Origin of the sequence: Thalassobaculum salexigens DSM 19539 (genome assembly GCF_000423805.1) — a bacterium.
GTDB classification, from domain to species: Bacteria; Pseudomonadota; Alphaproteobacteria; order Thalassobaculales; family Thalassobaculaceae; genus Thalassobaculum; species Thalassobaculum litoreum.
In genome coordinates this window covers 2050738-2105903 of record NZ_KE384093.1, presented here as the reverse complement: position 1 = coordinate 2105903, position 55166 = coordinate 2050738, and the positions used below count along the sequence as shown (strand labels likewise).

Sequence of the window (55166 nt, the reverse complement as noted above, 5' to 3'; positions counted from 1 at the left end):
AGGGACCAGGCGAATTCGCGGCGCATGACGTCCGGGTTCTTCAGCGGCAGCGCCCGCATCGGCCGGTTGTTGCCGTAGAAGCCGTTATGGGCCTCGATGGCGCTGCCGATCATCACCACCCTGAACTCCCGTCGTCCCGCGCCGACAAGCTTGGTCAGGCAGACATTGGCCCAGTGGCGGGCCGGCATGCGGAGAATGTCGAAATCCGCATAATCCGGCAGGGAGCCGATCGTGCCGCCGGCCTCGAACCAGACACGCGCAAGATCCCGCCACGCGCCGTCCGGCGCGTCGTCCACCGAGCTCAGAAAGTCACGGTGATTCGTGGCGTAGGGCTCCGACCGCTCCATGGTATTCTGCCGCTCCGCCCACCCGTCCATCCTGCCACCCGTTGAAGCCTGGGCCTCCGAGCCTTATCTTTGAACCAAGAGTGTTAAAGGATCGCAAACATGCCCGACGGCGCCGTTCAGGATAGAGCCTTCGCCATTACCGAGAGTGCCGCCAAACGCATCGCCTTCCTGAAGACCCAGGAAGCCGACGGCGACGCGCTGAAGATGCGCGTGTCGGTGCTCGGCGGCGGGTGCTCCGGCTTCCAGTACGTCTTCGACTTTGACCGCACGGTGAACGACGACGATCATGTCTTCGAACGCAACGGCGTCGAGGTCCTGGTCGACGATGTCTCGCTCGACCTGCTGTCCGGCGCCCAGCTCGACTACAAGGACGAGCTGATCGGCGCCTATTTCGCGGTGGAGAACCCGAACGCGACCGCCTCCTGCGGCTGCGGCACCAGCTTCGCGATCGGCTGAGCGCCTCCCCTCTCCCGCTGCCTCCGGCTAACGGGCTTGCGGTCGCCGACCGTTTGCGCTGACCTTTGGCCTCCCGCGCCCATCCGCGAGCGAGAAGGCCCAAGCCCATGAAGCCGAACCCATGAAGATCGCCACCTGGAACGTCAACTCGATCAAGGCGCGTCTGCCGAACGTTCTGGACTGGCTGAAGACCGCCGAGCCCGACGTGGTGCTGATGCAGGAGATCAAGACCGTCGACGAGGGCTTTCCCCGTCTGGAGATCGAGGACCTGGGCTACCAGTGCGCCGTGCACGGCCAGAAGAGCTATAACGGCGTGGCGATTCTCTCCAGGCGCGGCCTGGAGGACGTCTCCGCCCGGCTCGCCGGCGACGACGGGGACGAGCAGGCGCGCTATCTGGAGGCGACGGTCGAGGGCGTGCGGGTGGCGACGATCTATCTGCCCAACGGCAATCCGGCCGACAGCGAGAAATACCCCTACAAGCTCGGCTGGATGAAACGGCTGAAGGCCCGGGCGGCCGAGCTGCTCGCCGAGGAGCGCCCCGTTGTGCTGGGCGGCGACTACAACGTCATCCCCACCGACGACGATGTGCACGATCCGGTCGCCTGGCAGGGCGACGCGCTGATCAGGCCGGAGACCCGGGCCGCGTTCCGCGAGATCCTGTATCTGGGCTATACCGACGCCTTCCGAGCCAAGGTTCCCACCCCGCACAGATACTCGTTCTGGGATTATCAGGGCGGCGCCTGGCAGAAGGATCACGGCATCCGCATCGATCATCTGCTGCTGTCGCCCCAGGCGGCCGACCGGCTGCAGGACGCCGGCATCGACAGCAAGCCGCGCGGCAAGGAGAAGGCCAGCGACCACACGCCGGTCTGGTGCACCCTGGCCGACCCGGAATGATCGCGGGCGCGGCCGTGGAGGGAGGCTGTCTCTGCGGCGCCACGGTGTTCTTCGAGGACCTCGACGTCCCGTCGGCCTTCGGTCCCGAGTGCCACCTCTTCGCCGCCGACGCGGTGTCCGGCCTGGTCATGGGCGACGGAGCGGGGTTGGGCATGTGGGCATTCGGGGAAAGATGGGGCACCGTCCTTCCCGCCTGCGCGCTGATGAGCGTAGCCGCCTGCACCCAGGTCACCATCCATGCCTGCGACGGCAGCGTCGCCCAGATCCTTGCCCAGGGTTTCGCCGACAAGATGAGTGCGGCCCCGGCGGCGAAGTAGGCCCCCTACCCGTTCCAGACCGGCCCGTTCCAGACCGGGCCGAGCGGCGACAGGCGCATGCCCCGGCGCAGCTTCTTCCAGGGCAGCTTGGCCGGGTCGGCGATCATCGGACCCGGGGCGGCCGCCACCAGGATCTCGTGGGCGATCGGGGCGAAATCGGCGCGGAAATGCACCGAGGACTTGTTGACCAGGATCGCCTGCTCGGTCGGCTCGATCCCGACATAGCGGTACAGGTTCTGGTCGGCCATCTGCACCTTGTGGGTCGCCAGCGCGATCCGCACCCCGCCGATCCGCAGGCAGGCGGAGAGGCCCAACCGCATCTTGGCGTTCTTGTAGAACGGTCCCGTGCCCGTGGTCTGGCCGTCATGCAGCGCCTCCACGGTATAGGTCGCCTCCAGTGGCGTGTCGCCGGGGATGCCGGAACAGCCGCCCAGCGGGATGGTGATCTGCGCCCCCACCCCAGCGGCATGGGCCGCCTTGGCCGCTTCCGGGTCGATCATCAGGCCGATCGCCGCCTTCTCCACGCCCGCGTTCACCAGCGCCTTCAGCATGCCCGCCGTGTCGCCGTTGCCGCCGGCGCCCGGATTGTCCTGGGTGTCGGCGATCACCACCGGCTTGGACGCCCCCTGGGACAGCCGCACCGCCTCGGCCACAGCCTCGTCCGGGTCATAGATCTTGCCGGCGAATTCCGGCTCCAGGCGGCGGATATCGGCGGCGATGGCGTCGGCCGCCCGGTCCGCGTCCGCCTGGGTGGCGCCGTAGGCGAAGATGCTCGGCCCGCAATCGGCGATATCGGCGGCCGGGAAGCCCGGCAGGTAGGAGGTGGTCCACACCCCGCCGGTCTCCATCGCGGTCATCCGGTCGTAGACCGGCCCGGACGGCGCCATCATCGTGCACTGCCAGGACAGCGGAATGAGAAAGTCGATCTGGCGATAGGCCTTGGCCGGCTTACCCTCGGCCAGGATGCGGTCGAGCACGGCGGCGGTCCGCTTGCCGGTATCGGCCATGTCCACATGGGGATAGGTCTTATAGGCCACGCAGGCGGTGACCAGCTCGTGGAATCGCCGGGTCATATTGCCGTGCAGGTCGAGCGACACGATGATCGGCAGGTCGGGGCCGACCACCTCGCGCACCCGGGCGACGGTCTCGCCCTCCCCGTCCTCATGGCTCTCGGTCACCATGGCGCCGTGCAGGCAGAGATAGACCGCGTCGATGGCGCCGGCGTCCCGGATCCCCTGGCAGATCATGCCGGTGATCCGGTCGAACGCCTCGTCGGTGACCACGTCCGAGGGCGCGGCGGCCGCCCAGGTGGTGGCGACCAGCTCGTGGCCGGCGGCCTGCGCGCCCTCGATGAAGCCGGCGCAGGAGATGTTGCGGCCCTCCATGGCGGCGAACAGCTCGTTGCCGGTGGTCACCGGCGGCCAGCCACCGCCGATATTGAAGGCGTCCCAGCCCGCCTTGGTCGGCGCGAAGGTGTTGGTCTCGTGCTGAAATCCGCCGATCGCGATCCGCGCCATGGTCTGTCCTCATCGCCGCAGTGGGTTGACGCGAGGAGCTTAGACGAGCGGCGGCGCCGGGAAAACGCATGGAAATCGGCATCCGCATCCGGTCCCCGAGACGCGTCTCCTCAGCGCTCGGCCATCTGCTCCTCGTGGAAGCAGGTGGCGATCCAGCCGGCGACGCTGCGCACTGACGGGTTGTTCGACAGCTCCTCGCGGGCGACGACCCAGTAATCGGCCTGCAGCGCGGCGATCTCCGGCGACAGGCGCAGAACCCCCGGCAGGGCGTTGCCGATGAAGCACGGCAGGACCGCAACCCCGGCGCCGGCCGCCACGGCGGCGGCCATCTGGTCGGTGCGGGACATGCGGGCCGCCGCCGGCCGGTCGCCGATCAGCTCGGTGATCCATTGCATGGCCGAATAATGCTGCTGCTCGGCGATGAAGGTCAGCCACGGTAGGGCGGCCAGATCCGCCCTCTCCAGCGGTAGCGCGCGACCGTCGGCGAAGGAGGCCGCCCCGTAGACCGCGCAGGCAATCGATCCTATCCGCCAGGTCAGCCCCTCGCCGATCGGCGGCATGCGGTGGCGCACGACGATCTCCGGAACCCTGGCGGCCTGCGTAATGGTATCGCCGGACAGCACCAGCTCGACCCGTGGCCCGGTCGGTAGCGTGCCGAGCCCGCGAGCCAGCAGAGCGGCCGGCCATTCCATCACCTCCACCCGGACCGTCTCGGCCAGGCCACGGATCTTGTCGCGGGCCCGGCGTTCGACCCGCAGGGCCGTGGTCTCAACCGCCCGCACCTCGGGCAGGAGTTCCGCCCCGGCCTCCGTGAGCCGGTGGCCGTCGCGGTCGCGCTCGAACAAGGGAAGACCGAGACCGCTTTCCAGCGATCGGATATGCCGCGCCACGGTCGGTTGGCTCACGGCGAGCTCGACCGACGCCCGGCGCAGGCTTCCGGTGCGGGCAACGGCGAGAAACGCCTGAAGATCGTCCCAGTTCATGAAACGAATTTGTAACGCCAGAACCGAATTCGTGGAACGAAAAGCGAGGAGCTGCTGTCCTATACCGGGGGTATCGACCCCGCGAAGAGGCCCCCGATGCGCCAAGCGATCCTCGTCTCCGCCGCCGCCATCCTGTCCTGGTCCGCCCTGATCGCGATCAGCCGTATCCTGTTGGTCCGCTTCGGTTTCGACCCCTGGGCCTATACCTTCCTGCAGCTCTGCGCCGGCGGGCTCTGCCTGCTCGCCATCGGCGGCAAGGGCCGGCTGTCGCTGGCGAGTTTCCGGCGGCCAAGTACCTGGATTCTCGGGGTTCTGCGGGTCCTGTCCGCCGCCCTCTTCACCGCCGTGCTGGTCTGGGTCAGCGCCATGGAGGCGGGGGTTCTGGGGGCGGTGAACGTGCCGATGGTGGCGGTCGCGGTCTGGCTGGTCCTCGGTCGGCGCCCCGCCCGCCTGGAATGGCTCGGCCATGCGGTGATCCTGGCCTCCATCGCGCCGCTGGTGATGACCCTGGAGGGCGGGATCGCCAACCCGGCCGTTATCCTGATGTTATTGAACGAAGTCTGCCTGGTCGCCGGCACACTGCTCGCCGAGCGCCACCCGGACAACAGCGGCACCGAGCCGGGCAGCCGCGCCCGCTTCACCGGTGCGGTGCTGCTGGTCACGGCGGGCCTGTTCCTGGTCCTGCGGATACTGGAAGACGGCGGCGTCGGCGAGGTGGACTGGAGCGCCCCGCTGATCGTCTCCGCCGTGTTGGTCGGGGTGTTCCTGCGCGGTCCCTCGATGTTTCTAACCTTCTGGTCGACAAGGCTGATCGGCTCGCAGAACTACATGGCCTGCTGCACCGCGCTACCGGTCATCGGCATGGCACTGGAACAGGCCGCTTTCGGGTTGGGGCTGATCGACGTGACCCGCTTCCGGCCCGAGACGGTATCGCTGACCGCGGGCGTGGTCGCCGGCACCCTGATCGTGGTGGCCATACGCGTGCGTGCCGCCCGCCGCAGGATCGGCGCGGTCGCCTGAATCCGGTAGGACGCCGCGCTACCGGCCGGTCCAGGGATGTCAGGAGACTGTTGAAAGGCGTCTAGCGGCCTGCGGGACGTGTTCAGTGTGCGTCCTAACCGGCGTGGCGATCCGAGCGGTGCGCATGGCGAATCGCCACACGTGTCTATGACTGTGGAATGCCCATCTCTATGACTGTGGAATGCCCATCGGCCCGACATTGCGAGCCGAAATACCAATTCGAATCCTATATCTGGTGGTTCGACGAGACAGGTGGTGCAACAGAAAACGCCGGGGCGAAGACCCCGGCGCTGCGGTTGTGACTTGGTAGTAGCGGGGTCGCCGTCGCGGGCCTAGCCGACCTGCTCCAAACGGCTCAGCGCGGCGGCCAGACGGTCGCGGCGTTCCGTCTCCTCGGCCAGCCGATCCTTGTTCTCCTCGACCACCTCTTCCGGCGCCTTGGCGAGGAATCCCTGGTTCGAGAGTTTCTTGTCGATCTTGGCCATTTCGCCTTCGGCCTTGGCGATCTCCTTGGCGAGGCGGGCGCGCTCCTGGGCGATGTCGATCACGTCGGCGATCGGCAGCACCAGGGTGGCCTCGTCCAGCACGCCCTGGACCGCACCGGCCGGGGCGGACCCGCCGGTCTCGATCGAGGACAGCCGGGCAAGACGGGTGAGCAGATCGCCGTACTTCTTAGCCCGCTCGGCGGTTTCCGCATTGGCACCGACCAGCAGCAGCGGGATCTGCGCCGAGGGCGGCACATTCATCTCGGCGCGAATGGAGCGCACCTCGGAGATCAGCCGGACCACCCAGTCCATCTCGGCCGAGGCAGTAGCGTCGATCAGGTCGCTGGACAGCGCCGGCCAGGGGCGCGAGACCAGGAGCTGGTCCGCCTCCTCGCCGAAGCTCGCCCACAGCTCCTCGGTGATGTACGGCATGATCGGGTGCAGCAGGTGCAGCGCCCGGTTCAGCGCCCAGGCCGTGGTCGCCCGGGTCTCGGCGGCACTCGGATGCTCGGTGCCGCCCTCCGGGGTCTGCAGGATCGGCTTGGTGAACTCCAGGTACCAATCGCAGAAGGTGCCCCAGAAGAACTGATAGAGGGCCGCGGCCGCCTCGTTGAACTTGTAGGCCTCCAGCGAGCCGGCGACCGCGTCGGCGGTCCTGGCGACCTCGCCGACGATCCAGCGGTTCACGGTCTCGGTACAGGCCGCCGGATCGAAATTCGGATCGACCTTGCAGCCGTTCATCTCGCAGAACCGGGCGGCGTTCCAGATCTTGGTGGCGAAGTTGCGGTAGCCTTCCACGCGCCCTTCGGCCAGCTTGATGTCGCGGCCCTGCGCCGCCATGGCGGCCAGGGTGAAGCGCAGGGCGTCGGTGCCGTATGTCTCGATCAGGTCGAGCGGGTCGATGACGTTGTTCTTCGACTTCGACATCTTCTGGCCCTTGGCGTCGCGCACCAGGGCATGGATGTAGACCGTGTGGAACGGCACCTCCTTCATGAAATGCAGCCCCATCATCATCATCCGGGCGACCCAGAAGAAGATGATGTCGAAGCCGGTGACCAGCACGTCGCCGGGATAGTAGCGCTCCAGTTCCGGGGTCTTGTCCGGCCAGCCGAGCGTGGAGAACGGCCACAGCGCGGAGGAGAACCAGGTGTCCAGCACGTCCTCGTCGCGGGTCAGTTCCACCGCCTTGCCGTAATGCGTCTCGGCGGCGGCGACGGCCTCCTCGGCGCTCTCGGCGACGAAGACCTCGCCGTCCGGACCATACCAGGCCGGGATCTGATGGCCCCACCAGAGCTGGCGCGAGATGCACCAGGGCTGGATGTTGCGCATCCATTCGAAATAGGTCTTCTCCCAGTTCTTCGGGACGAAGACGGTCTTGCCGGTCTCCACCGCCTCGATCGCCGGCTTGGCCAGGGTGGCGGCGTCGCAGTACCACTGGTCGGTCAGCCACGGCTCCAGCGGCACCCCGCCCCGGTCGCCATGGGGCACGGTGTGGCGGTGCGGCTCGATCTTCTCCAGCAGCCCGGCCTCGTCCAGGTCGGAGACCACCGCCTTGCGGGCGGCGAACCGCTCCATGCCACGGTATTTCTCCGGCACCTCGTCGTTCAGATGCGCCCGGGCATCCATGATGTTGATCATCTCGAGGTTATGACGCTTGCCCACCTCGAAATCGTTGAAATCATGGGCCGGAGTGATCTTCACCGCGCCGGACCCCTGCTCCGGATCGGCATACTCGTCGCCGATGATCGGGATCCGCCGGCCGACGAGCGGCAGGATGGCGTACTGGCCGATCAGGTCCTTGTAGCGCTCGTCCTCGGGATGCACGGCGATGGCCGTGTCGCCCAGCATGGTCTCCGGGCGGGTGGTGGCGACGATGATGTGCTTGCTCGGGTCGCTCTCCAGCGGATAACGGAAATGCCAGAGGTTGCCGTCGACCTCCTTGGGCTCGACCTCCAGGTCGGAGATCGCCGTCACCATCTTCGGGTCCCAGTTCACCAGCCGCTTGTCGCGGTAGATCAGGCCCTCCTTGTGGAGCTGGACGAAGACCTTGAGCACCGCCTTGGACAGCCCCTCGTCCATGGTGAAGCGCTCGCGCTCCCAGTCCGGGCTGGCGCCCAGGCGGCGGAGCTGGTTGACGATGGTGCCGCCGGACTGACCCTTCCACTCCCAGACCTTGTCGATGAAGGCCTCGCGGCCGATGTCGCGGCGATCGATGCCGTCGGCCGCCAGATTGCGCTCGACCACCATCTGGGTGGCGATGCCGGCATGGTCGGTGCCGGGCTGCCACAGGGCGTCGCGGCCGGCCATGCGGTTGTAGCGGGTCAGGATATCCTGCACGGTCATGGTCAGGGCGTGGCCCATATGCAGGCTGCCGGTGACGTTCGGCGGCGGCATCATGATGGTGTAGGGCTGGGCGTTCGACTCGGGTGCGCAGGCAAAGGCGCCGGACTTCTCCCAGCGGCCATACAGCCGGGCCTCGACATCGGCGGGGGAATAGGTCTTCTCAAGCATCTGTCGGGTCCTTGACCGGCGCAGGGACGGAACCAGCCGGGCCGGATCCGGGACCGTCCACCTGCTTCAATGACGACGGAGGCCGTTCATAGGCCAAGCGGGCGCGAAACGCCACACCCGGCCGGCGGTTTCCGTGAGGTTTTCAGCCCCTCCCGACATGGGTCGGGGCGGAAATCGGGCTACCAGCGATCCCGGCGCTGGGAGAGCATCACCAGACGCTCGATCTCCTCGCGCACCAGGCGCTCGACCATCGACGGCAGGTGCTGGTCCAGCCAGTCCTTCAGCATCGGCCGCATCAGCTCGCGGGTCAGACGCTCCAGGGTGACCGCACCGTTGCCGAGCGGCAGCTCCTGATAGTCCTCGTTGAGCTTGGCCTGCAGCTCGGAGAAGGAATGCACCGTCTCCTGGGCCTGTGGCGGGGACACCAGGCCCTGAGGCTGAGGCTGGGGAGCAGCGCGCGGGGCCGGCGGTGGCGGCGGCGCGTAGACCGGTTGAGGCTCGGGCTCGGGTTCCGGGTCGGGCTCGGGTTCCGGAAGCGGATCCGGCTCGGGTTCAGGCTCCGGGTCGGGCTCGGGTTGCGGCTGGGCGTAGCGCTGCTCATCGAACAGGGGCTCGGCGTCTTCGTCCTCGTCGGCTTCCATGTCCGACAGGTCGAGGACGTCCTCCTCCTCTTCTTCCTCCTCTTCCTCGAACGCGGGTTCCGGCTCAGGCTCCGGCTCCGGTTCGGGCAGAGGTTCAGGTTCCGGCTCGGGCTCAGGGTCCGGCTCAGCCTCCTCGACGGCTTCTTCTTCCGCCGGCGCCTCTTCCTCGTCTTCCCCATCCTCGGAAATGATCCGGCGAATCGACGCCAGGATCTCTTCCATGGATGGTTCTTGTGTATCGCTCATGCCTTCGCCCCGGCGACCCTGGCTGTCCGGTACATTCGAATCTGAAGACTAGCCCATAAACCTCTGTCGGGCCAATACTTCACGCGAATCGCCGTCAGTTGCCCGGCATACGTCCCGGAGGCTCGGTGCCGTAATACTTCGACTCGACCGCCAGGTAGTGCCGATCATAGTCGTAGATCTCGACCGGCAGCCCAAGATCCTGGGCCGTCAGCCGGCCCAGCGAAGCCAGCAGGGAGAAGGCCGCGACGATGGCGTTGCGGTCGGCGGTGACCAGGTTGACCTGGGCATCCAGCAGCTCCTGCTCGGCGTCCAGGACGTCCAGCACGGTGCGCGCGCCGACCGTGGCTTCCTGCTGCACGCCGTCCAGCGCGATCTCGGCAGAATTCACTTCCGAGCGCAGCGACTCGATCTGCGCCAGGGCGGTCTTGTAGTCCTCGAAGGCGCTGGCAGCATTCTCGACGACCGCGCGGCGCTCGTTGTCGACCAGCAGCCGGATTCGGTTCACGTTCTCCTTGGCCGAGCGGACCTGGGAATAGACCACGCCCTGCTGGTAGATCGGCACGGAGAGCTGAACCTCGGCGGTCAGCGTGGTGACCTCGTTGTCACCGCCATTGGTGTTGTAGGTCTGTTCCGCCTGGGTCACCAGGTTCAGTTCCGGCAGCAGCTCGGCTTCGGCCTGAGACACCACATGGCGGGCGGCCAGTTCCTGGAACTTGGCCTGGATCAGGGTGTAGCTCTCCTGCGTCGCGATATCGACCGCCTCGTCCCGGGTCGTGGGCAGACCCGGCGGGATCGACGGCTCCGTCAGGGTCGTCGGCACGGTACCGACAACACGCTCGAAGGCCACGCGGGAGGTGATGAGATTGCCTTCGGCCTGGGTACGGTCCGCCTCGGAACTGGCCCGGCGGGCGTCGGACTGCGCCACGTCGGTTCGCGTCACCTCGCCGACCCGGAACCGGTCGCGGGTCGCTTCCAGCTGCTTGTCCAGCCGTTCGACGTTGTTGATCTGCAGCTCGAGGATCGAGGTGTCGCGGATGACGTTCACATAGGCGACCACCGCGTCCAGCAGCGTGGACTGCTCGGATTGGAACAGACCCGCCCGCGCGGCCTCCACATTGGCGTCCGCCTCGTCCACTTGGGCGTCGACTCGCCCGAAGGTGTAGAGCGGCTGAGTCGCGGTGATCGAGCCGGTGATCGGGTAGGAATGGTCGTCCGTGGTGGTGACGCCCCGGTTCTCACCTTTCACGTCGGTGATGCCGAAGCTGCCCGCCGCGCTGATGCTCGGGCGCCAGCCGCCCTTGGCCTGGGTGACGCTTTCGTCCGTGCGCCGCAGGTCGGCCCGCGCCGCCAGCAGTTCCGGATTGGTCTCGTAGGCCAGCGACAGGGCCTCTTCCAGGGTCTGTCCCTGGGCCGCGGGGGTGCCGATGACGGCGATCCCGGCCAGCAGGGCCACGACCGCGGCCGACGAACGGAGCGACTTCGCGAACGAGGTCATGGTCTTCCTTTCAGCTTTCGAATGCCCTGGCAATGCGATGTCGGAGGAATGGGGGCGTTGCCGCGGGTATATGGCGTCCCGCGCTCAGAAGACAAACCCGGCCTCCCGGCGGAAGCTCGCGAGCAGCGGCGTGCCCGCGTCGAACAGAATCCGGCGCCCGATATGGGAGCCGAGCTTCTCGTAAAGCACCGCGACGCCGGGCTCGGTCGGCGTGCCGCCCTCCACGGTGACCAGACGGCCGCCATCGGCCAACTCGTCGAACAGCTTCTGCGGCACGGTCTCAACCCCGCCGTCGATCAGAATGACGTCGTAGGGAGCCTGCTTGCCGTAGCCCTGGGCCAGAGGACCGTTGACGATCGCCGCGTTGTCGATCGCCAGGGCCTCCAGATTGGCGTTGCCGGAATCGACAAGGCTCTGCTCCTCCTCGACGCCGACCACGACGGACACCAGCTTGGACAGCACCACCGTGGCGTAGCCGGTGCCGCAGGCCACATCAAGGGCCACGTCACCCGGCTTCGGCAGGGCCGCCTGCAGCAGGCGCGCCAGCACCATCGGTTCCAGCATGTAGCGGCCGGCACCGACCTCCAGCGCCTCGTCGACATAGGCGATGCCGCGCTTGGATTTGGGCACGAACAACTCGCGCGGGATCGTGTCGAAGGCATTGATCAGGGCCGGGTCGGTGACCTTGTTGGTCCGGATCTGGCTCTCGACCATGTTCAGGCGTGCCAGGGCGTAGTCGACCATCGCATTCCTCACCGCAACGTGCGCCCCCATCGATAGCGGGATGGTCGGCGCGGAAATTCCTAGACGAGCTTTATAGGCAAGAGCTTGGCCCGACACAATGAACTCCGCGCCGCAACTGGCCACGAAACGCCTGTGCACGGCCTGTGGACAAGCTGTGGATAGAGCCGACAAATCCCGGATTCGTCGAGCGAATCGAGGATTGACGCACACAGTGCGCCTACCCATAGTTTAAGGACTGTCACAGCAACAAACGGAGGCACCGATGCTTGCATCACCGTATCTCGCTTCCGGCTGGTTCGGAGTGCGCAAACGCTGAGGTAACCATGCCGGTATCGACCTGAGCCGCGGTCCCTTTTCCAGGACCGCGGCTTTTTGTTTGTCCGGCTTCAGGATCAGTCAGCTTCCAGCCGACCCACCGGCGGGCGGATGGACCCGGTGCCAGTGCTCGGCGATCTCGAGGCGCCGTGTGATCCAGGTCGATCCCTTGGCCTGGACGTGATCCAGAAACTTGGCCAGGGCCCGGGCGCGGCCCGGCCGTCCCACCAGACGCTGGTGCAGGCCGATCGACAGCATGCGCGGGCGTTGCGCTCCCTCGTCCCAGAGCTGGTCGAAGGCGTCGGTGATGTAGCGGAAGAAGTCCTCGCCCGAGCCGTAGGAGGCCGGGGCGCCGAACTTCACGTCGTTGGTGTCCAGCGCATAGGGGATGACCAGGTGATCCGCTCCGTCCACCTTCACCCAGTACGGAAGATCGTCGCTATAACTGTCGCTGTCATAAAGGAAACCGCCCGTCTCTACCAGCAGACGCCGGGTGTTCGGGCTGGGGGCGTAGCGACAGTACCAGCCCTTCAGGCGCTGGCCGGTGAGCCGTTGCGTGATCTCGATGGCGCGGGCGATATGCTCGCGCTCCTCGTCCTCGGTGAGTTCGTAGTGGTTGATCCAGCGCCAGCCATGACCGGCGAAATCCCAGCCGGCCTTGGCCATGGCTTCTGTGGCCACCGGATTGCGCTCCAGCGCCATGGCGCAGGCATAGACCGTCAGCGGCAGGTTGCGCTCGGTGAACAGCCGATGGATGCGCCAGAACCCGGCGCGCGGGCCGTAGTCGTAGAGCGATTCCATGCCCAGATCCCGCTGCCCCGGCGGATGGCGTCCACCGACGACCTCGGACAGGCCACCCTCGTTCTTCGCGTCCCCGTGCAGGATGTTGGTCTCCGACCCCTCCTCCACGTTGAGTACGAAATTCAAGGCGACCCGCGCCCCGTCCGGCCAGGCGGCATGGGGCGGCTCGGCGCCGTAGCCGATGAGATCCCGGGGATAGTCGCTCATGCCGTCGTCTCCTGTGCCAGTCGGGCAGCACCGGTACCGGCGATCCGTCCAAGCGTGACCGCCGTCACCAGCCCGTTGCCGGAAAGGTACCCCTCCACACCGGAGCCGGACAGACCCACCGCGGCCCCGCCGCCGGCGAACAGGTTCGGCAGCGGCTCCCGTTCCGCGGTCAGCACCCGGGCCGAAGTGTCGATCGACAGCCCGCCCTGGGTATGGAACAGCGCGCCGGTGACCCGCACGGCGAAATATGGCGGCGTGTCCAGGGTCGGGGCTGTGGTGAAGTCTCGGCCGAATGGATCTTCCAGCTGCCCCGCCGCGGCTTCCGTCGCATGGGCCAAAGTCGCCGCCAAACGGTCGCGCGGGCAACCGATCAGGTCTGCCAGCGCCGCCAGATCCGGCAGCTCGCGGATCGCACCCATCCCGTGGGCGCCGCGATAATCCTCGTGCCGCATGCCGAGCTCGTGCAGGCGCCGGTCGTAGACGTTCCAGGCGATGCCGCCGGGCTGCGCCAACACCTTCAGAGCCTGTTCGGAATAGCCGGCATGCTCGTTGGAGAAGCGCGCGCCCTCGGTATTGACCTGCACGCCGCCTTCCATCATCAGCGCCCAGGAGATCAGGGCCCCGTGGGGATGGGCGACGGACCCGTGACCCTGGTAGCTGCCCATCTGGGCGACGGCGGCGCCGAGTTCGGTGCCCCAGCGCACCGCGTCGCCCTGGTTGCCGGTATGGCCGAAATACAGGGCGTCGGCCATTTCCGGGATGTAGCTGCGCAGCATCTCCGGGTTACCGCCATAGCCGTTGCAGGCGAGCACCAGCGCATCGCATCCGATCTCGTCGGTCGAGCCGTCCGGCCGCTCGATCACGACGCCCAGCACCTTGCCGGCACCGTCGGCGATCAGGTCGCGTACCGGCGCCTCGCAGACGATGTCGATGCCTGCCCGCTCCGCTGCGGCGGCGAGCGATCCGACCAGCGCCACCCCGGTCTTCTGCGGATGCGAATGCATCCGGTAGGCGGTGTGGCCGGGATAGCGGAACGCGGTCTCCAGGATGAAGGACTGGCCATGGGCGTCGGCGAGCCATTCCAGTGTCGGCCCCGACGCCTCGCAGACCGCGCGGCCGAGGACCGGATCGCCCTCGCCGTGGTTCTTCTTCTGGATGTCGCCGAGCATCCGGTCGACGCCGTCGTCAGCATTGGCCTCCGCCTGCCAGCGGGTATTGCAGGCCGGGATGTAGCCGGCCGACAGGGATGTGGACCCGGCCGGCACAGGGTCGCGCTCCAGCACCATGACCGCAGCACCCGCGTCATGGGCGGCCAGGGCGGCGATCAGGCCGCAGGCGCCCGCGCCGACGACCAGCACCGGTACATGGGCCTCGGGGCCGCTCTCGCGCCGGACGATACCCATCAGGCAGCCTCCCAGGCGGCGGCCACCTCGGCGATGGTGGCCACGGTGCTCACCGGGCGCAGGGCGTCGAGGGCGGTGCGATGCACCTGCTCGGAGAAGGCGGCACAGCCGTCCTCGAGCACCACCGTCTCCAGGTCGCGCACATGGGCGTCGCGCACCGTGGAGGCGACGCCGCCATTGGTCACGATGCCGGCGAAGATCAGCGTGGTAATGCCCGCCTTCCTCAGAACCCACTCGAGCCGGCTCATGTAGAAGGCTGAAAACGCGACCTTCTCTACCTTAATATCGATCGGCTGTAGTACATCGACCACATCGTGGCCCCAGCCGCCGGACAGGAAGTCGCCCTTGCGCAGGAACGGCCGGATCGCCTTCAGATGCGGCGAGATCATCGGCTCGCCGCCCCTGCCCGGCACCAGGGTGAAGTGGGTGGAGACGATCCACCCACCCTTGGCCCTGACGGCCTCGGCCAGCGGAGCCAGACGGGCCGGGAGGGCGGCGATCTCGTCCGCCTTGGACCCGCCCCGTGCATAGGCGCCGTCGGGGTGGATGAAGTCGTTCTGCAGGTCGACCAGCACCAGGGCGGTGGCCGACGGATCGGGAAAGGCGAGGTCGCCGCTCATGAGGCTTCTCCGATCAGCACGTTGCCATAGGTGTCGACCTCGCCGACCAGCCCGGGCTCGATCAGGATGGTGGTGTCGCTCTGCTCCAGCACGGCCGGACCCCTGATCTCCGCGCCGGCCGGCAGGGCCAGGCGGTCGACGATGGTCGCCTCGTGCCACGCCCCGTCCACATAGACGTCGCGGGTGCCGCGGATCGCGCCCTCGACCGTCGTTCCCGGCTCCGGGGCGAGCAGCGACAGGTCGAAGCGCGGCCGCTTGCCGACCACCGCGACCCGCAGGTTAAGGATCCGCATCGGGATGCCCTTGAGCAGCCGGCCATAGGTGCTCGAATAGGCCGCCTCGAAGGCCGCGCGCACGGCCTCCTTGTCGACCGCCTGGCCCTTGGCCGCCTGAATCGGCACGGCGACGGTGTGGGTCTGGCCGACATAGAGCATGTCGAGTTCGACCACGGTCTCCATGCCCTCCAGGGTCACGCCCGCACCCTTGACGGTCTTCGTGCCCTCGCCGTCCAGCCGGTCGATGGCCGAGCGCAGGGCATCGGCGTCGAGATCGTCCAGCAGCACGTTCCAGGTCTCCACGAAATCCTGGCGCAGGTCGGCAATGGTACAGCCGAGCGCGCTGGTCACGCCCGGATAGCGCGGGACCAGGGCCTTCTTCAGCCCGACCTCGCGGATCAGGGCGCCGGCATGGAGCGAGCCGCCGCCGCCGAACGGCACGGCGACGAACTCCTTGGGATCGTGGCCGCGCTCGATGGACACGACGCGGATGGCGCCGGCCATCTTGGCATTGGCGACCCGGATGATCGCCTCGGCCGCGGCCTCCGGCGTCTCCAGACCAAGCGGGATCGCCACATGGTCGGTGATCGCCTGCCGGGCGGCCGCCACGTCCAGCCTGTCCAGCTTGCCGCCGATCGGCCGGTCGGCGTTGATCCGCCCCAACACCAGATTGGCGTCGGTCACGGTCGGCCTCGTGTTGCCCAGGCCGTAGCAGACCGGCCCCGGATCGGAGCCGGCGCTTTCCGGGCCGACCTGCAGCAGGCCGCCGGCATCGACGCGGGCAATGGACCCGCCGCCGGCGCCGATGGTGATGATCTCGATCATCGGCGAGCGCACGACGAGGCCGAAATCGATGGAGGTCTGGGCCGCCAGGGCGCTCTCGCCCTCAACCACCAGGGAGACGTCGAAGGACGTGCCACCCATGTCGCAGGTGATCAGGTTCGGATAGCCCGCGACCGAGCCGATATGCGCCGCGGCCGTCACGCCGGCCGCCGGGCCGGAGAGAGCGGTGCGGATCGGCACCTTGCGGGCGGTGTCCAGGCTCATGACGCCGCCGTTCGACTGCACGATCAGCACCTGGGCCGGGGATTTCGCCTCACCCAGGGCCTGTTCCAGGCGGGCGAGGTAGCGGCCGACCGGCGGCTGCAGATAGGCGTTCAGCGCCGCCGTCGAACTGCGCTCGAACTCGCGGATCTCCGGGACGATCTGGTGACTGGCGGTGACGTAGTCGTTCGGCCAGACCGAGCGCAGCGCCTCCAGGGCGGCCCGCTCGTTCTCGACATTCGCATAGGCGTTGATGAAGACGATGGCCACGGCCTCGCAACCGAGCTCCTGGAGTCGTCTGGCGGCAGCCTTGACCTCTTCCGGGTCGACTACCTGGCGAACGGTGCCGTCGGCCAGGGTGCGCTCGGCCACGTCCAGGCGCCGGTCGCGCGGCACTATCGGTACGAACTGGCCCCACAGGCCCCAGGTCTGCGGCCGGTCGCGCCGGCGCATCTCCAGGACATCGCGGAAGCCCGAAGTGGTGATCACGCCGGTCACAGCACCCTTGCGTTCCAGCAGGGCGTTGGTGCCGACGGTGGTGCCGTGGACGACGGTGGACAGGGCGGTCAGATCCCCTGCCCCGGCTTCAAGTCCGGACAGGAAGCCGACGGCCTGGTTCGCCGGGGTGGAGGGAACCTTGGCGACGCACGCGGTGCCCGCCGCCTCGTCCAGGACGAAGACATCGGTGAAGGTGCCGCCGACATCGACGCCAGCGATCAGATGGGGGGTGTTCGTATTCATGCTGCTCGAAGCTCGCTGGTCGCTTTTTCGTCGAGGGTGCCGTCTTCGGCGACGACGACCCGGTACCGGTCGCGGGCGGAGGCCACGCTGACATAGCCGAGGCGCACATCCTCGGCCACGCGGGCGGGCTCGCGCTCGATGGGCGGGCCATAGCCGCCCCCACCCGGTGTTTCCAGCAGCACCGACTGACCCTTGGCCAGCTTGATGCCGACCATCTTGGAGGCCATCGGCGGATGCGCCTCGCCGCCGTCCGGTCCGGCCGGATAGGTAAATCGATTCATCGCCGCCGCCTCGCCGCCTACGACGCCGGGCGGGGCGTAGCGGCCGCGCTCGCCGAACAGGAAGGCGTCCGCCTTCTCCTCCAGCAGTTCGATCTCGTAGACGGCACCCAGGCCGCCGCGGTTGCGGCCCGGCCCGCCGGAATCCTCGCGCAGCGCCCATTGCCGGAACATCACCGGATAGGCCGCCTCCAGGATCTCCAGGGGCGGGATCGTGGCGGTGGAGATCGGCGCGTTGCCGTGGTTCAGGCCGTCGCCCTCCGGATGGCCGCCATGGCCGCCGCCGAAGAAGCTGAACATGACCCAGCGCCGCCCGTCCTCGCGCCGGTATCCGGCCAGGGAGAGGGCGTTGATGGTGCCGTAGGCACAGCCGTTGACCCGCTCCGGCGCCGCCTGGGCCAGGGCCTGAAAACTGAGATCGATCAGCCGCAGGATGGTCTCGGTATAGCCGCCGACCGGGCGGGGTGCCTTGGCCGCCAGGATCGAGTTCTCGGGAATGACGAACTCGATCGGCTCAAGCACGCCGGCGTTCGCCGGCACTTCCTGGAAGATGTGTTTCATCGCCACGTAGCAGGCGGCGACCGTGGTCGACCGCGCGATGTTCACCGGGCCCAGGCACGGCGGCGCAGAGCCGGTGAAGTCCAGGGTCAGCTTCTCGCCGGAAACGGTGATCGCCAGTTCCAGCGGCAGCGCCTCGTCGACGATGCCGTCATTGTCGAGGAAGTCCTTGGCCCGGTAGGTCCCGTCCGGCAGGGACGCGATCTGCGCCCGCATCAGGGTCGCGGCCCGGCTCTTCAGTTCCTCGAAGGCGGTGGCGACGGTGGCGTCTCCGTATTCGTCCAGCAGGTCGCGCAACCGCCCCTCGCCCAGCTTGAGCGCGTTGATCTGGCCGTTGAGGTCGCCGTAGAGGCTGTTCGGCAGGCGCGAGTTGGCCTGCAGGATATCGACCACGTCCTGGCGGAACCGTCCGGCCTCGAACAGCTTCACCGGCGGCATCAGAAAGCCTTCCTGGAAGCTCTCCGTGGCCGCCGGGTTGTAGTTCCCCGGGACGTTGCCGCCGACGTCGTGATAATGGCCCACCGACGCCAGGTAGCAGAACACCTTGCCGTCCCGGAAGATCGGCTGGACCAGCCGGAAGTCGGACAGATGGGTGCCGCCGTCATACGGGTCGTTGAAGATATAGACGTCGCCCTCTTCCAGGCCGCCGTCGCGCGCGGCCTTGTCGATCACGGTCTTCACCGCGAAGGCCATCGCGCCGACGAAGATCGGAAGGCCCGACTTGCCCTGCACCAAGGTCTCGCCGGTCTCGGCGTGATACAGCCCGTGGGAAGCGTCGTGCGCCTCCGCGATGATCGGGTTGAAGGCGCTGCGGAACAGCGTGGCGTCCATTTCGTCCGCGATCTGTTCCAGACGGCCGTTCAAGACCGCCAGCGTGACGGGATCAATCGTCCCCATCTGTTCCTGTTCCTTTACGAGTTGAACCCTGTGCCACCGCGGCGGCGTCGTATTTGGCGCCCTCCTCCAGCATCTGCGGCGTGCCGAGCACGTCGTTGAGGCCCTTGAGGTCGAGCATCCGGTCGCGCCAGGGCGCGGTTGTGCCGTGCTGCTTGAGAGAGGCGAAATAGGCCTGCAGGGCGGGCACCATGGCCCGCGCCGTGCCGCCCGGGAAGATCACCACCTTGAAGCCGTGTTCCGCCATCTGCTCGGTGGAGCGGATCGGGGTCGCCCCGCCCTCCACCATGTTGGCGAGCAGCGGCACGCGGCCGGCGAAGCGGCGGGAAATCTCGGCGATCTGCGCGTCGCTCTCCGGCGCCTCGACGAAGAGCAGGTCGACGCCAGCCTCGACATAGCGCTCGGCTCTGTCCAGGGCGGCTTCGAATCCTTCCACGGCGATGGCGTCGGTGCGGGCCATGATCAGCGTGTCCTGACGCGCATCCAGGGCGGCGCGCAGCTTGCCGACCATCTCGTCGGCGCTGACCAAACCCTTGCCCTTGAGATGGCCGCAGCGCTTGGGCAGCGACTGGTCCTCAAGCTGGATCACGTCGGCGCCGGCCCGCTCGTATTCGCGGACCGTGCGCTGGACGCTAAGGGCATTTCCGTGGCCGTTGTCGCCGTCGACGATCATCGGGATGGAAATGCGTTCGCGGATCGCCGTCAGGGTGTCGGCGATCTCGCGCAGCCCCATCAGCCCGATATCCGGGCGGCCGAGGCGGGTATAGGCGATGCCGGCGCCGCTGACATAGGCGGCGTCGAACCCGGCCTGCTCCACCAGCAGGCCGGTCAGCGCGTCCCAGCAGCCGGGGGCAAGCACGATCCCCTCGCCCTGAAGCAGGGCGCGCATACGCTCCGTCGTTTGCGTCATGGATCTACTCCCCGGCCTCGGCGAGGGAGACTGCGTTGAGCCGGCGGGTCAGCGCGTTGATGTCGTCCAGCTCCTCCAGACGGAAGCAGTCCTCGTAGATCCCACGCGCCACCGCGTCCGGCCAGACCAGACCGGTCAGCTCGGCGTATTTGCGGTCGAGTTCGACGTCGTCGTAGGGGTCTTCGGTGTCGCCGCGGTTGGTCTTGGTCTCCGCCTCCAGCACGCTGCCGTCGGTCAGGGTGACGATCACCCGGGCCGGGCGGAAATCCGGCATCAGGGCGGTCAGGGCCGGATCCTCGGCCACCTCCACCTTGTCGGCAAAGGCCTGGATCGTCTCGTCCAGCACCTTGTCCCAGGTGAAGCTTTCCACCCCGCTGGAACCGTTGATCAGGGTCGAGGCGACGGCGAAGGGCACCGAGAACTTTCCGGCCAGCGTGTTCTTCGGCGAGGTGTCGCTGAGCTGGGCGGCGAGCGAATAGGTCTCCACCCGCACCTTCTGCACCTCGTCGGGGCTCAGGCCGCCGCGCTTGTCGACGATCATCGCCAGGGCATCGAGGGTGCCGTGGTTGTAGCGGCAGCAGGCGTGGCGCTTGAAGTAGTTGCGGGCGATCTCCCAGCGCGAGCCGAGCTCACGGGTCATCTCCTCCGGTTTCCACTCGGTCGAGATCACCGTGCCCCAGATGGTCGACAGGCCGTCGGCCTCGCCGGTGAAGCCGCTCTCCACCATTTGCCAGGCGAGGATGCCCATCTGGCCGGAGAATCCGGCGAAGGAGTTCCGCACCGTGCCGCCCTGCAGCATAGTCTGCCGGCTGGTGGCGAGGCCGAGGCTGGAGGCGACGTTGATGGTCTCGCGGATCTTGGCGGCATCCGCCCCGGCCAGCTTGGCGACGGCGACGGCGGCCCCGACGGTGCCCCAGGTGCCGTGCGGGTGCATGGTCGGCAGGATCTTTGCGGCGATGCCGATGCGCGCGCCGATCTCGTATCCGAGGATCGCGGCGGTCAGAACCTCCGTCCCCGACTTGCCATGGGCCTCGCCGAAGGCCAGGGCGGCCGGGATGGCGTGGATGCCCGGATGGCCGCGGCTGTACTGGTTGCCCTCGTCCAGTTCCAGGAAGGTGCCGGCGGTACCGTTGAGGAAGGCGGCCTTGGCGGGTTCGGTGCGCAGGCCGGTGCCGATGATGCTGGACTCGCCACCCGCCACGGGCACGAGTTTCGCCTTGAGCGCCTGCACCTCCGGCTCGCGCGCACCCGCGCCGATCGCGGCCATTGTGTCTGCGAAGACACGATGGCCCCGATCGACCGCCGCCGGCGCGATATCCGCCAGCGTGGTGTTCGCGATGAAGTCGCAGACCGTATCCAGATACCCGGTCATCTCATCCTCCCATGGGTAAAGTTCTTAACGGGCCGACATCATCCGCCGCTCCAGTCGCGAGAGCAGACGGACCATCGGCCACAGCATCAGCAGATAGATCGCCGCCACCGCCATCAGCGGGGTGGCGTTGTAGACAAGTCCCTGGGCCACGCGGCCCATGCGCAGCAGTTCCGGCAGGGCCACCACGCTGGCGATCGACGTCGCTTTGATCAGCTCGATTGTATTCGATGTCAGATCCGGCGCCACATTGCGCAAGGCCTGGGGCAGGATCACGTAGATCATTGCCTGCACCCGGGTGAGCCCTGTGGAGCGCGCCGCCTCCATCTGGCCGGCGGGAATGCTCTCGATGCCGGCCCGTACGATCTCGCCGTAATAACTGCCGGAATTGAAGGTGAAGGCGACCAGCACCGCGGCGAAGGGCGGGACGTCCCAACCGAAGAACGGCAGGCCGTAGGTGACGTAGATCAGCAGCACCAGCGGCGGGATCGAGCGGAAGAAGTCGACGAACACCACCAGCCCCCAGTTCAGCGCCCGGATGTGGAAGCTGTGCACGGTCGCCAGGAACACGCCGAAGCAGAAGCCCAGCGGCACCACGGCGAGGCAGAGCTTGACGGTCATCCACCAGCCGCTCATCAGCAGCGGCCAGACCTCGCGCAGGCTGTCCTCGTTGAAGAAGCTGAACTTGATGACTTCCCAGTCGAGCATGATCGTCCCTCCCCCTCACCGCTTCCAGGCGTAGCGGGTCTCGACCCAGCGCGACGCCATGGTGAGCGGGAAGAAAATCAGCAGGTAGCCGATCGCCGCCATGGTCAGCGGCGAGGTGTTGGCGGCATAGGCGAGTGAGGTCTGCGCCACAGTCAGCATCTCCTCCACCGTCACCACGCTGGCCAGCGCGGTATTCTTGGTGATGGCGATGGTGCGGTTGGTCAGCGGCGGGATGGTCATCCGGATCGCCTGGGGGATCACCACGTAGAACAGGGTCTGGGTGAAGCCGAGGCCGGTGGAGCGCGACGCCTCCCACTGGCCCCTGTTCACCGAGGTGATGCCGGCCCAGTAGATCTCCTCGGCGAAGGCGGCGAGCACAGAAGCCAGCACGATCCACGAGATCACGAAGGCCGACATGGTGATGCCGATGAATGGCAGGCCGAAATAGAAGATGATCAGGATCACCAGCGGCGGCAGCGCTCGGAACAGGTCGACGAACAGGATGATCAGCCAGTTCACCGGCCGGACCTGGAACGCCCGCACGACCGCCAGCGCCAGGCCGAACAGCAGACCGGTCACGATCACCGAAAGGGCGAGCTGGATGGTGACCAGAAAGCCCGCCGCCACGTCCGGCAGGTAGCGGGCCATGATCTCCAGATTGAAGAACTGATCGAGGAAGCGCTCCATCTCGACGCCTCAGTGCCCGGTGACGCTGTGCAGGAACGACTTCAGCCGGTCCGAGCGTGCGTCGGTGAAGATCCGCTCCGGTGTGCCCTCCTCCACCACCAGGCCGCCATCCATGAAGATGACCCGGTCGGCGGCGTCGCGGGCGAAGCGCATCTCGTGGCTGACCACGACCATGGTCATCCCGCTCTCCCGCAGCTCGCGCATCACCTCCAGCACCGAGCCGACCAGTTCGGGGTCCAAAGCGGAGGTCGGTTCGTCGAACAGAATGACGTCGGGTTCCATGGCGATGGCCCGGGCGATCGCCACCCGCTGCTGCTGACCGCCGGAAAGCTCTGTCGGGTGATTGCCCGCCTTGTCTGCGAGACCGACCCGTTGAAGCGCGGCCTGGGCGCGGTCCTCTGCCTCGCTGCGCGCCATCTTCTTCACCTTGCGCAGGGCGAGGGACACGTTCCCCAGGGCCGACATGTGCGGGTAGAGATTGAACTGCTGGAACACCATGCCGATGCGCTGGCGCACCTTGTTGATGTCGACGCTGCGGTTGGTGATCTCCTCGCCGGTGATCTTCACCTGGCCGCTGGTCGGCTGTTCCAGCAGGTTGCAGCAGCGCAGCATGGTGCTCTTGCCGGATCCGGACGGGCCGATGATGAACACCAGCTCCTGCGGGGCGACCGTGAGGTTGACGCCCTTCAACGCCTCGAAATCGCCGAAGGATTTATGGATGTCATAGGCCTCGACGACAAATCTCGATGGGGCGGTTTGGGCATGCGCCATAGGGGACCTCGCGCGAACGGACGGCGGCTGGAGCGGTGGGAGCCGCCGGCCACACGAGGCGGCCGGCGGCGATTGTCTGGTCCTCAGCAGCCGCTGTCGGACGCGGTCTCGTCGTATCCGGGCATGCCGGGCACGCCGATGCCGGGCTCGACCTTGTAGGCGGCACCGCCCTCGATCGGCTTCTGACCGGTCCACTTCTCATGGATCTCCGCGACCGTACCGTCGGCCTTCATGCACTCGATCACCTTCTCGAACTTGGCGCGCAGCTCGGCGTTCGAGGTGTCGAAGGCAAAGGCGCCGACGCTGCCCGACTTGATGACCAGCGTGGATGGGACGACCAGCGGATTCTTCTTCGCCGTCCAGCCGACCACGGTGTCGCCGGCGAAGTTGGCGTCGGCCCGGCCGGCGGCCACGGCGGCGATGGCGTCGGCGTTCTTGCCGAAGCGCTCGATCTTCCAGCCGTACTCATCCTGACGCTCGGACAGGTACTTGTCGTAGAAGTTGCCTTTGTTGACCGCGATGGTCTTGCCCTTCAGGTCCTCCAGCTTCTCGACCTGCGGCGCGCCGCGCTTGATCAGGAACTGGTAGTTCACCTCGAAATACGGCTCGCCGAAGAGCATCTTCTCGGCCCGCTCCTCGGTCACGGTCGTCGGGGCGATGATGGCGACGTATTTCCCGGCCGCCAGACCGGCGAAGATGCCGGACCACTCCTGGTCGACGATCTCGTATTCCACACCCAGCCGCTTGGCGGCCTCGGCGGTCAGGTCGACGTTGTAGCCTTCCACGCCGCCGGCCGGCACGGCCATCACATGGGGCGCGTAGCCGACATCGGCGGCGAACTTCATGGTCTCGGCCGAGACCGGGCCCGCGACCGCAAGCCCCAGCGCTGCGACGGCCCCCAAAAGCACAGACTTTTTCATAACCAACCTCCGTCTCCTGTTCAGGTTCAGGCGATCTCTCGCCGTTGGTGCGCGCCCCGTTCTTGTGCAGGGTCCCGCACGTCAGTTCATTCTCTCCCTACTCCCCGGCATCGTCGGCGGCGTTCCAGATGTCACCGGCCGAGAAAGGGGTTCCGGTCACCGCCTCGGGCGACCAGCCGGCCTCGGCGTCGCCGCCGCGGCTCAGGGTCATGGTCAGCCGGTAAAGGTCCGATCGGTACAGCGCCACGAGCAGCTCGATCGCCCGACCCTCGCCGTCGCGCACCACCCGGCGGATGCGCAGCAGCGGCGCGCCCACGCCGATTCCCAGCCGGTCGGCCACCACCATGTCCGCCAAGGTCGCCGAGACCGCCTGATCGGCGGCGGCGGGCGTCACCCCGGCGCGTTCCAGCAGGGTCAGCAGCGGGGTATTGGCCATGTCCGATTTTTCGAATCGGCGACCGATCTCTTCCGGCACATGGGTGGTCAGATGGGAGAACGGATCGCCGCCGATCGAGCGCACGCGCACCGCGCGCTGGACGGTAGTGCCGACGGCTAGGCCCAGGGCCGCGGCCACGTCGTCTTCAGCCGGCCCGTAGCCGAATTCCTTCACCGAGACCTCGGTCTCCCCGCCCATGGCGAGCAACGCGTCGAACGCACCGGTTCCCTGGCCGGAGATCCTCACCCCGGCGCGGCCTTCGACGACCCGCGTGCCGCGGCCGCGTTCCCGCACGACGAGTCCGTCATTGGCCAGCTCGTCCAGCGCCCGCTTGGCGGTGATTCTCGACACGCCGTGGAACTCCGCCAGATCCTGTTCGCTCGGCAGGGTGCCGCCGGTGCCGAACTCGCCGTCGACGATGCGCTGGCGCATGATCAGGTAGATCTGATGGTAGAGCGGCGAGCGGAACCGGCCCAGTGCCCCGGCCTCCCCGCCGGCGGGTCGCTCCGCAGCCCGACCGGCCGCCTGCGAGAGACGGGAATCACGGCCGGAGCGGGGCAAACGGGATCTCATGAAATGATATAATGATATATCTTTTAGGCGTGACAAGACTCGAAATGCTGCACCTGCTCACAGGGTGGGTCGAGGAACCGGGCGCAGGTGTCGTCGGGAATTTCAGGGCCGCGACGTTGCAAAATCGACCGGCGACGCGGATCAACCGGTCGCGGCGGACCCGCCGGGGCCGGAAGCCTCTTGCACGGGCATGCCGGCTCGGGTATCACGCCTCTCCCGCTCAGACACGGCCCCGTGGCAGAGTGGTTATGCAGAGGACTGCAAATCCTTGTACATCGGTTCGATTCCGGTCGGGGCCTCCAGAGTGGGAAACAAGGCGACATTCGTCTTGAACGACATCGGACAGGACGCTATACAGCGCGGTCTCTGGTCCCGGGTAGCTCAGTGGTAGAGCGAGCGGCTGTTAACCGCTTGGTCGGGGGTTCGAATCCCTCCCCGGGAGCCAGCTTTTCAGGCACCAATCCGACAGACTGACGCAGACCAACCGGCCGGACGGTTCCGTCCGTCGTCATGCCATGTCGAAACGGCAGCCACCTTATATGTGCCTGGCTGAGGCGCGATCCGATGGCTGGGCGAGGTCCACGCCGTCGCCATGGTGTCCATCGATCGCCAAACATGCATAATCGTAGGAAGAAAAAACCAGCATGATGTCCGTCCCTCACGCCGGCGAGGCAGTTTGGCAAGGCATTTGGGACGGGCAGTGAGTGACAGACGGATGATCAACCCCAGTCAATGCCGAGGCGCCCGCGCCCTGCTTGGCATTACCCAGCAGCAGCTCGCCGATCTTGCCGGAATCAGCAAGCGCACGGTGATCGAGTTCGAAGGCGGCATACGCGTTCCCCTGACAACGACGAGCCGAAGCCTGCAATGGGCGCTGGAGAATGCCGGCATCGAGTTTCTACGCGGCAACGGAGCCGGATCCGGCGTCCGATTCCGGAACCCGGAGGTCGAGGACTCCCTGCTGCCCCGTATGGTCGCCCGGCGATCGTTTCTGGACCGATCCGGCCTGCTGAAAGGCGGAAACACCGACGCGCGGCAGAACTGGCCGTCCAACCGGCCGACCCAGGACGGGGCTTTCCAAGACGGCGCGGTATCGGCCAGGACCTACGAGGTAACGGAACTCTCCATTCGCGATTTCGAGCGGCTCGCCTCGTCGGAGCAGCGGCAGGCGCTGGACTTGTTCAGGGCCGGCTTGGGTCAGGTGCCCGAGGATATCGCCAGGAGGGCGACCATGACCCGGGTCGACGGCGACCGCATGCTGATGGAGTGGCAGGGGGCCGGCATCCAGCTCTTCCCCAGGAACGCCAGCCTGGCCGGCATGCCGCTGTCAGAGCTGCCGGACGCGAACTACGGCCGGTGGGCCGAGGGGCGGATGCTGCGGGCCTATCAGGCCGGGGAGCCGATCTTCGAGCTGTGCCACGGAATGGTCGAGGTCGACGGCAACCGGACTGTCTGGCGCTATTACTCCCTGCGTCTCCCCCGTCCCGACGGACGCACCCTCACCGTCACCGCCCGGGCTTAGGTCCGTTCCCGGTCAGACCAGGTCCTTCGGCGTGATGAACCGGCGCAGGTCCGCCCCTTTGGGCGCAAGCGCCGCCCAGCCGCTGGCCGCCTCCAGGGTGGCCAGCGCGCAGGTCGGGAACTTCACGCCGACGCCGGCGCCGGTCAACAGGCCCACGGCGTCCTCCATCCCGGGATTATGCCCGATCACCAGGGCAACCCGGGTCCGTACCGGGATCGATTTCAGGCGGGTAACCAGTTGCGCCGCGCTGGCCATGTAGATGTCCCGGGTGGTCTCGACAGGCACGCCCTCGGGCAGGCCGGCGCGCAGGATCTCCAGAGTGTCCCGGGTCCGGCGGGCGCTGGAACACAGAACGAAATCCGGCGCGATCCCCTGCTGTCGGCAATAGACCGCCATGGCGGCGGCGGCCCGTTCGCCGCGCGGCGCCAGTGGCCGGTCATGGTCAGCCTCTCCGCCGTCCCAGTCGGACTTGGCGTGCCGCATCAGGTGCAGCGTGATCATGACGCCGCTTCGTCGTCGGTGTCGCCTTCCAGCGTCGTCACGATTGAGATTTCCGAGTGGAGGGTGCGGTGCACCGGGCATCTGTCGGCGATCTCGCGAAGCTTGGCCCGCTGATCGGCGTCGAAGTCCCCTTCGATCACCAGGACCCTGTCGATCCGGTCGATCTTGGCCTCGCGGGACTCGCAGTCCGCGCAATCCTCGGCATGCACCTTGGCATGGCGCAGACGGGTCTCCAGCCGGTCGAAGGTCCAGCCCTTACGGTCGGCATACATCTTCAGGGTCATGTTGGTGCAGGCCCCGAGCCCGGCCAACAGGAAGTCATAGGGGCCGGGGCCGCTATCTGTACCGCCGACCGAGACCGGCTCATCGGCCCGCAGCCGGTGGTGGGGACCCGCAGCGATCCACTGCGGAAACTTGCCGTCTCCGGCATCGGCGACCACCACTTCCCCTTCCTCGGCGCGCACGCCATCTGGTCTGGAGTCCTCCAGGAAGCGTTCGGCCCAGCCCGCCAGAACGGCAGCCACATAGGCGCTGTCGGCCTTGCGCGTCAGCAGGTGGTCCGCCTTGTCTAGGGAGACGAAGCTCTTGGGGTGCTTGGCGGCGACGAAGATCTCGGTCGCGTTGTTTATGCCGACGATCTCGTCAAGGGGCGCGTGAAAGATCAGCAGGTCCTTGCGCAGGGCCGTCACCATGTCCGTCAGGCGATGGTCGCGTAGATCCTCCACGAAGGAACGCCGGATCTGGAACCGACGGCCGCCGAGCTCGACATCCGCAGCGCCGTCACGCTCGATGGCCTCGAGGCTTCCCTTGAAGTTATGGATCACATGCGTCGGATCCGACGGTGCGCCGATCGTCGCCACGCCGCGCACCTCTTCGATCCGCGCCGCGGCGGCCAGCACCGCCGCGCCGCCCAGGGAATGCCCCACCAGAATGGTCGGAGCCCGATACTCCCGGCGCATGAAATCGGCCGCGGCGACTAGGTCGTCCACGTTCGAGGCGAAGGTGGTGTTGGCGAACTCGCCCTCGCTGTGGCCGAGGCCGGTGAAGTCGAATCGCAACACGGCGATCCCGCGCTCGGCGAGACCCGTGGCGATGTGGCGGGCGGCGGCGAGATCCTTCGAACAGGTGAAACAGTGCGCGAAGAGCGCATATCCGCGGGTCGGGCCCGTCGGACGGTCGATCCGGGCTGCGAGCGTATCGCCCAAAGCCCCGGTGAAGTTGACACTTTCCGTACGCACAGCCATGGTCGATCTCACTGGTTGGCGGGGACTTAGGGGGTTCTACCACATGGCGGTTGAGGGGGAAGCGATAGCCTATGGTGGCCGTGAACCGGCGCCTGTCGATATCCGCTTCGCAACCCCGGCCGACGCGGACGCGCTCGCGCTGCTCAGCCAGGAGCTGCTGGCCTTCTACTCCCTGCCCGTCCATTACCAGCGGTCGTACATGGCCCACGTGATCGCCGACAAGGCGTTCCGAGAGCCGCCGGCGGTCGAGATCCTGATCGCCAACGGTGCCGATCGGGCGGTCGGCTTTCTCGTCTTCAACGAGACCTTCGCGCTGGCCAACTGCCAGAGCGCGGTGTTCATCCAGGACCTGTTCGTCACCCGCAAGGCGCGGACCGGCGGGATCGGCCGCCGGCTGATGAGCCGGCTGGCGGAGATCTGCGTGGAACGTGGGGTGACCCAGCTCGATTGGACCGCGGACCCCTGGAACGACAAGGCGCGGACCTTCTACGAATCCATGGGGCCGCTGCTGAAGAGCGAGAAGATGTATTATCGGATGCTGGGTCCGCGCCTCGCCAAGCTGGCGGAGCAGGGCGACGGCTGACTTCCCTCGTTCGCATCCGCGATCACTGTATTGACCGTCCTGCGGCCGGTTTCCCCCTCGCCTGCGCTTTATCCCCGCGTTCCGTCCGGCTAGGCTCCCAGCAACGAGTTCGGCGCGATCCGCGTCGGCCACAGGATGACGGACGGAGACGACCTCATGGACGTGCGTGACGGTTTCATCGGCGCGATCGGCAATACCCCCCTGATCAAGCTCAAGGCGGCGTCGGAACGCACCGGCTGCACGATTCTCGGCAAGGCGGAGTTTCTCAATCCCGGCGGCTCGGTGAAGGACCGCGCGGCGCTCGCCATCGTGCGCGACGCGGAGGAGAAAGGCCTGCTGCGGCCCGGCGGCGTCATCGTCGAGGGCACGGCCGGCAATACCGGAATCGGCCTGTCCCTGGTCGGCAATGCGCTGGGCTATCGCAGCGTCATCGTCATGCCGGAGACCCAGAGCCAGGAGAAGAAGGACATGCTGCGCCTGTGCGGCGCCGACCTCCGCCTGGTGCCCGCCGTGCCGTACAAGGATCCGAACAACTACGTGCGCTACTCCGGCCGCCTGGCGGAGGAGATCGCGGCACAGGAACCGAACGGCGCCATCTGGGCGAACCAGTTCGACAATGTCGCCAATCGCAAGGGCCACTACGAGACCACCGGTCCGGAGATCTGGGAGCAGACCGACGGCAAGGTCGACGGCTTCATCTGCTCGGTGGGCAGCGGCGGCACGCTCGGCGGCATCAGCATGGCCCTGAAGGAGCGCAACAAGAACATCCAGATCGGCCTCGCCGACCCGATGGGCAGCGCGATCTTCGGGTATTACGCCCATGGCGAGCTGAAGGCGGAGGGCGGCTCGATCACCGAAGGCATCGGCCAGGGCCGGATCACCGCCAACCTGGAGGACATCGTCGTCGACCAGCCGTTCCAGGTGAGCGACGAGGAGGCTCTGCCGGTGGTGTTCGACCTGCTGAAGGAAGAAGGCCTGTGCCTCGGCGGATCGAGCGGCATCAACGTGATGGGCGCGATCAAGCTGGCCCAGCAGATGGGGCCGGGTCACACCATCGTCACCATCCTCTGCGACGGTGGCGCGCGCTATCAGTCGAAGCTGTTCAACCCGGCATTCCTGCGCGAAAAGAATCTGCCCGTTCCGGCCTGGCTGGACGACTGAGAGGATTTCAGACCATGACCGACGCACTCGTTTCCACCGACTGGCTGGCCGCGCATATCGACGACCCGAAGGTGGTGGTCCTGGACGGCACGTATCATCTGCCGACCGCCAAGCGCGACGCCGATGCGGAGTTTCCGGACGGCCACATTCCCGGGGCCCAGCGCTTCGACATCGACAAGGTGTGCGACCCGGACGATCCCCTGCCCCACATGGTCCCCGGTGCGGACGCCTTCGCCAAGGCGGCGAGCGCGCTCGGCATCGATGCCGACACTCTGGTGGTGGCGTATGACGTGTACGGCATGCAGTCCTCGGCGCGGACCTGGTGGATGTTCCGGCTGTTCGGGCACGACAAGGTGGCGGTGCTCGACGGCGGCATGCCGAAATGGCAGGCCGAGGGCCGGCCGATGGAGACCGGCCCGGCGAAGCGGCGCCCGGCGACCGACTTCAAGGCACGCTTCCGCCCGGAACTGGTGAAGTCGCGCGACGACGTGCTGGCGGCCGTGAAGGCGGGCGACGTGCAGATCGTCGACGCCCGGCCAGCCGGCCGCTTCACCGGCGAGGAGGCGGAACCGCGTCCCGGCATGCGCTCCGGCCATATCCCGGGCTCCCGCTCCCTGCCGGTCACCGAGCTGGTGAACAAGGACACCAAGATGGCCCTGGACAGCGACGCCGTGGCGGCGAAGTTCAAGGCGGCGGGCCTCGACCCGTCGAAGCCGACGATCTCCTCCTGCGGGTCGGGCGTCACCGCCTGCATGATCGCGCTGAACGCCCATCGGCTCGGCCATCCCGGCATGGCGGTCTATGACGGCTCCTGGTCCGACTGGGGCTCGCGCCAGGATACGCCCGTGGATACCGGTCCGGCCGACGCCCAATGAGCCTGACGTTCCGGCCGATCGAGACCGACGACATCGACGGTATCGTCGACCTGTGGGAGCGCTGTGGCCTGCTTGTGCCGCATAACGACCCGCGCCGGGACATCGAGTCCGCGCGCCGCGCGCCGGACTCCGACATTCTGGTCGCCCATGTCCTGGGCAAGGTCGTGGCGTCGGTGATGGTCGGCTATGACGGGCATCGGGGCTGGGTCTATTACGTCGCGGTCGATCCGAACCGCCGCCGCGCCAGCATGGGACGTCAGGTGATGGAGGCCGCCGAGGCCTGGATGAAGACCCGCGGCGTGCCCAAGGCGGAGCTGCTGATCCGCGACACCAACGCCCAGGTGCGCGACTTCTACGCCAAGCTCGGCTGGAGCGAGGAGCCGCGGGTGGTGATGAGCAAACCCATGGTCGATGCGCCGGCGATCGGGCTCGGCACCGTGGATACCGTCGTCACCTCCCTGGAGATGCTGAACCGGCCGACCCGCCCTTCTCCGCACCCGCCGGCGAGCATGCGCACCGCGCTGATCCGCGCGGAGCCGCCGACCGTTTCGTTCTACCGCTACCTCTACAACACCGTGGGCGGCGACTGGACCTGGGTGTCGCGCCGGCTGATGGACGACGCGGAACTGACCGGCCATATCACCGATCCCAAGGTGGAGATCTACGTCCTCTACGTCGACGGCGCGCCCGCCGGCTACGGCGAGATCGACCGGCGCCGGGACGACGGCAACGTGGAGTTGGCCTATTTCGGACTGATGCCGGAGTTCATCGGGCGCGGCGTGGGACGCTACCTGCTGGACACCGTGATCGACATCGCCTGGACCGGTCCGACGACGCGGCTGTGGGTGCATACCTGCGACCTGGACCACCCCCGGGCGATCGGCACCTACCAGAAGGCCGGCTTCGTGCCGTTCGACCAGTATGTCGAGACCCTGCCGGATCCGCGGCTTGCCGGCCTGCCCATCCCCCAGCGGCGTCCGACCCCGTCCGATGCGGTCTCGCTGTCAGGGAATGACACGGTGACGCCGATACGCCGCTAGGGCGCCCAGCAGGCTGTCGCGGCTGGCATACACCCGGTCGAACCCGGCACGGCGGATCTTCACCGTCGACGACATGTCGTCCCAGGTCGCTGCGAAGGTGGCATCGCCATAGGGTCCATTGGCGATCCGGCCGATATCCGGCTCGCTCAACCCCTCGCGCGCCACCATCTCCCGCCAGGGACCGGCGGCGGCGGCGAAGGCGTCGGTCAGGCTTTCGGTCTGCACGCCGGCCGGCTCCAGTTCGAAGAAGGCGGCGATGTCCGGCCACACCTCCTTCCAGCGGAAATAGTCGGCATTGATCACGTTGAACGGCTGGTTCGCGGCCGAGGGGCTGGTCGCGCACCACTGCATCGCGTCGACCAGCAGATCGATATCGGTGACCTGGGAGACCCGGTCGAAATGGCTCTGGGTTCCCGGGAAGGTCAGCGGCCGCCCCTGCTCGCGGCACAGCACCGCGTGGACGGCGACGACACTCAGGATGTTGTGCGGATAGCCGAGCGAGAAGCCGATCAGCAGATGCGGCCGGGTGGTCGACCAGGAAAAGCCGCGCTTCGGCCCCTCCGCCCCCAGCCAGTCCTGCTGGTCGAAATAGAAATTCGGCACCGGACAGCGCGGATCGTCCTCCTCGGCCGGCGTCTTGAACGGGCCGACATGGCTGCCGTACCACTTGGTTCCATGCACCGAATGGACGTGGACCAGGCGGGCGCCCGCAGCCTGCGCCGCCTCGACCGTATTCACCAGCATCGCCGTATTGCGCGCCGCCTCGACTTCCGGATCGGGATCCGGCGCGCGGCCGGCGTAGAAGATATGGGTGACCGCCGCCCCGAGCCGCGCCAGGGCCGCCTTCAGCCCCTCGGCATCGGTCAGGTCGGCCGCCACATGCTCCAACCCGTCGATCGCCGGCTTCGGCGGGGTCCGGGACAGGCCGATGACCCGCCACCCCTGCCCCAGCAGCCGCGTGGCGATGCCGCGCCCGACGATGCCTGACACGCCGGCGATCAGGGCAACGCCCTTGTCCTCGACCATAAGATCCTCCCGTTGGTCTCTTTGGTGTTTTTATGGTGTGCCAAATAGATAGGGGGCGCACCAGCGAACCGGCACGCCCCCCGGACCTCCCCCGCCCCCCGCGGGTTTGGCCGTCTCATCCAATCTCGGACGCGGTCAGTGGGCCAGGATCTGGCTCAGGAACAGCTTGGTACGATCCGATTTGGGATTGGTGAAGAATTCGTCCGGAGTGTTCTGCTCCACGATTTCGCCCTGGTCCATGAAAATCACCCGGTCGGCGACGCGCTTGGCGAAGCCCATCTCGTGGGTGACCACCAGCATCGTCATGCCGCTCTCGGCGAGACCGACCATAACGTCCAGCACCTCGGAGATCATTTCCGGATCCAGGGCCGAGGTCGGCTCGTCGAACAGCATGATGGTCGGGCTCATGCAGAGCGAACGGGCGATCGCCACGCGCTGCTGCTGACCACCGGAGAGCTGGCCGGGATACTTGGCCGCCTGTTCGGGGATCTTCACCCGCTCGAGATACTGCATGGCGATCTTCTCGGCCTCGGCCTTGGGCATGTTCTTCACCCAGATCGGGGCGAGCGTGCAGTTCTCCAGCACCGTCAGGTGCGGGAACAGGTTGAACTGCTGGAACACCATGCCGACGTTGCGACGGATCGCGTCGATGTTCTTGATGTTGGTGCCCATCTCGGTGCCGTTGACGATGATATCGCCGGCCTGGTGTTCCTCCAGCCGGTTGATGCAGCGGATCATCGTCGACTTGCCGGACCCGGACGGGCCGCAGATCACGATCCGCTCACCCTTGTTGACCGAGAGGTTGATGTCCTTGAGGACATGGAACTCGCCAAACCACTTGTTCACCGAGGCCAGTTCGATGACCACCTCGTCGGAGATGGCGGAGGCGACATGGACGCCGTCGTCGGGGAGTTGAGTGTCGAGGCTCATTGGTGGATTCCCTGTTCTCGTTCGTTATCGGACCGTCACCGCCGGCCGTAGCCGCCGCCGATCGTCCGTTCGAGATGCTGGCTGTATTTCGACATGGCGAAGCAGAGCACGAAGAAGATGGACGCAGTGAACAGCAGCGGCTCCGTATGGAACCCAAGCCAGCTCGGATTCTGACCCGCCGCCTTGCCCATCAGCAGGATGTCGTAAAGACCGATGATCGACACCAGCGTGGTGTCCTTCATCAGACCCATGAAGCTGCCGACGATGTTCGGGATCATCAGCTTCAGGGCCTGCGGCATCACGATGAGAGCCATCATCTTCCAGAAGGACAACCCCATGGACTGCGCGGCCTCGTACTGCCCCTTGTTGACCGCCTGCAGACCGCCGCGCACCGTCTCCGCCATGTAGGCGGCGGCGAAGATGCAGACCGCCACGATCACCATCGCCAGCTTCGGCGGGTTGAATTCGACCGGCAGGAACAGCGGCATCATGGTCACGGCCATGAACAGGATGGTGATCAGCGGCACCGAGCGGAACAGCTCGATGAACGAGGTACAGAACACTCGGATGACCGGCATCTTGGAACGTCGGCCCAGCGCCAGAAGAATGCCGTTCGGCAGAGCCGAGGCGATGCCGATGCCGGAGATCACCAGGGTCAGGAACAGCCCGCCCCAGATCGTGGTCTGCACCTCAACCAGGTCCCAGCTCATGTGGTAGATCAGGGCGATCACGAAACCGACCGCGAAGGCGCCGAGCAGCACGTACTTGTGCAGCCGGTCGTCCTTGTCGGTGAAGCCGGTTATGGAGATCAGGAGCTCCGGCAGCGACCTGCCCAGGACGTAGCACGCGGCCACATGCAGCCAGACCGCGACAAACAGGGTCAGGGCGATGGAGGCCATCACATGCAGGAAGATCCCCGTATCGCCGCCGATGAACATCGATGCCGCGAGGAACGGGAAGGTCAGAACGGCCGACATGCCGACCTGGATCTTGCCCGTGACCTTCGGCAGCCAGAACGGGATCAGCCAGAGCAGCAGGATGATGCCCCCGAGATTGACCCGCCACTGCTCCTCGTCGGGATAGCGGCCGTACATCATGCTGTTGAACCAGGCGCCGATGCCGGCCCAGCACGCCCCCTCACCCAGGTTGATGTCGAGGCACTCGCGATAGGTATCCGCCGTCCAGACCGCGTTGATGATGCCGTATTCGACGGCGAACTGGACGATCAGGTACAGGAGGTATACGCCGAGCAGCGTCAGGATCGTGTCGATCGGGCCGCCGAACAGGTTCTTGCGCAGCCAGCCCACCACGCCGACCGTATTGGCCGGCGGAGGCAGGCTCGGTTTCGGGCGGAAGGCGGTGTCGGATTGAGTCGCATCCGTCATGACTCACCGCTCCTTAATCTGAACGAGTTTGTTGTAGTAGTTCAGCGCTGCCGAGATCGTCAGGCTGACGGTCATGTAGAACAGCATCACCATGGCGACGATTTCGATCGCATGGCCGGACTGGTTCAGCGACGTCTGCATGAAGACCGCGACGAGATCCGGATAGCCGATGGCGATCGCCAGCGACGAGTTCTTCACGACGTTCATCCAGTTGCTGATCATCGGCGGGACGACCGCGCGCATGGCCTGCGGGATGACGACGAGGCGCAGGGTCCAGCTCGGCTTCAGGCCGAGGGAGTAGGACGCCTCGGTCTGGCCGTGGCTGACCGACAGGATGCCGGCGCGCACCGCCTCGGCCATGAAGACCGTGTGGTACAGGACCAGGGCGAACAGCAGGGCGCAGAACGCCCGCGGCACATCGGCACCGCCCTGGAAGTTGAACCCCTTCAGCGCCGGATAGTCGAAGGTCAGCGGCGCGCCCAGGGCGAAGAACGCCAGGAGCGGCAGGCCGACCACCAGGCCGACGCCCGTCCAGAAGGCCGGAAAGCGCTGGCCGGTGGCCATCTGGCGCTTGGTAGCCCAGACCGTCACGCCGTAGGCCACGGCGATGCCGATCAGCACCATGATGATGACGATGTCGAAGCCGTCGCCCGGCACAGGGGCCGGCACGTACAGGCCTCGGTTGTTCAGGAAGAAACTGTCCAGCCAGCCCAGGCTTTGCTTGGGCGACGGCAGGGCCGAGGACAGGGTGAACCAGAACAGGATGTGCAGCAGCAACGGCACGTTGCGCATCACCTCGACATAGGCCGAGGCGATCTGGGCGACGACGAAGTTGCTGGACAGACGCATCACGCCGACCACGAAACCAAGCAGCGTGGTGGCGATGATCGCGAAGAAGGACACGATGAGCGTGTTCGCGATGCCGACAAGATAGACGTGGAAATAGGTGTCCCCGGCCTCGTAGTCGATGATCGACCACGCGATCGAGAACCCTGCCGTGCTGCTCAGGAACTCGAATCCGGTGGACATGCCGCGAGCCTGAAGGTTCTCGGCGGTATTCGTGATCAGGTACTGAGCCGTCCAGATGACGGCGACGGCAACGATGATCTGATAGAAGATCGACCGAAATCTCTCGTCATTGACGACTTCTGAAATCGAGCGCGCGTCCCTACGCGGGACAGCCTTGTCGACAGCGGACATCAGCGCGTCCTCCGAACCGCAGTAATTTTAATGTCTAAAGAAACGGTGCCCGGTCGAAGACTCGACCGGGCACCGAAGCATTCAGACGATCACCGGAACGGCGGGGAGTACATCAGGCCACCCTTGGTCCACAGGTCGTTCACCGACCCGGCCCGCGGGATGTTCATGACGGTCTTCGGACCCATGAACTCTTCGTAGTTCTCCGCGTAGTTGCCCACGGTCTTGATGATGTTGTAGGCCCACTCCGGCTCAAGGCCGAGACCCTTGTTCAGGTCGCCCTCGACACCAAGCATGCGCTTGATTTCCGGGTTGGTGCTGCTGGCCTTCATCTCGTCGACGTTGCCGGAATTGATGCCCATCTCCTCGGCATTGATCATGGCGAAGAGCGACCACATCACGATGTCGTTCCACTGGCTGTCGTTCTGACGAACGACCGGGCCCAGCGGCTCCTTCGAGATGGTCTCCGGCAGGATGGTGAAGATCGACTGGTCCGGCGCCTTGGCGCGGGTCGAGGCCAGGCTCGACTTGTCGTTGGTGATGGCATCGCAGCCGCCCGAGAAGAACGTGCTGTCACGCACGTTGCTGTCCTCGAACACAACCGGGTTGATGTCGAGGGAGTTGGTCCGGCTGTAGTCGGTCAGGTTCAGCTCGGTGGTGGTACCGGTCAGCACGCAGACCGTCGCACCCGCAAGCTCCAGGGCGCTGGTCACGCCGCTGTCGTTGGTGACCATGAAACCCTGGCCGTCATAGAAGTTCACCGTGGTGAAATCCAGGCCGAGCTGCGTATCGCGGAACAGGGTCCACGTGGTGGTGCGCGACAGCACATCGGACTCGCCGTTCGCCATCGCGGTGAACCGGACGGCGGACGTCACCGACTGGTACTCGATCTTGTCGGGGTCGCCGAAGATCGCCGCGGAAACCGCGCGGCAGTTCTCGACGTCGAAGCCGGACCACTTGCCGTCATCGGACAGCGAGTAGAAACCGGGCGCCGGCGTGCCGACCTGGCAACGCAGAATGCCGCGGTTCTTGACGATCTCCAGCGTGCTGTCCTGTGCCAGGACCGGCTCGGGAGTAATCGCGAGGCTTGCCAAGAACCCCGCGCCCAGAGCCAAAAGGCTGACCTTCTTCATGATGTGAAACCCACCCAGGTTATCGTTGTAACTGGATCGACCTATGCGATCCCGGATTCCAGCCTTCGCAAAGACCTTGCCAGGATGTCATTGACCGAATTCCGCGACTTTTTGCCCCCCGTCACGCCAGACAATTGCCCAAAAGGCGTGCAATTGCCGTTCGGATGCCGTCAAAGGATGCAAGCCGCCCGGAACGTGATCATTCCAACATGGCGTTTACCTGAAAAGCAAGCTTTCCAGGTCTCGGCGCGAGTGCTCTTGTCCCAGGCGCCAGACGAACCGAGACTGCACGCAACGAACATTGTCCCGACTTGCTCCTGGACACCCGAGGTAACCCTTTCGAGGAAAAGATGGCCGAAGACCGCCAGCACAAGACACGCACCCGACTGATTCACGCCGGGCGCACGCCGCACGAGTTCAGAGGAGTCGTGAATACTCCGGTGTTCCACGCCTCGACGGTCCTCGCCCCGAGCCTGGAGGCCTGGCGCCAGGTGCGTTCCGCCCCGCCGCCGAATTATAACGAAGGGATCGACGCCCCGATCACCTATGGGGTGAGCGGCACGCCGACCACCTACCGTCTGGAGGCGGCTCTCTGCGAGATCTACAAGGCGGGCGACGTGGTCATGACCTCCTCCGGCCTGTCGGCGATCACCGCCGGGCTGCTGGCGGTGCTGAAGGCCGGCGACCACCTGCTGATGACCGACACCGCCTATTTCCCGACCCGAAAGTTCTGCGAGCAGGTCCTGGCGAAGTACGGGGTCGAGACGACCTATTACGACCCCCGGATCGGCGCCGGCATCGCCGGGCTGATGCGCCCCAACACGGCCTGCGTCTATACAGAGAGCCCCGGCTCCCAGACCTTCGAGGTCCAGGACATCCCGGCGATCGCCGAGGTCGCGCACAAGGCCGGCGCGGCGGTGATGATGGACAACACCTGGGGTACGCCGCTGTTCTGCGATCCGTTCGCGCTCGGCGTCGACATCGTCAACGAGGCGGTGACCAAGTATATCGGCGGCCATTCAGACGTGATCATGGGGCTGCTCGCCAGCACCCGCGACTACAGCGAGCAGGTCCGCTCCACCGTGCGGCTGCACGGCCACTACGTCGCGCCCGACGATCTGTATCTGGCGGCGCGCGGCCTTCGCACCATGGAGATCCGCCTGCGAAAGACTGGCGAGACCGGCCTCGCGCTGGCCCGATGGCTGGAAGGACGCCCGGAGATCGAGTGCGTGCTCCACCCTGCCCTGGAGAGCCATCCGGACCATGCCCTGTGGAAGCGCGATTTCAGCGGCTGCAGCGGCCTGTTCTCCGCCGTCTTCAAACCGGTGCCGGATCAGGCGCTCGCCGCCTTCTACGACGGGCTCGCGCTGTTCGGCATGGGCGCGAGCTGGGGCGGGTTCGAAAGCCTGGTCAAGCCGACAGACATCACCCCGGAACGCAGCGCCACGACCTGGCCGCACGAGGGTCCCATCGTCCGGTTCTATACCGGGCTGGAGGATCCGGACGATCTGATCGCCGATGTTGAGGCCGGGCTCGACCGCATGCGGGCGATCGCCGCCGTTGCGGGTTGAGTGCTCCGTTAACCGCTCCGACCAGGATCCCTGCTATCCTCAGCCGCCTGACCGATAGGTAGGGCCAGATCCGACTGATCGAGGTGTCTCGTTGCCCAAACGGTCTCCCATCGCGGCACGTAAGCCGAGGCTGGTGTTCTGCACCGCCCGCCCGGCGCGCTATGCGGCCGTGCTCAACGTCCTGCGGCAGACCTTCGCCATCACGGTGATCCCGAACGACCCGAGCGCCGCGAAGACGTTCGAGACCCACCCGGACTGCATCGTGATCGAGAACCAGCTGGTCGGCGGCGACGGGATGTGGCTGGCGCAGCAGGCGAACGCCCTGCGGGCGGGCGGGCGGCAGTCCCTGATCATGGTGGCGCCGAAGATGACCCTGCCGATCGGGCGGCTGATCGAGGAACGGGTCATCGACGCCGCGATCACCGGGTCGCCGGAGACCGGCGAGTTCCTGAACAGCTTCTGGCGGGCGTACGGCACCGTCAGCGAGGACGAGACCCTCAGTGCCCTGTCCAAACCCGCCGGCCAGGTCATGCAGAGCGGCCGGCAGCTCTTCACGCAGTTGGAGGACATGACCGCGACCGGCGGGATCGACCTGGAAGGCCGCAAGCTGGTCGCCAGCGCCGCCGCCAGTGTCGTCGATCTCGCCGGCGACCCGAGCGTGGCGCCGATGCTGCATCAGCTCCGCGGGCACCATGACAGCACCTTCGCCCACAGTCTGCGGGTCGGAATCCTGATGGCGTCCTTCGGCCGCGCAATCGGCGTGGGGGACGACCAGCTCCGGCTCATGGCCGAGACCGGACTGCTGCACGATCTAGGAAAGATGCGGGTGCCGCTGTCGATCCTGGCGAAACCGGGCTCGCTGACCGAGGCGGAGCGTCAGGAGATGAGCCTGCACCCGGTCTACGGCGCCCAACTGGTCAACGAAGGCTACCGCGATCTGCCGGACCTGATCGCCGCGGTGCGCCATCACCACGAGAAGCTGGACGGTACCGGCTACCCGGACGGCCAGACCCGGGGTCAGATCCACGAGATGTCGCTGTGCACGGCGGTGGTCGACGTGTTCTCCGCCCTCACCGACCGGCGCGACTACAAGGAGCCGATGGAGCGCGACCAGGCCTTCGCCATCATGGACACCATGGCCGGCCCGCATCTGGAGCCGCGCCTCTACCGTCGGTTCCGCGAGCTGGTGCTGGACACCCGTCTGGCCGACGAACCGCAGGTGCGCGCGGCCCGCTAAAGGCCCCGATCGGTCAGGCGGGAAAGTGCGTGAAGCTGATGCCGCCGGCCTTCTTGATCTGCTCGACCAGCGCGACTTCCCAGGTAAGGTAGTCGTTCATCGCCTTTTCGATCTCTGCCTTGTTGGTGCGATCGTAGGGCCGCAGGTAGCTGTCATCCGGCTCCGAGAGGACGGCGGTCATGCCGCTCTGCAGGGGCAGGCCGGCCACCTTCCAGGCCGCGGTGCCCCCCTCGATCACCGAAATGTCGCGCCCGGTGCCGCTCAGATCTGCGGCGGCGAAACGGGCCAGCATGCCGTCGGGCGACGTCAGGACGATGGCCTTGTCCGCCGGGATCTTCGACAGATTGTCGGCGATGGCCACCCGGCCGGCCCACCAGGCGCCCTCCGGATGGGCGTCGCGGTAGTCCAGCGCCTTGGCCAGGTCGAGGACGACCGCACCGGCCTCCGCCAGGGACCGGGCGGCGGCGGCCGGCACGGTCTTCACCTCCGAGATGGCGTCGAGGCCGAGGATCTCCGGCGTGTAGCGGCCCGAGACCGTGCGCTGGCTGTCGAGCGACGCGGTCAGCACATACACGTCGCGCCAGCCGAGCTGCACCAGCCAGCTCGCGGTCATCAGCGCCCGCACCTTGCGGTCGTCGACCAGCACGACCCGCGCGTTGCGCACCGGCAGGTAGCTGTCGGTCGCCTGCACGAGCTGGCCGCCCGGCGCATGACGGCTGTCGGCGATGCGCCGCGCCTCGAACTCTTCCAATGTCCGCACGTCCAGGATCGCCAGGGTGCGGCTGTCCCGCTGCTCGCGCCAGGCGTCGAGGGTATCCGCATCGACGGTCTTCACGCCGAAGCGTTGCGCACAGGCCTCCGCCTGCGCCACTGCCTTGGCCAGGATGTCCTCGGCCGGCTCCGGCGCGGTGCGGTCGTTGCCGTGCTCGAGCTGATAGCCCGACAGGTGCCAGCCCATGGTGCCGTTGCGCAGAGCCACGACCTTGTTCGGGATGCCGGCATTGATCAGCGACTGGGCGCCGATGATCGAGCGGGTGCGGCCGGCGCAGTTGACCACCACGGTCGTGTCGGCATCGGGTGCCACCTGCCCTACCCGGTAGACCAGCTCCGCACCCGGCACGTCGATGCCGGTGGGGATGTTCATGACCCGGTATTCGTCCATCGGCCGGCTGTCGAGCACCACCAGCTTCTCGCCGGACTCCATCATCGCCTTCAGCTCGTCGGCCGACACCGAGGGGGTGTCGTAGGCATGCTCGACGAACTCGCCGAATGCCTTGGACGGGACGTACATGCCGCTGAACAGCTCGAAGCCCGCCGCCGCCCAGGCCTTGGTGCCGCCGTCCAGCACGGCGACGTCGGTGTAGCCGAAGCTTTCCAGTAGCGCGGCCGCACGCTCGGCCAGCCCTTCGCCGGCATCCTCGACCACGATCGGCGTGGACCGGCGCGGGATCTGCTCGCCGACCCGCAGCTCGAGCTGACCCAGCGGAATATTGGCGGCCAGAATCGGGTGGGACGCGCCGTAGGCCGCCTGCTCGCGCACATCGATCAGCGCGATCTCCCCGTCGCCGTCCAGGGCCGCCTTCAGGGTCGCGGCATCGATCGTCTTGGCCATTCCACTTCCTCCCTTGGTCCGCCGGTCAGGCCGCTGTCGATTCCAGCGCCTCGGCGGTTGCCAGCCAGTGTTCCTCGGCTTTCTCGATCGCGGCGTCGAGATCCGCCTTTTTCTGAATCAGCTTCTGAAGCTCCGCCGTCGACCCGTCATAGGTCGAGGAATCGCCCAGCTTGGCGACGACCGTCTCGCGCTGCTGCACCAGCTTCTCCAGCGCTTTTTCGGCATCCTTCGCCTTCTTCCGCAACTCGGCGGACAGGCGCCGGCTCTCCGCATTCTGGCGGCGCTGGTCCTTCTTGTTGACCTTCTCGCCGTCCTTGTCGCGACCCTTCTCGCCCCGGCGATCGTCGCGAATGTGGTCGCGATAGGCGGCGAGATCGCCGTCGAAGCGGGACACGGTCCCGTCCGCAACCAGCCACAGGCGGTCCACCGTCAGCTCCATCAGCCGCCTGTCATGGCTGATCAGGATGACCGCGCCGGAGAAGTCGTTCATCGCCTGGACCAACGCGGTACGCGCATCGATGTCCAGGTGGTTCGTCGGCTCGTCGAGCACCAGCACATGCGGGTCGTCCGCCATCACCAGCGCCAGGGACAGCCGCGCCTTCTCGCCCCCGGACAGGGCGCCGACCCGCGTGGTCTGCTTGTCCTGGGTCAGACCGACCGAGCCCAGTCGGGCCCGCACCCGATCCACCGCATGGCCCTTCAGACGCCGCGTCAGATGCTCGACGGCGGTGTCGTTCGGATCCAGCTCATCGGCGTGATGCTGCGCCACATAACCGACCCGCAGTTTGGCGGCGCGGTGGATCTCGCCGCCCGAGACCTTGAGTTCGTCGGCGATCAGCCGGGCGAGCGTGGTCTTGCCGTTGCCGTTGGCGCCGAGCAATCCGATCCGGTCGTCTGGGTCCAGCCGCAGGTCCAGGTGGCGCAGGATCGGCTTGCCCGCCTCATAGGAGACCGAGGCCTTATCGATCGCGAGCAAGGGTGGAGCGAGTTCCTCCGGTTCGGGGAAGCGGAAACGGGTCTCCGGATCGCCAACGGCGGCCGGGATCACGTCCATCTTCTCCAGCATCTTGATGCGGCTCTGGGCCTGGCGGGCCTTCGATGCCTTGGCGCGGAACCGGTCAACGAAGGACTGCAGATGCTTCCGCTGCGCTTCCTGCTTGATGCGTTGGGACTCGATCTGGCCCAGCCGCTCTTCGCGCATACGCTCGAAATCGTCGTAGTTGCCGGTGTACTGGGTGAGAGTCAGCCTCTCGACGTTCAGGATTGTCGTCGGCACCGAGTTCAGTAGATCGCGGTCGTGGCTGACGATGATCAGGGTCTTGGGGTAGGCCTTCAGGTGCTGTTCCAGCCAGATTGTGGTTTCCAGATCCAGATGGTTGGTCGGCTCGTCGAGCAGCAGCAGTTCCGGCTCCTGGAACAGCACGCCGGCGAGCGCCACGCGCATCCGCCAGCCGCCGGAATATTCCGACAGCGGCCGCTTCTGCATGTCCTCGGTAAAGCCGAGACCGGCCAGGATCCGCGCCGCCCGGGCCGGGGCGGCATGGGCGTCGATATCGACCAGACGGGTCTGGATCTCGGCGATGCGGTGCGGATCGGTCGCGATCTCCGCCTCGTCGAGCAGGTCGGCGCGTTCCTTGTCGGCGGCCAGCACATGCTCGATCGGCGTCTCGGTGCCGCCCGGCGCCTCCTGGCGCACCCAGCCGATGGCGTTGTTCAGCGCGAACGGCCCGGTGAGGCTGACCGAGCCCAGGTCGGTCTGCAGTTCGCCGACGATCACCTTCAGCAGGGTCGATTTTCCCGTCCCGTTGCGCCCGACCAGCCCGACCCGGTGACCCGGCGGAATCGTGGCGGTCGCGTCTTCGAGCAGGATGCGTCCGGCGACGCGCACGGTGATGTTTCGGATCGACAGCATGGGCGGGGTGATAGCACCACGGAGGCGAGCCGGCCAAGCGGGAACCCGAGGTCCTTCACACCTTCCCTCTTCCGCCGGCCGGGCGTAGAGAGAATGGATGGTTTCCCCCGCCCTGCCGACGTCCGGCTCCTCCGCACCCGCCAAGGCGATCCTGATGATGATCGCCGCTGCCGGCATCCTCACCGTCAACGACGCCATCGCCAAATGGCTGACCGAACGCTATCCGGTCGGCCAGGTCCTGGCGATGCGCGGCGGTCTGGTGGTGATGATGGTCTATGGCTGGGCGATCGTCTCCGGTCGGGGTTCGGTCCTGCGGGTGAAGAGCTGGCCGCTGCACCTGACGCGGGGCGGGCTGATGGCGGTCTCCACCTTTCTGTTCGTGACGTCGCTGTGGCTGCTGCCGATCGCCGACGCCATCGCGATCTCCTTCGCCGGACCGATCTTCGCCACCGCGCTGGCCGCCCTGATCCTGGGGGAGCCGGTCGGCTGGCGGCGCTGGAGCGCGGTCGCGGTCGGGTTCGCCGGCGTAGTGGTGATGGTCCGCCCGACCCCGGAGATGTTCCGCATCGTCGCCCTGATCCCCATCGTCGCCGCCTTCGTCGGCGCGTTGCGCGACATCGCCACCCGCCAGCTCGGCACCGGCGGAGAGTCGACCCTGATGGTGCTGATCGTCTCCACCAGCATCGTCGCCTTCGCCGGGCTGCTGACCCTGCCCTTCGGCTGGGTCGTGCCGACGCTGCCCGAACTGGGGCTGTTCCTGATCACCTCGGTCCTGGTCGCCGTCGCGCAGGGACTCATGATCGAGAGCCTGCGGCTCGGCGAGGTCGGACTGGTCGGGCCGTTCAAGTACACCAGCCTGCTGTGGGCGCTGGTGCTGGGCCTGGTCGTGTGGGGCGACGTGCCGGGGACCTGGACACTGGCGGGCGCAGCCCTGGTTGTCGTCAGCGGGCTCTATATCTGGCATCGCGAAACCGTGGTCAGACGGCACGGCTAGACGTCTTCGAATCCGCTTGACGCCGAACGGCGATACTCGCATTTTTCGCGTCAGCGCCGATTTGCATCCTGCTTGCGGGCGCTTAACAAATGCGGCTAAACGGATCGACACATCCGCCCGGCCGCATCGGCTCTTGAGGGTGGATTTTTTTTCGCCACATGAACGGTATGGGCTTGGTCCTCCCCAAGGGACTCCCGGTGATTTGAGGGGCAGCTTGCTCCGGGTCAACAAAAGCTAAAGCGCTTCGGCACCGACCGGCCCCTCGACACGCAGACGATGGAGGCCAATGTGAGCCCGGACTTCGACATCACCCCCGCAACGACCGCCGCCGCGACGGACCCGACACTGGTCTTCGGCCCGCGGGTACGCACCTCGCCCTACTACGCCGCGACCCGGCGCTGGGGCGCATCCGCCTTCACGATCTACAATCACATGTACATGCCGGTCTCCTACCGGGGCGAGGCCGACTACTGGTCTCTGGTCCGCGACGTGACCGTCTGGGATGTCGCCGGCGAGCGCCAGGTGGAGATCTGGGGCCCGCAGGCCGCCGCCTTCGCCCAGCACCTGACGCCGCGCGATCTGTCGAAGATGACCGCCGGCCAGGCCAAGTACGTGCTGATCTGCGACCATGACGGCGGCGTGCTCAACGACCCGGTTCTGCTCAAGCTGAACGTCCAGCGGTTCTGGCTGTCGGTTGCCGACGGCGACCTGCTGCTGTGGGTCAAGGCGCTGGCCCGCGCCGGCGCCTGGGACGTGACGGTCGGCGAACCGGACGTCTCGCCGCTGCAGATCCAGGGGCCGAAATCCGGACTGCTGATGAAGCGTGTGTTCGGCGACTGGGTCGAGGAGCTGAAATACTTCCGCTTCGTGGAGACCGACCTGGACGGTGCCCCGGTCGTGGTCGCCCGCACCGGCTGGTCCGGCGAGTTCGGCTACGAGATCTTCCTGCGCGACGGCCGTTACGGCGACGCACTCTGGGAGCGGCTGTTCGAGCTTGGCGCCGACCTCGGCGTCGCGCCCTCCGGACCGAGCGCGATCCGCCGGATCGAGGCCGGGCTGCTGTCCTACGGCGCCGACATGACGGCGGAGAACAACCCATTCGAACTTGGGTTGGACCGGCTCGTGGATCTGGGTCTGGACGCCGATTACGTCGGAAAGGATGCGCTGCGCCGGATCGCCGGCGACGGCGTGACCCGTCGGCTGGTCGGCATCGAGATCCTGGGCGATCCGATCCCCGCCAATGTCGAGCGCTGGACCGCCCGTTTCGGCTCCGAAGGCAGGCCGGGCTCGGTGACCAGCGCGATCTACTCGCCGCGTCTGCACCGCAACATCGCCATGGGCTATGCGCCGGTCGGCGACCACGTCGCCGGCACCGGCGTCATCGTCGATACGCCGGACGGTCCGCGCGCGGCCACCGTCGTGGCGATGCCGTTCGTCGATCCCGCCAAGGCCCTGGCCCGCGGAGTCACGTCTCCCGCCTGAGGCACCCGGCGGGCTGCGGGGGTCGACATCGCGGCGGGGGGCGCTAGGCTGGAGCGCTCACCCGCAGCGAGATCCACAAGACCCGACGGGAAGCGATTGTGACCGATTACGACAAGATCCTGCGCAGCGACGGCCAGGTTTCCATGGACGGCAGCGCCAATGCCGCCACCTACGACGCCTGGGCCAGCGACTACGACCGCGAACTGGCCGAATGGGGCTATGAGGCCCCCGACCGTGCCGCCGAGTACCTCGCCAAGCACCTGGACGACAGTGCCGGCGCGCGGGTGCTCGATTGCGGGTGCGGCACCGGCATGACCGGCGTGGCACTGCGCGAGGCCGGCTTCGGCGGTCCGCTGATCGGCTTCGACATGTCCCAGGCGAGCCTGGACGTCGCCCGGGAGAAGCGCATCTACGCCGACCTGCAGCCGGTCGACCTGAACGGTCCGCTGCCGCTGGAGACGGACAGCGTCGACGGCATTCTCTGCGTCGGTGTGCTCACCTATGTGGAACAGACGCCGCTGCTGCGCGAATGGATGCGCGTGCTGCGACCGGGTGGCGTGGCGGTCTTCACCTGCCGCCAGGATTTCTGGGACACCCGCGATTTCGAGGGCAGCCTGAACGGCCTGGAGACAGAGGGCAGCCTGACGCGCCTGGAGGTCACGGGCCCGATGCCCTATATCCCGGGAAATCCGGATTTCGGGACCAAGATCCAGATCCGATACGGCATCGTCGGCGCAGTTTAGCTGGAGTTACTTTCCGGCAAAGCGCCGGAAAATGGCGCGCCCAGCAGGACTCGAACCTGCAACCGTCCGCTTAGAAGGCGGATGCTCTATCCAGTTGAGCTATGGGCGCCCTGGCGCCACACAAAGCGGCGGCTGGTGGACGTCAGTGGGTCCAGTTGCTGCGGCGGTTGAACGCGAAATTGTCGGCATAGGCCTTCGGCTTCAGAACCCGCTCACGCGGCTCCTGCACCGTGAAGGCGAAGCCGTGCTTGCGGGCGAAGGCGATCGCCTCGTCCTTGCTGTCGAACGGGATGCGGACCTGATTGGTCGTGTCGCCTGCCGACACCCAGCCCATCAGCGGCTCGGGAATGCGGCGGGACTCGGCCCGGTATTCCAGCATCCAGGCGTTGGTCTTGGCCCGTCCCGACTGCATGGCGGTCTTCGCCGGCTTGTAGATCCGCACCATCATCGCAAGGCCGCTCCTCACTCTGTCGCCGTCCAACCCTTTGGCCGGCAAGTATATCCGATGTCGTGGTCGGGGTGGACGGATTCGAACCGCCGGCCCTCTGCTCCCAAAGCAGATGCGCTACCAGGCTGCGCTACACCCCGTGCCCCGACATCCCTGGCAGATGGATATCCGCACAACCCCGGCATCGCAAGCCGAGAGTCGCCTCGCCTTTCCATCCCGACGCTGCCTCCGAACCTCGGATCGCCGGAAATCCGGGGCCTGCGGTCGGGTTCCGACAGTGCGGCCGCGCATGGCTTGCCCAGCCCGCGGCTGTCGGTCACCCTCTGCGCCGCACCCGGTATCCTCTGACGAGACACACATGGCCAACCGATCCCTGACATTCGACGCGACGCTCTACGCCTATCTGACCGAAATCGGCGGTCGCGAGCCCGAGATCGGCGCCCGGCTCCGCGCCGCCACCGCCGCGATGCCCAGCGCGGGCATGCAGATCTCCGCCGACCAGGGCAACGTCATGGCCTTCCTGGTGGAACTGCTGGGGGTGACGCGCGCGGTGGAGGTCGGAACCTTCACCGGCTACTCGGCGCTGCGCATGGCGCTGGCGCTGCCCGAGGGCGGCTCCCTAGTGTGCTGCGACGTCAGCGACGAGTTCACCCGGATCGGTCGTCCGTTCTGGGAAGAGGCCGGGGTCGCAGACCGCATCGATCTGCGCCTGGCGCCGGCCACCGAGACCCTGCAGGCGATGATCGACGGTGGCGAGGCCGGCACGGTCGACCTGATGTTTATCGACGCCGACAAGCCGAACTACGACGCCTATTACGAGATGGCCCTGGTGCTGGTGCGCAGCGGCGGGCTGATCCTGGTGGACAACGTGCTGTGGTCCGGCGCAGTGGTGGACGATGAGGACCAGAGCGACAGCACCCGGGTCATCCGCGCCCTGAACGCGAAGATCCGGGCGGACGAGCGGGTCTCCATGGCCATGCTGGGGATCGGCGACGGGCTGACCCTGGTGCGCAAGCGGGGGTGAGGTCGATCCTGTATTCTCTCAACCGACATCCCGAACGCCACCGAGCTTGATCCGGGGGCGGGTTGGGATGACAGGAGCCAGTCCATTCCGTCGAGCACTCTGCTACCGCATCGCCTCGGAGGTCACCAGCGCCCCCGGGGCCAGGCCCAACCGGTCGGCGGTACCGCCCGGAAGTTCCAGCACATAGCGCACCCGGCGGCGTGAGGAGATCACCGCTTCCGAATGCGGCACCGCGCGCTCGTGGATCTGCGTCACCCGGCCGTCGTCAGAGATGAACAGCATGTCGAGGGGGATCTCGGTGTTGCGCATCCACATGGCGATCCGCTCGCGCCGGGGGAACAGGAACAGCATGCCCCGATCCTCGGCCAACTCCTTGCGGAACATCAGGCCCCGCGCCCGCTCGTCCGGTGAGTCGGCGATCTCCACCTGGAACGGGTGCGCGACCCCCTCCTCGGTCGTGACTGTCAGCGGCACGAGCTCCGCCGCCCAGGCGGCGGCCGGGGCGAGCAACAGGAAGACGGCAAGAACTAGGTTTCTCATGGCGACAGCACGGCCTCGGCCAGACGGTGGATCTCGTCGCGGACGGGGCCGCGATTCGGCGGATCGGCGATCGTGGTGAACCAGTGCTCCGGCGGGTTGCGGCCGCGGCTGTGGTTCCATTCCAGGCCCCGCAGCACGTCCTCCGCGGCGCCAAAGGTCGGCACGTCCGGGTCGATTCCGTTCAGGGTCGCCCAGATCCCGGTCCAGGCCCGGGCCACCGACCAGGGATTATAGCCGCCGCCGCCGACCACCAATACCCGGGGCGCGCAATGCACCAGCCGTTCCACCGCCGCCCACAGGGCGCGGTTGGACAGGTCCAGCTTTGCCTGCGGGTCGTCGGCAAGGCCGTCGGCACCGGTCTGGATCACCAGCGCATCGGGGAAGAACCGCTCGACCAGGGGTGCGACGGCGGTCTCGACAAGCACCTCCAGCTCGCTGTCGTTGAAGCCCTGGGGGACCGGCAGATTGCGCGCGGTCCCGCCGGCCCGGTCGTCCACGGCGCCGGTGCGCGGCCAGCGCCCGGCCTCGTGCACCGAGACGGTCAGCACCCGGTCGTCGTGGTGGAAGGCGTCCTGCACCCCATCGCCGTGATGGGCATCCAGATCCACATAGGCGACCCGTTCCAACCCGTGGTCGAGCATGGCGAGGATGCCGAGCACCGGGTCGTTGAAGAAGCAGAACCCCCAGGCCATGGCGCGCCGCCCGTGATGGGTGCCGCCGGCGAGGGAATGGATCACCCCGCGCTCCACCCCAGCCAGCAGGGTTCCCGCGAGAATCGAGGCCCCCGACGATGTGGCCGGACGGCGGAAGATCTCGGCGAAGACCGGGTTGCCGTTGCGGCCGATATTGTAGCGGTCTCGGATCTCCTCCGAGACGTGCCGGGTGCGCTCCGCCTCGGCCACCGCGGCAATATAGTCGGGGTCGTGAAACCGGGTGAGCTGCTCGGGTCCGGCCTGCAGGCAGTCGAGATACTGCCCCTCGTCCAGCCAGCCCAGGGCCCGGGCCAGGTCGACCACCGGCGTTACCCGCTGAATAGAAAGTGGGTGGCGGCGGCCATAGACCGAATGGCGGTAGATCTCGTTGGCGATCAGGATCGGCCGGCGCGGAAAGGACGGCGGCGGCGGCTTCAGCACACCCGCGGTCCAGGCCGGGTCGCGCCGGGCGATCACCGACGGGTCGACGATCGGGCTTTGGTCTGAGGGGCTGGCCATGTCCATGTGCCGGACTCTGGAGCGCGCACAGCCGGTTGCCAAGTGGCGAGAGCCCAATCGATCAGATCGCGGATTGCCAAGTCCGCCCGCCCGGTCCATTCTCCGCCTCGCCACTTCGGGGGAGCCGCATCCAGCGGCTGAGAGGTCCGATCTTCGGACGACCCCAGGAACCTGATCCGGTTTGTACCGGCGTAGGGAGCAAGGAGGCTTGCATGCGCGCGAGCGCACCCGCCTATTCGTCAGACAGTCCCCTCGTGAAACGGTTGCGGCCGCTCGCCATCGCCGCCGGTCTGATCATGGCCTGGCAACTGGTCGTCTGGCTGAGCGGCGTGCCCGCCTTCATCCTGCCGGGGCCGGCCGAGGTCGCCGCGACCTGGGTGAAACGCGCGCCGACCATCCTGCATCATGCCGGCATCACCATGCTGGAGATCGTGCTGGGCCTGATGATCGGGGTGCTGGTCGGGCTCGCGACGGCGGTGATGCTGTCGGAATGGCGCCGCCTGCGGCCCTGGCTGCTCCCGATCCTGGTGATCAGCCAGGCGATCCCGGTCTTCGCGCTGGCGCCGATCCTGGTGCTGTGGCTCGGCTACGGCATGGCCAGCAAGGTCGCCATGGCCGCGCTCATCATCTTCTTTCCCGTCACTTCCGCCCTGTATGACGGGCTGCGCCGGGTCGATCCGCTGTGGCTGGAGGCCGCGCGGTCGCTGGGTTGCTCCGGGACGCGGCTGTTCCGCCGGGTGCGGCTGCCGGCCGCCCTGCCCGCCTTCGCGTCCGGCCTGCGGGTCGCGACCGCCGTCGCGCCGATCGGCGCGGTGGTCGGCGAGTGGGTCGGGTCGTCCGCGGGTCTCGGCTACCTGATGCTGCACGCCAATGCGCGGCTGCAGATCGACCTGATGTTCGCCGCCCTCCTCACCCTCGCCCTCATGGCGGTGGCGCTCTACGCCATCGTCGATGCCCTCCTGCGCCGCGCCGTGGCCTGGCAGCCCGGCGAGGCCGAGTCCTGACCAAACATGCCAATCGGAGAGAAACGCATGCGCTTCCTGCTCGCCCTGCTACTCGCGCTTACCCTCGCCACACCGGCGCGGGCGGCCGACAAGCTGACCGTCCTGCTAGACTGGTTCGTGAACCCGGATCACGCCCCGCTCTTCGTCGCCGAGGCCATCGGCGCCTTTGAGGCGGAGGGGCTCGAGGTGGAGATGATCGCCCCGGCCGATCCGAACGACCCGCCGAAGCTGGTCGCCGCCGGAAAGGCGGAGGTCGCCATCTCCTACCAGCCGCAACTCCATATCCAGGCGGATGTCGGCCTGCCTCTGGTGCGGTTCGGCACGCTGGTCGCCACGCCGCTGAACACGCTGGTGGTGCTGGAGGACGGCCCGATCAAGGAAATCGCCGACCTGAAAGGCCGCAAGATCGGCTTCTCCGTCGGCGGCTTCGAGCACGCGGTGCTGGGCGCGGTCCTCAAGAACGCCGGGCTGGGCAAGGACGACTACGAGCTGGTAAACGTGAACTTCTCGCTGTCCCCGGCCCTGATCTCCGGCCAGGTGGACGCGGTGATCGGCGCCTATCGGAATTTCGAGCTGAACCAGATGGATATCGTCGGCAGGCCCGGCCGTGCCTTCTATGTCGAAGAGCACGGCGTGCCGCCCTATGACGAGCTGATCTATCTGACCAACAAGAAGCTTGTGGGCGATCCGCGTCTGAAGCGCTTTCTCAACGCGATCGAGGTCGGCACCCAGTACCTGATCAACCATCCGGACGACTCGTGGCAGAAATTCATCGAGCTGAACCCGGATCTGGACGACGAGCTGAACCGTCGGGCCTGGCGGGACACCCTGCCCCGCTTCGCCCTGCGGCCCGCCGCCCTCGATATCGGCCGCTACGAACGTTTCGCGGCCTTCATGAAGGCGGCGGGGCTGATCGAGACCACCCCGCCGGTGGAGAGCTACGCCACCGCCCTGCGGTAGGCGCTGCCGGCGCTCGGCACGCGGCTCGCCTCGATATGGGCCGCGTAGAGATCGCGGGCGGCGCGGAAGATCGGCCCCGGCTGAAGGTCCCGCGCCTCCCAGCCGGTCACGGTCTGCACTTTGCCCATGTTACCGGTCGTGAAGATCTCGTCGGCTTCGTCGAGATCGGCCGGGGTCACGGTGCGCTGGACCACGTCGATACCGGCGCCCGCAAGCAGGGAAGCGACCCGGTTCTTGGTGATCCCGTCAAGGAACGTGCCGTTCGGCTTCGGCGTGATCGCCACCCCGTCCTTGGCGAGCCATAGATTCGCATGACTGAACTCGGCCACGTTGCCGTCGTGATCGCGGACCACGCCGAGGGAGAACCCTTTCGCCATCGCCTCGCGCCGGGCGCGCTGGGAGTTCGGATACAGACAGCCGGCCTTGGCGTCGGTCGGCGCCTGGTCGGGGGCGGGCCGGCGGATCGACGTCATCGTCGCCTTGCCGGCGTTCTCCGGCGGCATCGGCGCCTCGAAGATCGCCAGGGTGAAGCGGATATCGCCGGTCTCCGGCAGGATCGAGCCGCCGCTGCAGAACACCATCGGCCGAAGGTAGTAGTCCTTGTCGGCCGGCAGCAACTCCAGCCCCTCGATGCAGAGCCGGTGAACCTCTTCGGCCGTCAGCGGGCAGGTCATGCCGATCGCCGCGGCCGACCTGATCAGACGTGCGCAATGCCGGTCGAGATCGGGCGCGCAGCCGGCGATCGCCCTGGCACCGTCGAAAACCGTGTTGCCCGACCAGAACGCCAGATCGAGCGGCCCCGACACCAGCGGCTGTTCATTGCGCCATTCGTCGCCATACCAGAACACACCTTCCATAACGATCCTCCTGTGGGACATAAAATTATTATGTCAGGATTTCTGTCCTATTTTAGGTCAGTGTTCCATACCGATTTTCGCAAAAGGCTTTGCGCCAACGCGGTGTCAGGGTGACAACCGCCCGGGAAAACGGCGCAGGGCACACAGCGCCGCATTGCCTCGAACCGGCGCGCCCGTTAGGGTTTCGGCCCGCAGTTGAACCATAAGAAACCGAACCGGAGACGGCCCGATGGCGATCAAATCGATCCTCTGTCACATGGCGAACGACGACAGGCACAGGGATCGCCTGGAACTCGCCATCCAGTTGACAACCCGGTTCTCCGGACACCTCGACGTTCTCTACAACACGGCCCCCGTCGCCATGCCCGCCGGGGCCGCCGGCCGGGCCGCCTCGAATGTGTTTCTGGCCGAGCAGCGGGACATCGCCAAGAAGAAGGCCGAGGCGATCCGCCAGGAACTGGATGAGCGCTTCGCCAAGGTCGATGTCGGCCACGCCTATCATCAGACCGAGGGCGATCACGTCGAGAAGCTGGCCGAATACGCCCATCTGAGCGACCTGGTCATCGTCTCTCAGGCACCGCCGAAAGGCGTGACCAGCAACATCGCCCTGCACCATCCCGAGGAGATCGCGCTCGAGGCCGGGTGCGCCACCCTGGTCCTGCCCCATGAGGAGGAGTTCTGGGCACCCGGCCGCAGGGTCGGCAAGCGCGTCGCCGTCGGCTGGCGCAACTGCAAGGAGGCCAGCCGTGCGGTGCGCGAGGCCATGCCGTTCCTGCTCGAAGCCGAGGACGTGCATGTCTTCACCGAGGAGGAGGAAGCCCAGTCGCTCAAGGGCGTTGGGATCGGCCGGTACCTCTCGATGCACGGCGTGAAGGCGACCGTGCATACCGACATTCACGACGAGGGCAATATTGGGGAACAGCTCCTGACCCGCGCCGCGGCCTATGACTGCGATCTGCTCGTGATGGGCGCCTACAGCCGGGCGCGCTGGCGCGAGCTGCTGATGGGTGGGGTATCCGAATATGTGCTGCACCACCTGGACCGCCCGGTCCTGATGTCCCACTGATCGCACTGTCTCACCGACCGGGTCGGGGGCACCCCTCGACCGAACCGAGGAGGATCCACATGGACGGCGGCACGACCGGGGACGGCACGGCGCGTAAGGTCTCTTTCACCCAGATGAAGGATGGCACGCGCGAGGACTATCTGCTTCTGGCCGAGCACGAACATGCCTATCAGTCGGGAACGGCGGACCGGCTCCTGGCAGAGCTGCGCCGCCAGGGCGAGCAGACCCTGGAGGGCTACAAGATCAGCCGGCTGGAGCACGGTCTGCAGTCAGCCGCCCGGGCCGAGGCGGATGGGGCCGATATCGACTGGATCGTCGGCGCCCTGCTGCACGACATCGGCGACGCCCTCGCTCCGCAGAACCACGACCGCATGGCGGCGGAGGTGATCCGACCGTTCGTGCGCTGGGACGTGAGCTGGGTGGTCGAGCATCACGGGATCTTCCAGATGCTCTACTACGCCCATCACTACGGCTGGGACCGCGACGCCCGCGACCGGTTCCGGGACCACCCGTGCTTCCAGCTCTGTGCCGACTTCTGCGAGCGCTGGGACCAGGCCTCTTTCGACCCCACCTACCCGACCCCGCCGCTGGAGCATTTCGAGCCGATGGTCCGCGCCGTCTTTGCCCGCAAGGCGTACGATCCGGCCGTGATCCGTGAGGGGGAGACGACTTCCCTCACCGCCTGACGGGGTCTACCGCAGGACCTAAAAGGAAAGGCCGAGCTCCCCTCGAGGGCGC

The 55166-nt window shown here is 67.0% G+C and carries 52 protein-coding genes, 4 tRNA genes and 1 riboswitch (1 of these 57 running past the window's edge); of the genes, 22 read left to right on the top strand and 34 right to left on the bottom strand.

Annotated elements, in window-relative coordinates; translation table 11 throughout:
- Positions 1–347: the 5' portion of a hypothetical protein gene (locus tag G578_RS0114230; protein WP_156907323.1), read on the bottom strand. 166 nt of this gene lie to the left of the window's left edge; the window shows 347 of its 513 coding nt (coding positions 1–347); the start codon lies at positions 345–347; the stop codon falls past the left edge of the window.
- Positions 348–446: 99 nt separating this feature from the next.
- Between G578_RS0114230 and erpA the strand changes: the two genes are divergently transcribed.
- From erpA to G578_RS0114215, 3 genes are all read left to right on the top strand, one after another.
- On the top strand, positions 447–803 hold the full coding sequence (erpA, locus tag G578_RS0114225; protein WP_028794799.1) for an iron-sulfur cluster insertion protein ErpA: 357 nt from the start codon (positions 447–449) through the stop codon (positions 801–803).
- 121 nt (positions 804–924) lie between these two features.
- Positions 925–1701 carry an exodeoxyribonuclease III gene (xth, locus tag G578_RS0114220; RefSeq protein ID WP_028794798.1) on the top strand — a complete coding sequence of 259 codons (777 nt, stop codon included), beginning with the start codon at positions 925–927 and terminating at the stop codon, positions 1699–1701.
- The gene (locus tag G578_RS0114215; RefSeq protein WP_028794797.1) at positions 1698–2018 is read left to right on the top strand and encodes a hypothetical protein; all 321 of its coding nucleotides are present in this window, start codon (positions 1698–1700) and stop codon (positions 2016–2018) included. The genes xth and G578_RS0114215 overlap by 4 nt, the downstream gene beginning before the upstream one ends.
- Before the next feature lie 5 nt (positions 2019–2023).
- Here the strand turns inward: G578_RS0114215 and G578_RS0114210 are convergent, their stop codons facing one another.
- The gene (locus G578_RS0114210; protein ID WP_028794796.1) at positions 2024–3535 is read right to left on the bottom strand and encodes a M81 family metallopeptidase; all 1512 of its coding nucleotides are present in this window, start codon (positions 3533–3535) and stop codon (positions 2024–2026) included.
- A gap of 110 nt (positions 3536–3645) precedes the next feature.
- Complete coding sequence (locus G578_RS0114205) at positions 3646–4518, bottom strand: LysR family transcriptional regulator (protein ID WP_028794795.1); 873 nt, start codon at positions 4516–4518, stop codon at positions 3646–3648.
- Positions 4519–4614: 96 nt separating this feature from the next.
- On the opposite strand from G578_RS0114205, the gene G578_RS29560 reads away from it, so the two are divergent.
- Complete coding sequence (locus G578_RS29560; protein ID WP_028794794.1) at positions 4615–5538, top strand: EamA family transporter; 924 nt, start codon at positions 4615–4617, stop codon at positions 5536–5538.
- 332 nt (positions 5539–5870) lie between these two features.
- Here G578_RS29560 and G578_RS0114195 read toward each other — a convergent pair whose 3' ends face one another.
- Positions 5871–8534: a valine--tRNA ligase gene (locus tag G578_RS0114195; protein WP_028794793.1), complete on the bottom strand. Its 2664-nt coding sequence runs from the start codon at positions 8532–8534 to the stop codon at positions 5871–5873.
- Positions 8535–8713: 179 nt separating this feature from the next.
- Entirely contained in the window at positions 8714–8932 is a 219-nt protein-coding gene (locus tag G578_RS30195) for a DUF2497 domain-containing protein (protein ID WP_028794792.1), read from the bottom strand.
- Here G578_RS30195 and G578_RS30190 point away from each other — a divergent pair.
- Positions 8927–9466, top strand: a complete 540-nt coding sequence (locus G578_RS30190) for a hypothetical protein (protein WP_051244802.1) — start codon at positions 8927–8929, stop codon at positions 9464–9466. The two genes, G578_RS30195 and G578_RS30190, sit on opposite strands and share 6 nt — an antisense overlap.
- A 49-nt stretch (positions 9467–9515) precedes the next feature.
- Here G578_RS30190 and G578_RS0114180 read toward each other — a convergent pair whose 3' ends face one another.
- The 14 genes from G578_RS0114180 to G578_RS26400 form a co-directional block, all read right to left on the bottom strand.
- Positions 9516–10916 (bottom strand): TolC family outer membrane protein, encoded by a 1401-nt coding sequence (locus tag G578_RS0114180; RefSeq protein WP_028794791.1) that lies wholly within the window; start codon positions 10914–10916, stop codon positions 9516–9518.
- Positions 10917–11000: 84 nt separating this feature from the next.
- Positions 11001–11660: a protein-L-isoaspartate O-methyltransferase family protein gene (locus G578_RS0114175; RefSeq protein ID WP_028794790.1), complete on the bottom strand. Its 660-nt coding sequence runs from the start codon at positions 11658–11660 to the stop codon at positions 11001–11003.
- A 396-nt stretch (positions 11661–12056) separates the two neighbouring features.
- Positions 12057–12983 carry an allantoinase PuuE gene (gene puuE, locus G578_RS0114170; protein WP_028794789.1) on the bottom strand — a complete coding sequence of 309 codons (927 nt, stop codon included), beginning with the start codon at positions 12981–12983 and terminating at the stop codon, positions 12057–12059.
- Entirely contained in the window at positions 12980–14386 is a 1407-nt protein-coding gene (locus tag G578_RS0114165; protein WP_028794788.1) for an FAD-dependent oxidoreductase, read from the bottom strand. The genes puuE and G578_RS0114165 overlap by 4 nt, the downstream gene beginning before the upstream one ends.
- Positions 14386–15006, bottom strand: a complete 621-nt coding sequence (locus tag G578_RS0114160; protein WP_028794787.1) for a cysteine hydrolase family protein — start codon at positions 15004–15006, stop codon at positions 14386–14388. Before G578_RS0114160 ends, G578_RS0114165 begins: the two co-directional genes overlap by 1 nt.
- Entirely contained in the window at positions 15003–17066 is a 2064-nt protein-coding gene (locus G578_RS0114155; RefSeq protein WP_028794786.1) for a hydantoinase/oxoprolinase family protein, read from the bottom strand. The genes G578_RS0114160 and G578_RS0114155 overlap by 4 nt, the downstream gene beginning before the upstream one ends.
- Positions 17063–18799 carry a hydantoinase B/oxoprolinase family protein gene (locus G578_RS0114150; protein ID WP_028794785.1) on the bottom strand — a complete coding sequence of 579 codons (1737 nt, stop codon included), beginning with the start codon at positions 18797–18799 and terminating at the stop codon, positions 17063–17065. The genes G578_RS0114155 and G578_RS0114150 overlap by 4 nt, the downstream gene beginning before the upstream one ends.
- Positions 18786–19706: an isocitrate lyase/PEP mutase family protein gene (locus G578_RS26410; protein WP_084618888.1), complete on the bottom strand. Its 921-nt coding sequence runs from the start codon at positions 19704–19706 to the stop codon at positions 18786–18788. The genes G578_RS0114150 and G578_RS26410 overlap by 14 nt, the downstream gene beginning before the upstream one ends.
- A gap of 4 nt (positions 19707–19710) precedes the next feature.
- Positions 19711–21078 (bottom strand): MmgE/PrpD family protein, encoded by a 1368-nt coding sequence (locus G578_RS26405; protein WP_051244800.1) that lies wholly within the window; start codon positions 21076–21078, stop codon positions 19711–19713.
- Between the two features lie 24 nt (positions 21079–21102).
- Complete coding sequence (locus G578_RS0114135; protein ID WP_028794784.1) at positions 21103–21783, bottom strand: amino acid ABC transporter permease; 681 nt, start codon at positions 21781–21783, stop codon at positions 21103–21105.
- A gap of 15 nt (positions 21784–21798) precedes the next feature.
- Entirely contained in the window at positions 21799–22470 is a 672-nt protein-coding gene (locus G578_RS0114130) for an amino acid ABC transporter permease (RefSeq protein WP_028794783.1), read from the bottom strand.
- A gap of 9 nt (positions 22471–22479) precedes the next feature.
- Entirely contained in the window at positions 22480–23241 is a 762-nt protein-coding gene (locus G578_RS0114125; protein WP_028794782.1) for an amino acid ABC transporter ATP-binding protein, read from the bottom strand.
- An 83-nt stretch (positions 23242–23324) separates the two neighbouring features.
- Positions 23325–24161: a transporter substrate-binding domain-containing protein gene (locus tag G578_RS0114120; RefSeq protein ID WP_038014195.1), complete on the bottom strand. Its 837-nt coding sequence runs from the start codon at positions 24159–24161 to the stop codon at positions 23325–23327.
- 97 nt (positions 24162–24258) lie between these two features.
- A complete protein-coding gene (locus G578_RS26400; RefSeq protein ID WP_084618887.1) occupies positions 24259–25170 on the bottom strand; it encodes a GntR family transcriptional regulator in 912 nt (303 codons plus the stop codon).
- Positions 25171–25398: 228 nt separating this feature from the next.
- Here G578_RS26400 and G578_RS0114110 point away from each other — a divergent pair.
- The 3 genes from G578_RS0114110 to G578_RS30025 all read left to right on the top strand — a co-directional run bounded on the left by G578_RS0114110 (position 25399) and on the right by G578_RS30025 (position 26692).
- A tRNA-Cys gene (locus tag G578_RS0114110) sits at positions 25399–25472 on the top strand.
- Positions 25473–25540: 68 nt separating this feature from the next.
- Positions 25541–25615, top strand: a tRNA-Asn gene (locus tag G578_RS0114105).
- A 270-nt stretch (positions 25616–25885) separates the two neighbouring features.
- Positions 25886–26692, top strand: a complete 807-nt coding sequence (locus G578_RS30025) for a helix-turn-helix transcriptional regulator (protein WP_211228906.1) — start codon at positions 25886–25888, stop codon at positions 26690–26692.
- Positions 26693–26704: 12 nt separating this feature from the next.
- Here G578_RS30025 and G578_RS0114095 read toward each other — a convergent pair whose 3' ends face one another.
- Together G578_RS0114095 and G578_RS0114090 are read right to left on the bottom strand one after the other, a co-directional pair.
- On the bottom strand, positions 26705–27193 hold the full coding sequence (locus G578_RS0114095) for a SixA phosphatase family protein (RefSeq protein WP_028794780.1): 489 nt from the start codon (positions 27191–27193) through the stop codon (positions 26705–26707).
- Positions 27190–28437 carry a bifunctional alpha/beta hydrolase/OsmC family protein gene (locus G578_RS0114090; protein WP_028794779.1) on the bottom strand — a complete coding sequence of 416 codons (1248 nt, stop codon included), beginning with the start codon at positions 28435–28437 and terminating at the stop codon, positions 27190–27192. Before G578_RS0114090 ends, G578_RS0114095 begins: the two co-directional genes overlap by 4 nt.
- Positions 28438–28480: 43 nt before the next feature.
- Between G578_RS0114090 and G578_RS28485 the strand changes: the two genes are divergently transcribed.
- From G578_RS28485 to G578_RS30185, 4 genes are all read left to right on the top strand, one after another.
- Complete coding sequence (locus tag G578_RS28485; protein WP_051244799.1) at positions 28481–29020, top strand: GNAT family N-acetyltransferase; 540 nt, start codon at positions 28481–28483, stop codon at positions 29018–29020.
- A 156-nt stretch (positions 29021–29176) separates the two neighbouring features.
- Positions 29177–30181 carry a cysteine synthase A gene (locus G578_RS0114080; protein ID WP_028794778.1) on the top strand — a complete coding sequence of 335 codons (1005 nt, stop codon included), beginning with the start codon at positions 29177–29179 and terminating at the stop codon, positions 30179–30181.
- A 14-nt stretch (positions 30182–30195) separates the two neighbouring features.
- Complete coding sequence (gene sseA, locus G578_RS0114075) at positions 30196–31056, top strand: 3-mercaptopyruvate sulfurtransferase (RefSeq protein ID WP_028794777.1); 861 nt, start codon at positions 30196–30198, stop codon at positions 31054–31056.
- Positions 31053–32096, top strand: coding sequence for a GNAT family acetyltransferase (locus tag G578_RS30185; protein ID WP_084618884.1), 1044 nt, complete (start codon positions 31053–31055; stop codon positions 32094–32096). Before sseA ends, G578_RS30185 begins: the two co-directional genes overlap by 4 nt.
- Here the strand turns inward: G578_RS30185 and G578_RS26380 are convergent.
- The 5 genes from G578_RS26380 to G578_RS0114045 all read right to left on the bottom strand — a co-directional run bounded on the left by G578_RS26380 (position 32061) and on the right by G578_RS0114045 (position 37767).
- Positions 32061–33122: an SDR family oxidoreductase gene (locus tag G578_RS26380; RefSeq protein ID WP_038014194.1), complete on the bottom strand. Its 1062-nt coding sequence runs from the start codon at positions 33120–33122 to the stop codon at positions 32061–32063. The two genes, G578_RS30185 and G578_RS26380, sit on opposite strands and share 36 nt — an antisense overlap.
- Before the next feature lie 135 nt (positions 33123–33257).
- The gene (locus G578_RS0114060) at positions 33258–34052 is read right to left on the bottom strand and encodes an amino acid ABC transporter ATP-binding protein (RefSeq protein WP_038014192.1); all 795 of its coding nucleotides are present in this window, start codon (positions 34050–34052) and stop codon (positions 33258–33260) included.
- 35 nt (positions 34053–34087) lie between these two features.
- Entirely contained in the window at positions 34088–35437 is a 1350-nt protein-coding gene (locus tag G578_RS0114055) for an amino acid ABC transporter permease (RefSeq protein ID WP_028794775.1), read from the bottom strand.
- 3 nt (positions 35438–35440) lie between these two features.
- Positions 35441–36637, bottom strand: a complete 1197-nt coding sequence (locus G578_RS0114050) for an amino acid ABC transporter permease (RefSeq protein ID WP_028794774.1) — start codon at positions 36635–36637, stop codon at positions 35441–35443.
- Positions 36638–36726: 89 nt separating this feature from the next.
- Positions 36727–37767: an amino acid ABC transporter substrate-binding protein gene (locus G578_RS0114045; RefSeq protein WP_028794773.1), complete on the bottom strand. Its 1041-nt coding sequence runs from the start codon at positions 37765–37767 to the stop codon at positions 36727–36729.
- Positions 37768–38117: 350 nt separating this feature from the next.
- Between G578_RS0114045 and metC the strand changes: the two genes are divergently transcribed.
- Both metC and G578_RS28480 read left to right on the top strand, forming a co-directional pair.
- Positions 38118–39338 (top strand): cystathionine beta-lyase, encoded by a 1221-nt coding sequence (gene metC, locus G578_RS0114040; protein WP_028794772.1) that lies wholly within the window; start codon positions 38118–38120, stop codon positions 39336–39338.
- A gap of 91 nt (positions 39339–39429) precedes the next feature.
- Positions 39430–40575 carry an HD-GYP domain-containing protein gene (locus G578_RS28480; protein WP_156907321.1) on the top strand — a complete coding sequence of 382 codons (1146 nt, stop codon included), beginning with the start codon at positions 39430–39432 and terminating at the stop codon, positions 40573–40575.
- 13 nt (positions 40576–40588) lie between these two features.
- On the opposite strand, the gene G578_RS0114030 is transcribed toward G578_RS28480, so the two are convergent.
- Both G578_RS0114030 and G578_RS0114025 read right to left on the bottom strand, forming a co-directional pair.
- Positions 40589–42187, bottom strand: coding sequence for a rhodanese-like domain-containing protein (locus tag G578_RS0114030; RefSeq protein ID WP_028794771.1), 1599 nt, complete (start codon positions 42185–42187; stop codon positions 40589–40591).
- A 25-nt stretch (positions 42188–42212) separates the two neighbouring features.
- Complete coding sequence (locus G578_RS0114025; RefSeq protein ID WP_028794770.1) at positions 42213–44099, bottom strand: ABC-F family ATP-binding cassette domain-containing protein; 1887 nt, start codon at positions 44097–44099, stop codon at positions 42213–42215.
- A gap of 97 nt (positions 44100–44196) precedes the next feature.
- Here G578_RS0114025 and G578_RS26370 point away from each other — a divergent pair, with 97 nt between their 5' ends.
- The 3 genes from G578_RS26370 (at position 44197) to G578_RS0114010 (ending at position 47318) form a co-directional block, all read left to right on the top strand.
- Positions 44197–45093: a DMT family transporter gene (locus G578_RS26370; protein ID WP_051244797.1), complete on the top strand. Its 897-nt coding sequence runs from the start codon at positions 44197–44199 to the stop codon at positions 45091–45093.
- 288 nt (positions 45094–45381) lie between these two features.
- Positions 45382–46575, top strand: coding sequence for a glycine cleavage T C-terminal barrel domain-containing protein (locus tag G578_RS0114015; protein WP_211228905.1), 1194 nt, complete (start codon positions 45382–45384; stop codon positions 46573–46575).
- Between the two features lie 98 nt (positions 46576–46673).
- Positions 46674–47318 carry a class I SAM-dependent DNA methyltransferase gene (locus G578_RS0114010; RefSeq protein ID WP_051244796.1) on the top strand — a complete coding sequence of 215 codons (645 nt, stop codon included), beginning with the start codon at positions 46674–46676 and terminating at the stop codon, positions 47316–47318.
- A gap of 32 nt (positions 47319–47350) precedes the next feature.
- Here G578_RS0114010 and G578_RS0114005 read toward each other — a convergent pair.
- The 3 genes from G578_RS0114005 to G578_RS0113995 all read right to left on the bottom strand — a co-directional run bounded on the left by G578_RS0114005 (position 47351) and on the right by G578_RS0113995 (position 47906).
- Positions 47351–47427: transfer RNA gene (locus tag G578_RS0114005), tRNA-Arg, on the bottom strand.
- Between the two features lie 33 nt (positions 47428–47460).
- The gene (locus G578_RS0114000) at positions 47461–47784 is read right to left on the bottom strand and encodes an ETC complex I subunit (protein ID WP_425425911.1); all 324 of its coding nucleotides are present in this window, start codon (positions 47782–47784) and stop codon (positions 47461–47463) included.
- 45 nt (positions 47785–47829) lie between these two features.
- Positions 47830–47906: transfer RNA gene (locus G578_RS0113995), tRNA-Pro, on the bottom strand.
- A 218-nt stretch (positions 47907–48124) separates the two neighbouring features.
- On the opposite strand from G578_RS0113995, the gene G578_RS0113990 reads away from it, so the two are divergent.
- The gene (locus G578_RS0113990) at positions 48125–48790 is read left to right on the top strand and encodes a class I SAM-dependent methyltransferase (protein WP_028794766.1); all 666 of its coding nucleotides are present in this window, start codon (positions 48125–48127) and stop codon (positions 48788–48790) included.
- 102 nt (positions 48791–48892) lie between these two features.
- Here the strand turns inward: G578_RS0113990 and G578_RS0113985 are convergent, their stop codons facing one another.
- Together G578_RS0113985 and G578_RS0113980 are read right to left on the bottom strand one after the other, a co-directional pair.
- On the bottom strand, positions 48893–49330 hold the full coding sequence (locus tag G578_RS0113985; protein WP_028794765.1) for a DUF192 domain-containing protein: 438 nt from the start codon (positions 49328–49330) through the stop codon (positions 48893–48895).
- Positions 49327–50541, bottom strand: a complete 1215-nt coding sequence (locus G578_RS0113980) for an acetoin utilization protein AcuC (RefSeq protein ID WP_211228904.1) — start codon at positions 50539–50541, stop codon at positions 49327–49329. Before G578_RS0113980 ends, G578_RS0113985 begins: the two co-directional genes overlap by 4 nt.
- 107 nt (positions 50542–50648) lie before the next feature.
- Positions 50649–50757, top strand: a riboswitch (TPP riboswitch).
- Here G578_RS0113980 and G578_RS0113975 point away from each other — a divergent pair.
- Both G578_RS0113975 and G578_RS0113970 read left to right on the top strand, forming a co-directional pair.
- Positions 50754–51545, top strand: a complete 792-nt coding sequence (locus G578_RS0113975) for an ABC transporter permease (protein WP_051244795.1) — start codon at positions 50754–50756, stop codon at positions 51543–51545. It overlaps the preceding riboswitch by 4 nt.
- Before the next feature lie 27 nt (positions 51546–51572).
- Positions 51573–52505 carry an ABC transporter substrate-binding protein gene (locus G578_RS0113970; RefSeq protein ID WP_028794762.1) on the top strand — a complete coding sequence of 311 codons (933 nt, stop codon included), beginning with the start codon at positions 51573–51575 and terminating at the stop codon, positions 52503–52505.
- On the opposite strand, the gene G578_RS0113965 is transcribed toward G578_RS0113970, so the two are convergent.
- The gene (locus G578_RS0113965) at positions 52484–53362 is read right to left on the bottom strand and encodes a branched-chain amino acid aminotransferase (RefSeq protein WP_028794761.1); all 879 of its coding nucleotides are present in this window, start codon (positions 53360–53362) and stop codon (positions 52484–52486) included. The two genes, G578_RS0113970 and G578_RS0113965, sit on opposite strands and share 22 nt — an antisense overlap.
- Positions 53363–53591: 229 nt before the next feature.
- On the opposite strand from G578_RS0113965, the gene G578_RS0113960 reads away from it, so the two are divergent.
- Complete coding sequence (locus G578_RS0113960) at positions 53592–54428, top strand: universal stress protein (protein ID WP_028794760.1); 837 nt, start codon at positions 53592–53594, stop codon at positions 54426–54428.
- Positions 54429–54487: 59 nt separating this feature from the next.
- Complete coding sequence (locus G578_RS0113955) at positions 54488–55114, top strand: HD domain-containing protein (protein ID WP_051244793.1); 627 nt, start codon at positions 54488–54490, stop codon at positions 55112–55114.
- The last annotated feature ends 52 nt before the right edge of the window (positions 55115–55166 follow it).

Coding starts and splice junctions, on each gene's coding strand:
- erpA (WP_028794799.1), top strand. CDS start 447: ATGCCCGACGGCGCCGTTCAGGATAGAGCCTTCGCCATTACCGAGAGT.
- xth (WP_028794798.1), top strand. CDS start 925: ATGAAGATCGCCACCTGGAACGTCAACTCGATCAAGGCGCGTCTGCCG.
- G578_RS0114215 (WP_028794797.1), top strand. CDS start 1,698: ATGATCGCGGGCGCGGCCGTGGAGGGAGGCTGTCTCTGCGGCGCCACG.
- G578_RS0114210 (WP_028794796.1), bottom strand. CDS start 3,535: ATGGCGCGGATCGCGATCGGCGGATTTCAGCACGAGACCAACACCTTC.
- G578_RS0114205 (WP_028794795.1), bottom strand. CDS start 4,518: ATGAACTGGGACGATCTTCAGGCGTTTCTCGCCGTTGCCCGCACCGGA.
- G578_RS29560 (WP_028794794.1), top strand. CDS start 4,615: ATGCGCCAAGCGATCCTCGTCTCCGCCGCCGCCATCCTGTCCTGGTCC.
- G578_RS0114195 (WP_028794793.1), bottom strand. CDS start 8,534: ATGCTTGAGAAGACCTATTCCCCCGCCGATGTCGAGGCCCGGCTGTAT.
- G578_RS30190 (WP_051244802.1), top strand. CDS start 8,927: ATGCACCGTCTCCTGGGCCTGTGGCGGGGACACCAGGCCCTGAGGCTG.
- G578_RS0114180 (WP_028794791.1), bottom strand. CDS start 10,916: ATGACCTCGTTCGCGAAGTCGCTCCGTTCGTCGGCCGCGGTCGTGGCC.
- G578_RS0114175 (WP_028794790.1), bottom strand. CDS start 11,660: ATGGTCGACTACGCCCTGGCACGCCTGAACATGGTCGAGAGCCAGATC.
- puuE (WP_028794789.1), bottom strand. CDS start 12,983: ATGAGCGACTATCCCCGGGATCTCATCGGCTACGGCGCCGAGCCGCCC.
- G578_RS0114165 (WP_028794788.1), bottom strand. CDS start 14,386: ATGGGTATCGTCCGGCGCGAGAGCGGCCCCGAGGCCCATGTACCGGTG.
- G578_RS0114160 (WP_028794787.1), bottom strand. CDS start 15,006: ATGAGCGGCGACCTCGCCTTTCCCGATCCGTCGGCCACCGCCCTGGTG.
- G578_RS0114155 (WP_028794786.1), bottom strand. CDS start 17,066: ATGAATACGAACACCCCCCATCTGATCGCTGGCGTCGATGTCGGCGGC.
- G578_RS0114150 (WP_028794785.1), bottom strand. CDS start 18,799: ATGGGGACGATTGATCCCGTCACGCTGGCGGTCTTGAACGGCCGTCTG.
- G578_RS26410 (WP_084618888.1), bottom strand. CDS start 19,706: ATGACGCAAACGACGGAGCGTATGCGCGCCCTGCTTCAGGGCGAGGGG.
- G578_RS26405 (WP_051244800.1), bottom strand. CDS start 21,078: ATGACCGGGTATCTGGATACGGTCTGCGACTTCATCGCGAACACCACG.
- G578_RS0114135 (WP_028794784.1), bottom strand. CDS start 21,783: ATGCTCGACTGGGAAGTCATCAAGTTCAGCTTCTTCAACGAGGACAGC.
- G578_RS0114130 (WP_028794783.1), bottom strand. CDS start 22,470: ATGGAGCGCTTCCTCGATCAGTTCTTCAATCTGGAGATCATGGCCCGC.
- G578_RS0114125 (WP_028794782.1), bottom strand. CDS start 23,241: ATGGCGCATGCCCAAACCGCCCCATCGAGATTTGTCGTCGAGGCCTAT.
- G578_RS0114120 (WP_038014195.1), bottom strand. CDS start 24,161: ATGAAAAAGTCTGTGCTTTTGGGGGCCGTCGCAGCGCTGGGGCTTGCG.
- G578_RS26400 (WP_084618887.1), bottom strand. CDS start 25,170: ATGAGATCCCGTTTGCCCCGCTCCGGCCGTGATTCCCGTCTCTCGCAG.
- G578_RS30025 (WP_211228906.1), top strand. CDS start 25,886: ATGATCAACCCCAGTCAATGCCGAGGCGCCCGCGCCCTGCTTGGCATT.
- G578_RS0114095 (WP_028794780.1), bottom strand. CDS start 27,193: ATGATCACGCTGCACCTGATGCGGCACGCCAAGTCCGACTGGGACGGC.
- G578_RS0114090 (WP_028794779.1), bottom strand. CDS start 28,437: ATGGCTGTGCGTACGGAAAGTGTCAACTTCACCGGGGCTTTGGGCGAT.
- G578_RS28485 (WP_051244799.1), top strand. CDS start 28,481: ATGGCGGTTGAGGGGGAAGCGATAGCCTATGGTGGCCGTGAACCGGCG.
- G578_RS0114080 (WP_028794778.1), top strand. CDS start 29,177: ATGGACGTGCGTGACGGTTTCATCGGCGCGATCGGCAATACCCCCCTG.
- sseA (WP_028794777.1), top strand. CDS start 30,196: ATGACCGACGCACTCGTTTCCACCGACTGGCTGGCCGCGCATATCGAC.
- G578_RS30185 (WP_084618884.1), top strand. CDS start 31,053: ATGAGCCTGACGTTCCGGCCGATCGAGACCGACGACATCGACGGTATC.
- G578_RS26380 (WP_038014194.1), bottom strand. CDS start 33,122: ATGGTCGAGGACAAGGGCGTTGCCCTGATCGCCGGCGTGTCAGGCATC.
- G578_RS0114060 (WP_038014192.1), bottom strand. CDS start 34,052: ATGAGCCTCGACACTCAACTCCCCGACGACGGCGTCCATGTCGCCTCC.
- G578_RS0114055 (WP_028794775.1), bottom strand. CDS start 35,437: ATGACGGATGCGACTCAATCCGACACCGCCTTCCGCCCGAAACCGAGC.
- G578_RS0114050 (WP_028794774.1), bottom strand. CDS start 36,637: ATGTCCGCTGTCGACAAGGCTGTCCCGCGTAGGGACGCGCGCTCGATT.
- G578_RS0114045 (WP_028794773.1), bottom strand. CDS start 37,767: ATGAAGAAGGTCAGCCTTTTGGCTCTGGGCGCGGGGTTCTTGGCAAGC.
- metC (WP_028794772.1), top strand. CDS start 38,118: ATGGCCGAAGACCGCCAGCACAAGACACGCACCCGACTGATTCACGCC.
- G578_RS0114030 (WP_028794771.1), bottom strand. CDS start 42,187: ATGGCCAAGACGATCGATGCCGCGACCCTGAAGGCGGCCCTGGACGGC.
- G578_RS0114025 (WP_028794770.1), bottom strand. CDS start 44,099: ATGCTGTCGATCCGAAACATCACCGTGCGCGTCGCCGGACGCATCCTG.
- G578_RS26370 (WP_051244797.1), top strand. CDS start 44,197: ATGGTTTCCCCCGCCCTGCCGACGTCCGGCTCCTCCGCACCCGCCAAG.
- G578_RS0113990 (WP_028794766.1), top strand. CDS start 48,125: ATGGCCAACCGATCCCTGACATTCGACGCGACGCTCTACGCCTATCTG.
- G578_RS0113985 (WP_028794765.1), bottom strand. CDS start 49,330: ATGAGAAACCTAGTTCTTGCCGTCTTCCTGTTGCTCGCCCCGGCCGCC.
- G578_RS0113980 (WP_211228904.1), bottom strand. CDS start 50,541: ATGGCCAGCCCCTCAGACCAAAGCCCGATCGTCGACCCGTCGGTGATC.
- G578_RS0113975 (WP_051244795.1), top strand. CDS start 50,754: ATGCGCGCGAGCGCACCCGCCTATTCGTCAGACAGTCCCCTCGTGAAA.
- G578_RS0113970 (WP_028794762.1), top strand. CDS start 51,573: ATGCGCTTCCTGCTCGCCCTGCTACTCGCGCTTACCCTCGCCACACCG.
- G578_RS0113965 (WP_028794761.1), bottom strand. CDS start 53,362: ATGGAAGGTGTGTTCTGGTATGGCGACGAATGGCGCAATGAACAGCCG.
- G578_RS0113960 (WP_028794760.1), top strand. CDS start 53,592: ATGGCGATCAAATCGATCCTCTGTCACATGGCGAACGACGACAGGCAC.
- G578_RS0113955 (WP_051244793.1), top strand. CDS start 54,488: ATGGACGGCGGCACGACCGGGGACGGCACGGCGCGTAAGGTCTCTTTC.